We start from the raw sequence: 56,062 nt of genomic DNA on the forward strand, positions 1-56,062 counted from the left end.
CCCGTGATCATCGGTGCGGGCGTCGTCGTCGCGGCCCTGCTGCTCGGCCTCGCCTCCTACACCGCCACCAGGCCCGACGACGACGGCCCCGCGAAGCCGTCGGCCATCTCCGGGGACTCCGGCGACTCAGGGGGTCCCGGCACCTCCGCCGCACCACAGGACGACCCCTACCAGGAGCTCCAGGCCCTGGCCCGGCGCGAGTCCGGGGACCCCCTCTCCGTGGGCCGCGCGGACGCGCCCGTCGTGATGGTCGAGTACGCCGACTTCCAGTGCGGCTACTGCGGAAAGTTCGCCCGGGACACCGAGCCCGAGCTGATCGACAAGTACGTCGAGAGCGGGGTGCTGCGCATCGAATGGCGTAACTTCCCGATCTTCGGCGAGGAGTCCGAGGTCGCCGCCCGCGGCGCGTGGGCGGCCGGGCAGCAGGGCCGGTTCTGGCAGTTCCACGCTGCCGCGTACGCCGACGGCGCCAAGGAGAAGGGCTTCGGCGAGGACCGGCTCAAGGAGCTGGCGGAGCAGGCGGGCGTGAAGGACCTGGACGCCTTCGCGGAGGACCTGGAGAGCGAGGCCGCCCGGAAGTCGGTCAAGCGGGACCAGGAGGAGGCGTACGCCCTCGGCGCGACCTCCACACCGTCCTTCCTGGTCAACGGCCGTCCGATCTCCGGCGCACAGCCCATGGACACCTTCGTCCAGGCGATCGAGGCGGCCCACCAGGCCGCGCCGGAGAAGGGCGCCGAGCCCTCGGGCGCCGCCGGGAAGGCCGGGCGATGACGGACATCGGCTATCTGGCCGCGTTCCTCGGGGGCCTGCTCGCCCTGATCAGCCCGTGCAGCGCGCTGCTGCTGCCCGCGTTCTTCGCGTACTCGCTCGACTCGGCGGGCAGACTGCTGCTGCGCACCGGGATCTTCTACGCCGGTCTGGCGACCACCCTGGTCCCGCTCGGCGTCGCCGGTTCGTACGCGAGCCGCTTCTTCTACGGCAATCGCGATCTGCTGGTCACGGCCGGCGGCTGGCTGATCATCGCGCTCGGCGCGGCCCAGATCCTGGGCCTCGGCTTCGCCTCCCGCCGCCTCGCGCGGCTCTCCGGCCGGATCCGTCCGACGACCGCCGCCCCCGTCTACGCGCTCGGCCTGGTCTACGGCCTCGCGGGCTTCTGCGCGGGCCCGATCCTCGGCAGTGTGCTGACGGTGTCGGCGCTCAGCGGCAGCCCGGTCTACGGGGGGCTGCTGCTCGCGGTCTACGCCCTCGGCATGGCGGTACCGCTCTTTCTGCTCGCCCTGCTCTGGGACCGCTACGACCTGGGCGGGCGCGGCTGGCTGCGCGGCCGGGAGCTGGCCCTGGGCCGCTTGCGGCTCCACACCACCTCGCTCTTCTCGGGCCTGTTCTTCATCGTCCTGGGCACGGTCTTCCTGGTCTTCGACGGGACGACGGCGCTGCCCGGCCTGCTCTCGGTGGACGACTCGTTCGCGGCCGAGCGGTGGGCGGGCGAGGTGGGCCAGGCGGTTCCGGACTGGGCGCTGCTGATCGGCGTGGTCGCGGTCGCGGCGATGGTGCTGGGGGTACGCGGCTGGAAGCGCCGGGAGGAGAGCGCGGGCGCCACGGCGGTCGGGGGCGCGGAGGAGGCCCGGAGGGAGAGCTGACGGCGAAGGCCCCGGCCACGGGGCCTTCCGGCCGTGCCCACGGGGGCCCCTGGTCATACCTCCGGCGCCATGAGCCCCGCGATCTCCTCCGGGGTCCAGGATCCGGCCGCCCCCGGAGCCCGGGACAGATAGCGGGCGACGGCCGGAGCGCTCCAGCAGCCGGCCGCGAGCAGTCCGGAGGCCAGATGGCGCAGATACACCGCCGACGGTCTGGTCCAGGCCACATCCGTGCAGCGCCCCGGCGAGGTGAACGTCAGAACGGGAAGGCCGCCGAGGAAGCCGGGGCACACCACCGTCTCGTACCGTCCGGGGCCCAGGGAGTCCCTGCCCCGGGCGAGCGCCGTCCGCAGGTCCAGGTCGTCCCCCGGGTCCCGGTACATCTCCTGGGCCGCGATGTCCGAGAACTGCTCAGCCGTGATGAGATGCGCGCGCGCCCATACGCGGCCCTCCGCGCCGGGGTCGTAGAACGCTCTGCCCCCGGTCCAGACCGGCGATTCGCCCGCGAAGTACAGAGTGCCCGGAAGCTCGATCGGGACGGAGCGCTCGGGGTCGCCGGGATTTCTGCACCCGGGGTGTGTCCTGGCCGCGCCGGGGGGCCTGCCGCCGGCGAGGTAGCAGCGCAGCCTGTCCGCGTCCATGTTGGAGCCGTAGGACGCGTACCAGACCCGGCTGGGCGGGTCGGGAGGCCCGGGGGGTGCGGGGGTGAGCCGGTGGACGGTGCTCAACTGTCACTCCGCGGCGGCGTCGTTCCGATGGGCGTACTGAAGTGAGCGACCTGGGGGTTGATATGAGAACAGCCCCACCGAAGATCTTCGGTGGGGCTGTTCGCCCCAAAGGGCGGCTGTGGCTGGGGCCGGGGTCGAACCGGCGACCTTCCGCTTTTCAGGCGGACGCTCGTACCAACTGAGCTACCCAGCCACGCGACTCCGGAGAATCGCAGCGGTCCTGACGGGATTTGAACCCGCGGCCTCCACCTTGACAGGGTGGCGAGCACTCCAAACTGCTCCACAGGACCAAATATGCGAGACGAGTCTCGCACAGGTAGTGCGTGCCCCCAACGGGATTCGAACCCGTGCTACCGCCTTGAAAGGGCGGCGTCCTGGGCCACTAGACGATGAGGGCTAAGGGCCCACCTGGGCGCTTCTCAGCGCCTCGGGGACGTGAGAAGCATATGGGATGGCGGGAGGTAACGCCAAAACGGTTTACGGAACAGGTGGGCGGGGGCTTCCCGGGCCCGGCTGTTCCGGCGGCGCGGCGGGCTCGGGAAGCCCTGGCCTCAGGGGCTCCGCGGGCTCCCGGGAGGGCCTTCGGGGGGTCTTCGCCGCCGCCGGGCTGTCGTCGGGCCGTCGTCGGGGTCGAGCTGGTCCACGTCCACGTCCACGTCGAGCCGGACCGGACCGGACCGGCCCGTTGTGCGAGTCGAGTTCGAGCGCGCCAAGCGGCGACACAAGGTGGGAGTGGTGAGCCCGGAGCGGTAGCGGAGCCGGAGCCGGGCGGCGGCGCGGACCGGTGCGGAGACTGCGCGGGGGCGTGCCATGGGGCGCGTATGCCCATCCGGGTGAACCGCAGTGCGACTACGGGCCGGGCTGCCCGGGGCGACCGGCTGTGCGGGGTACGTGACAATGGCCTGGTGCTGGAGATGACGCGCGAGGAGTTCGAGGAACTGGTCGCTGAGGCGCTGGACAGGATCCCGCCCGAGCTGACGCGGCTGATGGACAACGTCGCGGTGTTCGTGGAGGACGAACCGGCCGCCGACGACCCCGAGCTGCTCGGGCTGTACGAGGGGACTCCGCTGACCGATCGCGGCGAGTGGTACGCGGGGGTGCTGCCGGACCGGATCACGATCTACCGCGGCCCGACGCTGAGGATGTGCGCGAGCCGCGAGGAGGTCGTCGAGGAGACCGAGATCACCGTGGTGCACGAGATCGCGCACCATTTCGGCATCGACGACGAGCGGTTGCACGCGCTGGGGTACGGGTGACCTCTGGGCCGCCGGAGCCGGGCGGGTCCTCCCTGACCGCGGAGGAGACCGGCCGTTCGGCGGCGACTTCCCCGGTCTCGGGCGAGGCGACCGGCTCGGATGTGGTTCCGGCCGCGGGTACGGATGTTCCGGCCGCGGGTACGGCCGCGGGTACGGCCGCGGGTACGGCCGTGGATACGTACGCGGGTACGGCCGTGGACACACACCTGGATCCCGCCACGCCCGCTCACCCGGCGGAGCCGTCGGGGGCCCGGCTCTGGCCGGTCCTGGCCGCGGTCTCGGCGGGCGGTGCGGCCGGAGCCCTGGCGCGGGACGCGATCTCGCGGGCCTGGCCCGCCGACCCCTTCCCCTGGGCCGTCCTCGGGATCAACGCGTCCGGCTCCGCGCTGATCGGCGTGCTGATGGTGCTGGTGAGCGAGGGCGACCGCCGCGCCCATCCGCTGGTGCGCCCGTTTCTGGGAGTCGGGGTCCTCGGCGGCTTCACCACGTTCTCGGCGTACGCGCTGGACTTCCGCGAGCTGCTGACGCGCGGGGAGAGCTGGCTCGCGCCCGCGTACGCGGGCGGGACGGTCTGCGCCTGTCTGGCCGCGGTGTGGGCGGCGGCCTCGCTGACCCGGGCGGCCCTCGCCGGGGGCCGGCGGTGAACTGGCTGCTGGTGGCCGTGGGCGCGGCCGTGGGTGCGCCGCTGCGCTATCTGACGGACCGGGCGGTCCGGTCCCGCCTCGACTCGCCCTTCCCCTGGGGCACCCTGGCGGTCAACGCGGCGGGCTGTCTGCTGCTGGGGGCGCTCGCGGGGGCGGCGGTGTCCTCCCGGGCGTACGCCCTGCTCGGTACCGGCCTGTCCGGGGCGCTCACCACGTACTCGACCCTCTCGTACGAGACGCTCCGGCTCGCCGAGTGCGGTCGGCGAGCGCTGGCGGTGGTCAATGTGGTCGCGTCCGTGCTGGTGGGGACGGGTGCGCTGATGGCGGGGGCGGAGCTGGCGGAGCGGCTGGCGGGGTAGCGGCGGGGGTCGCCGGCCGGACGCCGCGCCGAGTGGCGGCCGAGTGCCGCGCCGAGCGGCGGTCGGAGGTCGTGTACTTGTCAGGCGTGGGGCGTGTCCCTTGTGGGGCACTGGGAGTTGGGCAGTGAAACCCGTGTTCTGTCCCCGCTCTGTCCCCCGGAGGTGCCCTCGTGCGCCATTTGTCCGCCCCTGGTCGTCTGGCTGTCGCGTTCGCCGCCTCGCTGGCGCTCGCGTCCTCGGCCGGCTGTATGAGCGTGAGCGACGACAAGAGCGGAAAGCCCGCCCCCAGCAAGTCGGTGGACCGGACCGACACGGTGGCCGAGCCGGACGGCGGGCACGCGGTGGGACCCGGCGGCCGGCAGGCGGGCGGACGGGCGGAGGTCTCCGGCGAGACGTCCGAGAGTGCGAGCGGTACGCCGAAGGCGTCGCCGAGCCCGAGCGGGAAGGGCTCGCCGGCTCCCACGCCGGGGCCGTCCTCCGCGAACCGGCCGAAGCCGCCGGGGGCGGCGCCCTCGCCGACCAGAGGCGGCCAGCCCTCCGCCCCCGTGACGCCGTCCGCTCCGCCGCAGCAGCAGACCCCGACCGCGGCGCCGCCGGAGAGTCCCACTCCCCAGCCGACCGAGCCGACCGAGCAGCCCACGGCCTCCTCCGCACCGGAGGTGCAGGCCGGGGCGGCGATGCGGATGACCGAGGCGGACGGCCCGGGGATGCGGGGTGAGCCCCTGGCATCGCCCCGGATGGGACCGGTCTGACCAGGCCCGGACCCGGGATGTGCGGGCGGTCACTCGATCGGGGTTTGCCTTGAGTGGGGGAGAGTGCGTATGGTGGTAGATCGTTTGATCCCATTGCCCGGCGCCGAAACAGAAGCGCGCCGTGTGGCGCGTACTCTCCCTAGCCGTGGCTGACCGCATCGAGGCGGTCGAATTGCGAAAATCACGGAGTTTGGGCGCGTGCCGAGACTCCGGAAGGTTTCGCATTTCGCATGTCCAATTTCAGTACTGATCACGCTGTCATGCCCGAGAACGACGAGATCCTGACCCTTGAGGTCGTCGAGACGGCCGAGACGGCCGAGACCGTAGAGGCGATCGAGGTCATCGAGGCCGCTGAGGTCGCCGAGGCCGCTGAGACGGTCCAGGCCGATGAGGCCGACGAGCTCTCCGTCTCCGCCGAGGACGCCGAGTCGGACTCCGAGGTTGAGGCCGAGGCCGACGCCGAGCCGACCATCACCTTCGCGGACCTGGGTCTGCCCGAGGGCGTTGTGCGCAAGCTCGCCCAGAACGGTGTGACCAGCCCCTTCCCGATCCAGGCCGCGACCATCCCGGACGCCCTGGCCGGCAAGGACATCCTCGGCCGCGGCCGTACCGGCTCCGGAAAGACGCTCTCCTTCGGTCTGCCGCTGCTGGCGACGCTGGCCGGTGGCCACACCGAGAAGAAGAAGCCGCGCGGTGTGATCCTCACGCCGACCCGTGAGCTCGCGATGCAGGTCGCGGACGCGCTTCAGCCGTACGGCGACGTCCTCGGCCTGAAGATGAAGGTCGTCTGCGGCGGTACGTCCATGGGCAACCAGATCTACGCCCTGGAGCGCGGCGTCGACATCCTCGTCGCCACCCCGGGCCGGCTGCGGGACATCATCAACCGCGGCGCCTGCTCGCTCGACCAGGTCCAGATCTCGATCCTGGACGAGGCCGACCAGATGTCGGACCTGGGCTTCCTGCCCGAGGTCACCGAGCTGCTCGACCAGGTGCCGTCCGGCGGTCAGCGCATGCTCTTCTCCGCGACCATGGAGAACGAGATCAGCACGCTGGTCAAGCGCTACCTGTCCAACCCGGTCAGCCATGAGGTCGACAGCGCCCAGGGCAATGTCACCACCATGACCCACCACGTCCTCGTGGTGAAGCCGAAGGACAAGGCCCCGGTCACGGCGGCCATCGCCGCCCGCAAGGGCCGCACCATCATCTTCGTCCGCACCCAGCTGGGCGCCGACCGCATCGCCGAGCAGCTCCGCGAGTCGGGCGTGAAGGCGGACGCGCTGCACGGCGGCATGACGCAGGGCGCGCGGACGCGGACGCTGGCCGACTTCAAGGACGGTTACGTCAACGCGCTCGTCGCGACCGACGTCGCCGCGCGCGGCATCCACGTCGACGGCATCGACCTGGTCCTGAACGTGGACCCGGCCGGTGACCACAAGGACTATCTGCACCGTTCCGGGCGTACCGCCCGTGCGGGCAAGTCCGGCACGGTCGTCTCGCTGTCGCTGCCGCACCAGCGCCGCCAGATCTTCCGGCTGATGGAGGACGCGGGCGTGGACGCCTCGCGTCACATCGTGGGCGGCGCCGGCGCGTTCGACCCCGAGGTCGCCGAGATCACCGGCGCGCGTTCGCTGACCGAGGTCCAGGCCGACTCCGCGAACAACGCCGCCAAGCAGGCCGAGCGCGAGGCCGCCGACCTGGTCCGGCAGCTTGAGCGGGTGCAGCGCCGGGCGACCGAGCTGCGCGAGGAGGCCGACCGTCTGGTGGCCCGCGCTGCGCGCGAGCGCGGCGAGGACCCGGAGACGGCGGTCGCCGAGATGGCCGAGGCCGCTGAGGCGGAGCTGGAGGCCGCCGTGGCGGCGGCCACGGTGCCGGAGCAGTCGGCCGAGCGCCGTGACGACCGTGGGAACTTCGAGCGCCGGGGCCGTTCGTTCGACCGCCGTGACGACCGTCGCGATGACCGTCGTGACGACCGCGGTGTTTCCGCCGGGACGAGCGTCGTGACGACCGTCCGTCGGGCGGCTTCCGCCGTGACGACCGCAGGGACGACCGTCGTTCGTTCGACCGTCGTGACGACCGCCCGTCGGGCGGCTTCCGCCGTGACGACCGCCCGTCCGGTGGTTTCCGCCGCGATGAGCGTCGTGACGACCGCCCGTCCGGTGGTTTCCGTCGGGACGAGCGTCGTGACGACCGTCCGTCGGGCGGCTTCCGCCGTGACGACCGTCCGTCCGGTGGTTTCCGCCGCGATGAGCGTCGTGACGACCGCCCGTCCACCGGCTTCCGCCGCGACGACCGCCCGAGCGGCGGCCACCGCGGCAGCGACCGTCCGTTCAACCGCGACCGCCGCGACGACCGCCCCTCCGGCGGCTTCCGCGCCGGCTCCGGCTCCGCGGACCGTCCGTACGCCCGCCGCGACGACCACCGGAGCACCGGCCCCAACTCCTCCGGTTCCTCCTTCGGCCGCCGCGACGAGAAGCCGCGCTGGAAGCGCAACGGCTGATTGACCTTCACGGGGCCCGTATTCCACCTGGAGTACGGGCCCCGTGCCTTTTCCTCCCCCCGCCTCCGCACGGCCCTCCAGGCCGTCTCCCACCGCCCTGCGACCGCCGTTCACCGGGGGCCGCACCCGCTGAACCGCGGTCGGAATGGTGACATCGGAGGACTCCGGCCCTCCGTGATCGGATACCCGATCGGCTCACGCGCCGGGGCCAGCTATGCTCGGGGATGACTCGCCGAGGGCCGTTAGCTCAATTGGCAGAGCAGCGGACTTTTAATCCGTTGGTTGTGGGTTCGAGTCCCACACGGCCTACCCGGTCCGAGCAGCGTCATTGCTGCTCTGACCTGCGTGTTCTGTGGTCCGACCGGTTGCATCCGGTCGGACCACAGCCTTTTTGGCGGCTGTTCGGGTGCCCTGCGTGCCCGAGGCGCCGAACGAGTCTCGGACTGTTGGGGTACGAGGCCGGCCATGTCGTCCGGCACCCGTTCTTCGAACCGTGTCCTCCGCAGGGACGCACGATCGGATGCGCCGTCGCCAAGCGCGGGCGGTACCCCGTGCGACTACCGCTCGGGAGGACGGCACACCGGTTCTCCTGCCGTACGCCACCTCGACAGCGCGCCGCGAGCCGCGATGGCCACCGACCGTCCCGGCTCGCGGCCACGGAGGACGTACGCCCTAGACCGGCAGCGCCCAGCCCGGTCCGTCCGGTGCGCCGAGCCAGACCCGCTGGGCGTCGGGCGTGATGGTTACGCCGAATTCGGACAGGTGGGGCGAGCCGTGACCCTGCCAGACGGCGATGGCGTCCTCGACGGCGCTCCAGAGTTCCAGCGGGCCTCGCTGGGTCACGGTCCATCCGCCGTTCCCGTCCGGCTGGGTCCGGGCCTGTGATCCGGTGGCGACGTCGAGCAGGATCTGCTCGGCTCCCATGCCGAGCCGTTCGGCAGAGGGGGTGGCGAGCTGGGCGACGAACCGGCCGGACCAGTCGTCCAGCAGGGCGGGGTCGATGCGGCTGGGCCGGTTCTCGCCCGGCAGCAGCTCGAACGGCCCGTGCGGGGGCCGGTCGTGCGGCCGGGCCATCATGAACGAGGTGTACCCGGACAGGAATCGGCCCGTCGCCCCGCCGACCCCATCGGCGGTGAGAAGTACCAGGCCGTGCCCGAATCCCCATCCCGCGAGGGTGACGAGCAGGGTTCCGCCCTCCCGGATCTGCCGCAGCAGTCCGTAGGGGATGTGCCGCATCGAGCAGAAGGCGATCACGACGTCGTACGGGGCCCGGTCCGCGTGTCCCCGCAGCCCGTCGGCGGTGATGAGGGCCGGGGTGTATCCGGCCTCGTCGAGGGCCTTCCGAGCGCGCGCCGCGGCGGCTGGGTCGGTCTCGATCGCCGTCGTGTTCTCCTCCCCGGCGATCTCGCTGACGTACGCGGTGGACAGCCCCGTACCGGCCCCGATGATCAGCACCCGCTTCCCACGGGCGACGCCGGCCTGTTCGAGCATCCACAGGACGACCCCCGGGAGCGTCGAGGACGACGTCGGGGTGCCGCCGGTCACCGGGCCGGTGGCGTCCTCGGCGAGGACGCCGTCGAGCTGCGTCACCCATGTGGTGTTCTCGTAGGTCAGCCGCAGCCATTCCCCGGCCGGAACGTCGGCACGGCGGGTGGGGGTCCAGACCGTGACCCCCGGAGGCGCGCTGGGTTTGTAGATCGCGGGGCCGAGGAACGTCTCGCGGGCGACGGTCTCGGCTGCACGGCGCAGCTCGGGGTCGTGCAGCAGGTCGTCCGCGACAAGCTGCTCGACGAGTCGTCGGCGCAGCGTTCCGGCGGTGTCGGTGGTGGTCATGCGGTGGTGCCCTTCTGGAGGGTGTCCGCGAGCGCGGTCGTGATGGCCTTGGTCGTCGGCTGGTCGACGAACGCCCACTGGCCGTTCGGGTTGCATTCGAGGAACCACCATCGGCCGTCGCCGTCGAGGGCGAAATCGAATGCGCCGAAGACGAGCCCGAACGCGTCGAGGTAGGACCGGGCCGCTTCACGGATGTCCGGTGGGACGAAAGGTACGGGCGAGCAGGTGGTCAGCCGCTGGTCCTGGCGCCAGTCGAGGTGGTCGCCGTCGGTGTCGATCCGGGTCGCGAACACCTGGTCGCCCACTGCGGCAAGGCGGATGTCGGCGACCTTGCGTACGCACGACTGGAAGGCTGCGCAGTGATCACCGACGCGCGATATTCTCCAGCATGCCCGAGCCCAAGGCCGTCCCCCTCTTACGGGCCATCGCCCTGCGGCCGGGTTCCGCGGCCCATTCGCTGACGATTTCACTCCGCTACGCCGCGCCCGCGCTGCTGGGCTACATTGCCGTACGGCTCACCGGTCTTGCGATCCTCATGATCAGCGCCTCCGTCACCGGCAAGGACGGAATGCGCCGGCTGACAGGCCGCTGGGACTCGGTCTGGTACCAGCGGATCGCCGAACACGGATACGGCTACGAGGTCCGGCTTCCGGACGGCACCCTCCACTCCGACCTGGCCTTCTTCCCGCTCCTGCCCGCGTTGGAGCGGGGCCTGTCCGTCTTATTCCCGCCCCTCGGCGTAGCCGGCGCGGGCCTGTTGATCTCATGGCTCGCCTCGCTCGCCGCCGCCTGTGGCATCTTCGCCGTGGGTGCGCGGATATACGGGCGCCGGGCGGGCACACTGCTGGCCGTGCTCTGGGGGGCGTACCCGACGGCGTTCGTGCAGTCCATGGCGTACACCGAGACGTTGTTTACGGCGCTGGCGGCTTGGGCGCTGTACGCCGTTCTGACGGACAGGTGGATCACGGCGGGTGTGCTGTGTGTCGGCGCTGGGCTTACCCGGCCGGTCGCGGCTGCGCTGATCGCAGCGATCGGCGTCACGGCGATGTGGCGTCTGGTCACCGAACGGGGCGGAGGTGAACCGCTCCGGAGGCACTGGCGGATGGCGGTGGGGGTCTGTCTGGCCCCGCTGGGCTGGCTGTCGTACATCGTCTTCGTGGCCGTGTGGGAGGGGAACCCGTTCGCCTACTTCGATATCCAGGCGGATTGGAACAACCGGATCGACGGGGGTGCGGCGCTTGCCGTATTCGTGGCGGAACAATTCGGCCGCAGCGTCCTCGCAGGGCTCGGACTGTGCGCAGCCTTCGCCTTACTCCTCTGGGTGGTGTGGCTGTGCGTACGGCAACGGCCGCGCCAACCGTTGCCCGTGATCGTCTACTGCGTCATGGTGGTCGTGATCTCGTTGATCGGGTCCGGCTACTTCGGCTCCCGGCCCAGGCTGATGATGCCCGCATTTCCGTTGCTGCTGCCGGCTGCGGTGGCGCTGGCGAGTGCCCGGCGAAGGGCGCTTCCGGCGGTGATCGTGGGCGTGGCGGCGCTCGCGTCGGGGGTGTACGGAGCCTTCAATCTGCTCGGTTCCGGGCCTCCGTAACACTCTTCTGACAGGGGCTGCCGACACGTATAGTCAGCTGCGAAGGGTGCCCCGGTCGGTATGCACAGCCAGGCTTCGGGCACCCTTTGCCTTGCCCGGATCGGTCCCCAGTCCTCCGTGTGGCTCCAGCGGCAGAGCGGAGCGGAAGAGGATCTGACGGTAGCAATCCCAACCACCGAGTTGATCTTCATGGCGGTCTACGGGAGACACTTGGCGCCTGCGCTCAAACCGGACGAGTTCCCATTGCTCGTATGCGTGCGTGGCGTCATTGCCTGTACCGCCTGCCGTGCCAGACAGCAGCTTCGGGCCGTCCAGACCTGAATGTTCACCAGCGTAAGCAGATGTGACAAGTCGCCAGCACAGGGTCCGCCGAAGATGCCGCCGCGTGATCAATGGTGACCTTCCTCAACAGTGGCTGACACAGTGAGGTGGATCGGGCCTGGTTGCCGTATTCGGGGCGGGAGTCGAGCGTTTGGTCTGGCATGGGGGCATCGCCGTGGATCGTGTCGGATGAGCTGTGGGGCCGAGAGTCGGCTGCCGCCGCAGCGAGTGCGGCGCTTGCGGTAACCCGGGCCGAAAGCCGTTGCCGGACCGGGAGATGCTGCGCGGGATCCTGTACGTGCTGCACACCGGAATCCAGGGGGAGTGCCGGCCCAGGGAACCGGGCTTCGGCTCGGGCATGATCTGCTGACGCAGGCTGCGCGACTGGAACGAGGCCGGCGTCCTGTAGCGGCTCCGCGAAGTCCTGCTCGCCGTGCTGAACGCAGCCTCACGCGTGGACCGGTCCCGCTGCGTGGTCGACTCCTCCCACGTCAGGGCCCTAGAAGGGGAGCGGGCTCCTCTCATCCGTTGGTTGTGGGTTTCGAGTCCCACACGGTCTACGAGTCAGGGGAAGGGTTCGCGCCCTCATCCCGCTGTGGAGGGCCCCGCCCGGTTTCGGCCGGGCGGGGCTCTTCGGCGTCGGGGGAGCGGCGGGGGTCGTCGGCCGGATGTCCCGCCGGGTGGGGCGTCAGCTGTCTACGGGGCGGGCCCTGTGTTCGGCGGCGAGGGCGGTGATGCGGGTGGCCATGGCGGTGTCCCGGGCGGTGATGGCGCCCCCGGCGTCGTGGGTGGCGAGGGCGAAGGCGATGGTTCCGTAGAGGATCCGGATCTCGGCGTGGTGGTTGGCCTCGTCCTCGGCGGCGGCGACGGCCGCGTAGAGGGTGGGGACGGCGGCGCGGTCGGCCTTGAAGGCGGCGGTGAGCTTGCCGTTCTGGACCGTCCAGCCGGGGAGGCCGGTGAGGGCTTGGGCGAGTTCGGCGTCGGTCAGCGGGGTGGCGGCCATGTGTGCGTACTCCTTCGATTCGGGCGAGCCGGTCGCCCATGGGGTCGTTCGACCTGCTCATACCTTGGCGCAGGGGCGCCGGTTCCTCACGGTGGTCGCCAGGGTTGCGGGGCGCCCGGCAGGACGGGCGAGAAGTGGGTCACATCGCCGCCGTATGGCCGCCCATTGGCTTGCACACAGTCGATGATGGGTCGGATTCGTACAACTACGGGGGAAACATGCGTACATCCACAGCGGCGGCGATCACGGCTGCCCTTCTGCTCGCGCTCACGGCATGCGGCGGCGGTGGCGGTGGCGGCGAGGGCTCCAAGCCCGACGCCGCGGCCTGCAAGGACGCCATGACCGAAGCGATCAACAAGAGCGTCGACGCGGGGTCCGCCGTCAAGGGCGCGGACGATCTGAGGGATGGCAGGAAGCCCAAGCCGTGCGAGGGGCTCGACGACAAGACCCTGGAGAAGATCACCGGGGAGGTCACCACCGCCTTCGTGAAGGACCTTGAGAAGAATCTGGAGTCCGACGCGGAGGACATCGGCAAGGACATCGAAAAGGAGCTCTCCGAACTCGGCTGAACCATGTTGCCGTGGCCGGTTACGAAGGGCCGTGGCCGTAGGGCGGGGCGGACCGTGTGGGCCCTGTTCCGCCCGGCGGCGCAACAGGGCCCGTCATCCGCTGATTACGGTGCGGTCTCCCAGGTCACGGTGGTGCCGGTGCACCCCGCCGCGACGAGGAAGAGGCGGTCCTGCTCGTTCTCGTCGACGGTGAGGTCCCAGCGGAGTTTGGTCGCGGTCCACTCCGATACGTAACGGCAGAGCGCGCTTTCGGCCGGGGGAAGCCATTCGGCGGGGTCCTGGTCCGACTTGGAGCGGTTGGAGCGGGCGGTGACGGCGACGAGCGAGGACGCCTGGCCCTGGTCGTTGGCGTACGCCTCCCGGCGGGCCGCCGTCCAGCCGTCCGCGCCGGAGTCCCACGCCTCGGCGAGGGGGACCATGTGGTCGATGTCGAGCGTGCCGGCCGAGGTGACGGTCTGCTCGTCGTAGTACGACCACCAGGAGCCGCCCGTCAGGGCGCAGCGGGCGCCGATCGCGGGGGCCTCGACCGCCTCGGCGATCAGCACCTCCGCCCGGGTGTTGCAGCCGTCCGCCGGATCCAGACCGGTGTTCCAGTGCCGGAACTTGTCCCGGTCGTACCCCGTCCGGTCCTCCACCCCGACCGGAAGCAGTGCCACCGCGGCGGCGAACGGGGTGCTCTCGGCCAGCGCGGCAGTAGTCGGGGCGGAGGAGGAGGCACCGGGTGCGGCGCCGGCGGGTGCGGCAAGAGTGAGAGGAAGGACGGCGGCCGTGCACACGGCGGCGGCCAGTACGGCGCGCTTCAGACGGGTGATCATGCCGGTGACGAAAGCAGTCCGCCGCATTTTGGGGGCTGGAACGACGATCGGATCACCTCAACGAGCTCCAGACTCGAACAGGCGTACTATTTAGCCATGGCTGAAAGCGACTTTCCCGCAGACCTCCGCGACGCGCAGACCCGGCTCCACCGGACGCGGGCCGAGTACGAGGAGCTGTGCCGGGAGTTGCCCTGGTCGGTCGAGCCGATGCCCGGGTGGGAGGGCGACAAGCAGCTGCACAGCGACCGGATCGGCGCGATGCCGGACAGTCCCGGCTACACCGGCCAGCAGAAGACAGAAGTGGCGCGGCTGCGCGGGCTGCTGCTGGAGCTGACCGAACAGGTGACGGTGCACCCGTTCTGGCAGGAGCTGCGAGGGCCGGACCTGGTGGAGGCCAGGATGGCCCTGAAGCGCACTACTACCACCGAGCGCGCGGCGCCTGCGGGCTGAGTGCCGTGTCCGGCCCGTACGACGCCGAGCGGCTGGAAATGCTGTACTTCCTGCGCCGCGTCCAAATCAAGGACTTGGAGCGCACGGAGCGCTGGATCCGGGAAGCCGAGCAGCAGCGCCAGTCCCGTCGCTCCTCCTGGCCGGCTCGCAGCCGGCCTCGGCCGGGCCGTCGCGCCCTTCGCCACCCTCACCCGACTGGCTCGTGGAGAAGAGCATCGCCGGGCCGATCCGTCTGCACACCGGCGAGTGCTGGATGCCCGCGCCCGGCGGCCGCGCCCTGACCCGCGACGAGGCCCGCCGCGCTCTCGCCGAAGGGCTGCCCGCGTGCTCCGACTGCAAGCCTGATGCCGCCTTGGGCTTCCTCGACTGACGACGTCACGCAGACATCACCTGGGCAGTTGGTTGGCGCGCCGCGCAGAGTGGAGGTGCGCCGGAACCCTGCTACGAGGTGCCGGGCCGCGTTCGCAGTCGACGAGAACCCGTGCGACATCCTTCTCCAGCTCGGCGATCCACCCGTCGTTGAGCCGAGCGCCGGCGAACCTGTCCGCCACGAAGTCGGCGGCGACCGGCTCGTGGGTGACCACCGAGGTGACGAACACCCCCGGCTCCTGCTGCCCCCAGTCCAGGCGCACCCGGGCGAAGCACCCGTCCTGCAGCAGCAGGATCACCGTGCGTACCCGGCCAATGCCGTCGACCGCGCGGTGCTTCACATCGCGCATCAGCCAGCACCACTGACCGTCCGCCTCCCGGTACGTCCTGCCCCGGGCCCGGTCACGGTGCCCACCGGGGAAGGCTGCACGACATGGAGGTACTGCGCGGTCTCCCGGCGCGCGTACGGGGCGAGCCTCTTGGCCGCGTCGGCGGCCAGTTCCAGCAGCCGCTCCTGGGTGCGCTCCTGCCGTCGCTGCTTCTCCCGCTGCTCGGCATCCTGTGCGTCCCGCTCCACGCGAGCCTTCTCGATCTCCTCATCCAGCGCCATGGGCCGACGGTAGCCACCACCGCCGACACCCGGGCCCGATCCGGCCAACGCTCCACTCAGGGGCGATTCAGGCGTTCGGCGGTGCCTTCCGGCCCGTGCACCCGGCCCGTTCAGCCGCGCGCCTCGTGCAGCCACTCGTTGAACGCCGAGCGGTAGACCGGTCCGGCCGGGTCCGGGCCGGGCGTGCCTTCGTAGGCCTCTGCGCTCCCGCGCCCCTGGGCCCAGGGGCGCGGGAGCGTGGTCCGGCGGGTTGTTCAGTGGGTCGCGGCTCCGTCGATTTGGTGGTAGATCCGCAGTGCGGGCCAGGTGGCGTCTCGCCGCAGGCCCGGGCGAGCGTGTGGGCGTGCGGGGAGGTCGCTGGGTCCGTCGGGCCCGTCGGCGGCTGCGGCCAGCAGGACGCGGATCTTGCAGGCGAACCCGGGTCCGGGCAGGGGAAGTTCGCTTTCTGGTTCGCGGAGATAGCCGACGGCGACGGCGGTGGGCATGTAGGTCATCAGTGCGGTGACCACGGCGGACCGGGGGCGGCTGACGTTTCGTGCCAGGCTGCGCAGGAGGCGCAGGATCGTGGTGGTGGCGACCTCCTCCTCGCGGTGGAGAACGCCCGGCTCGTCGCCGCCCCAGTAGATGGCGGTACGCACCTGGTGAGCCTGCGGGTCCGTCTCGCTGGCCTGCACCTCGTCGGTCTGGGCGTGCCACCAGCGGGCGGTGTGGGTCTCGCCGAGGGCGAGGTGGTGGAGGTAGAGGCAGTAGGCGGCGGCGGGCTGACCGGCGCCGGCGGCGTACTGCCACCAGAACCTGGCTCCGTCGTCGGTGTCGGTCAGCTGGAGGACGCATGCCAGGATCAGTGCGCTGCGGGGCTCGGGGACCTGCTCGGTGACGAAGGCGGCGACGGCGACGGCAGGTGTGTTGCGGACCAGGGTCTCGCACAGTGCCCGCAGGTCCTCGGCCGCGGCCACCGCCGCGGCGTTCGGTGCCGGGCCCGGGATGACAGCGGGGCGGGGGGGAGGGTCGGCCTCGCCGGGTGGGACGGCGTCGCGGGGCACGGCGCGGTCACGGACGAGCAGCGCCCTGGAAAGGATGTGGTCGAGTGTGGTCATGGGGTTGCTCCTCCGGTCTGGGGCGGCAGCACGTGGGTCTCGATGGTGTCGTCCAGGAAGCGTTCGGCGTGGCGCTCGTCGGAGCGTACGGCGGCCAGGGGGATGCCGAGGAGGTCGGAGACCTCCTCGGCGGTGAAGCCGCACAGGCGCCGCAGGACCATGACGTCGAGCTGGGCGTCGGGCAGCCGGCTGATCGCCGCGAACAGTTCCAGGCTCTCGGTCAGCTGCGCGGCCTGGCCCTCGGTGGAGGTCCGGGTGCGCAGGGCGACGGTGTCGAAGGCCGCATCCGTGAGCACGGGCCGGTCGTCGCGGAAGCCGGCCCTGGACCTGACGGTGGTGCGCAGGATGTTCCAGGCGTAGCGGCGGGTGTCGGGGCTGGCCAGGGCCTCGTCCCAGGTGAGCCAGAGCATGGCGAAGGTGTCCTCCACTGCGGCGTCGCGGGCCTCGCCGTACAGGAAGTTCCCGGCGTAGAGGCGGTAGTCCTCCGTGACCATGATGCGCAGGGCGCCGTGGTCGAGGGGCGGTCCGGAGCGGGCGGTGGTGAGGGCGATGGCACCTTCGGTGGAGCGGTCTACCCAGTCCCGGCTCTTGCCGACGTCGAGGGCCGCCTCCTTCCACAGCCGGTGCAGGGGCCAGACGGGGATGTCCAGCTCGCGGGCCAGGCGGTGGACGACCTCCCAGCGCGGGTAGTGGCCCACACCGCGCAGCAGTTCGGAGAGCTTGGACTTGGCGAGCGGGACGCTGAGGCCGAGTTCGCTGAGGGTACGGCCGGAGGCGAGGTAGCGCTCGCGGGTCGGTACCAGCCAGGCCCGGTGGGCGCTGCCGGCCGTGTCCACGATGCGGCCGAGTTTGCGGCCGGGGCGGGCCGGGGCCGGCTCAGAGGCCGGCCCCGGCTCGTTCGACGACATCACGGGGCGCTGTCCTCCTCGTCGGGCACCACCGTCACACGGTGCCCAGAGGCAGTGCGCGAGCGGACGCCGCGCAGGACCTGGACCACCGTCAGGCCCAGGACCGGGGCCAGCACGGCGATGAGGGCCGCGTGGCCCATCGCCGCCATCACCGTGCTCCAGCCGAAGACCACCAACGTCACCAGCGCCAGCGCCGTTGCTGCCGCTATCTGCTTGCTGCTCATCACCAGTCCTTGGTGTCGTGCCGCAGTCATCCGGAAGACCACGTCAAAGGGGGGACCCCTGCAACGAGCGGGTGCCGAGCCGCTGTTGGTGGGGGTCCTCAGCATGGACCGGCAGCAGTACATAACGCTACGTGATCTTTGATTCACGGAACATTAGGAGTCGCGGACGGTCAGCCGTACGGCCGGAGATGACCGTTCCGGTGCACGTCGAGCACGCCGGACGCCGTCCGGCGGGTGAAGTTCCCGGTTTTCCTTGCAATCCCACCGGGAACCCCCTCATATGGAGACAGGACACCTCGGTGTCGCCCTTCCATCCGGAAGAGGCCCGGCCCCCGTGCCGAAAAAGGGGGCCGTGCCGGCCCGTTCCCGCCCGGCCCGGGCTAGAGGCCGGGCGGGAACGGAACACCCCCTTTACGGGGAGACGACCCTAAAGCAGGGCACTGACAACACCCTCACCTCCACCCGATCAGCCGCCCACGCGGGCTTCCCCCACGAGTGCCTCAGGTTCACCGCGCCCTATCGGCAGGAGGTCGCCGGGTCAGGAACAACCGCGCGAGAGCCGACTGCCCGCCCTTGACCAGCGACGCTGATCAGCTCCTGAGCCCGAGGCGCGGCACCAGGCCGTCCGGCCCGGGCACACCGCACACCCAGGCCAGTACGCAACCCCGGGATGCGGCTGCCCGTTCCCGTCATCAACCGGGGTTCCGGCCGGGGCGCTGCACGCCCGACCCGCCGGCACGACGTCGCCATCCACGGTCTTGTCTGCCACGGCCGTGAGCCGGCCCGCTCCACCGATCCGGCCTTCTACGACGCGGTCGCTCAGGACATGGGCACCAGCGGTGTCCCGCTGCTCGGGGACGGCTTCGTCGCGGCGTACACCGCCACTGCACAGAACATCCTCGCCGTGCTGCCCGGCAACCGCCCGACGGTATCCGCCCCGCCTGGGTAACCACGGGAGTCGGCCCAACCGGGATGGTCACCGCGTCATGATGCTTCGAAGTCAGCAGCTGGCGGTTTGGGCCAGTCGAGATCCATGAATCCTGTTTGCTGATCGACCCATGAACGTCGCAGGTCGCGCACGAACTGATCTGGTGTGATCGGTTTTTCCGCGTTCAGGTCTCCCTGGATCGAAAAGTAGAGAGACGTACCCGGTTCGTTCATGAACGGGGGGAGGGCGAAGACGTCGCTCCAGATTCCGTACCCGCCGCGCGCCAGGTCGCGAACAAACCAGATCAGGTATTCAGTGGCCACCCAGCCGTCACGGTGAGGGCCGGCGTAGTACTCGCCCACTCCCTCCTCTGCGGGAAGGATTTGCCAGCCGATTGACCACAGGCCGGAACGGTCAGGTGATTCCTGAATGTTGGGTGTCCCGAAGTGCAACGGCAGGATGCCAGGCAGGACGGCGAAGACGGCAGCCGCATTGCGCATGGCCTCGGGAACGTGATCTTCATCGGTGCTTTCCCCGGCCGGTGACGGTGCCTCTACGCCTGCCGAACGCTGGATACGACGCGCCCTGTCCTCGGACTGTTCCAGAACGGCATACTCGTCATCATTGATCGTTTCGGCGTTGTAGCTGCCGCATCCTCGGAGCAGGACTCGGGCCTGGACCAGCACGTCCCTCGCCCGAAGACCGGGTGCCAGCTGATCTGCCGGGACATCGCTCACACCCGGCCGCATGAGAATCTCCAATGCGCTCCGGAACAGTTGACGGTCCTGAGAGCGGGATGCGGAGACGGCGGCGGAGACGGCCTTGGCGCTGATGCCGAGTTCTGCGGCAACGGATTCACCTGTGTGTCCGGGGCGCAGTGTCGCCTCGTAGATCGCCTGGCGGCGCACTCGCCCGATGTCTCCTTGAACGCTGCGTGCGTGTTCGGCGAGGGCGTCGGCGCTGCGAACGCGGTCGATGGGGTCCGGAATCGCCACCAGCCATGCCAGTGCGCGCTCGGTGCGCAGGCCCTGGGTGTAGTCGTCGGCGCGTTCAGAAGGCATGGTGCGGCGCCCGCCGCCATCCCGTCGGTCAGTCATTGAGATCCCCGCTGTTCTGTCTGCAGCACCCCGGCAAAGTCTTAGGTTACCCCCGGGCTGGACTTTGTTCCAGGGTGGGTCTTACGATCGGCTGGCGGGTAGATCCATACCAACTCGCACCCGCCGGGCCATGCCCAGGCACGCCCGGCGACCCTCAGTCCGAGCAGAACTGCCCTGCCCCGCGCACCCGGCAGACCGGTCCCCGGCCGCGCCGTGATCCGTTTCTGGAGGAGTACGTGAGCTCGCCGCCCCCGCCCCCGCGTCGGCCTCCGGCCGCGCCGACTCTCGCGGAAGCGCTGCACGCCGCAGTGCCGCAGGAGTGTCCGGTGGTGGTGTTCGTCCTGGGCCAGGCCGGGAGCGGCAAGACGTTCGTCATGGACCTGGTGCATGCGGCCCTCAGCCGGCGCGGTGGTGTGGTGCGGGTGGACCGCGATGCCTACAAGGCTGTTCATCCCGGTTACACCGCCTTCCTCGCGGAGGACGTGCGGACGGCGGGTGTACGGGTGCGGGAGGAGACCTATCGCTGGCGGGCCGAAGTCGAAGAGCGAGCGAGGGCCGGCCGGTTCGATGTGGTGGCGGAGGAGGCCCTGCCCGACCCGGCGGGGTGGGAGGCGGCGCTGTCCGGGTGGCGGCGGGCGGGGTACCGGGTCGAGGTGGTGGCGCTGGCGGTGCCGGCGGCGGTGAGCCAGCTCGGTGTGCTGGACCGGTATCTGCGGCTCGCCGAGGAGGGCCGGGCCCGCTATGTGTCCTGGACCAACCACGACGCCTGCGCCGCAGCGCTGCCCGGCGCCCTCGCGGCCATCGAGACCAGGCGCCTGGTCGACCGGGTGACCGTGGTCCGCCGCGGCGCCGACGTGGTGTACGTCAACGAGCTCGGCCCTGACGGCCGGTGGTGCCATCCGGCCGGTGCCGCAGAGGCGGTGGTCGCCGAGCGGGCCCGCCCGTGGACCGCGGCGGAGACCGGCGCCTTCCGCCGCCAGCTCGCCGACGCCGACCGGCGCGCCCACGATCCGCAGCTCTCCTCGGACTGGGCGCTGGCGGTGCGGCGGGATGCCGAGCGGGCCGCCGCGCTCGCGGAACCGGTCCGCCGCACCGCCCAGGCCCGGCACCAGGCGCCCGGGGTCGACTACCACCGGCTCTCTGCGGAGGAACACCGGTGGATCTTCGACCATCTGATCGTTCCGGACCTGCTGGCGAACGTCACGCCGCAGGAGAGACCGGTTGCCGTGTTCCTCATGGGGCAGCCCGGCGCGGGAAAAACCGGGATGACCCCCATGATCCGGCGGACGCTGCGGGGGCGGCCGGTGAAGATCAACGGCGACGACTTCAAGACCGCCCACCCCGACTACCTCCAGCTGCTGGGAGAAGAACCGCGCACGGCCGGGGAGCGGATCCGGCCGGACTACCGGGCGTGGCAGGCGATGGCCGAGGAGCTGGTGCGCGAGCGGCGCGCGGACGTCGTCGTCGAGATCGCTCCTGCCAGCGCGGCTTCGTTCGTGAACACCGCGATGCTCTACCAGCAGGCGGGCTACCGGGTGGAGCTGGTGGTCCTGGCCGTGCGCGCGGCCGACTCCCTTCAGGGCACCGCCGATCGCTGCGCCCGGATGATCCAGCTCGGTGTTCCCGCCCGGTTCACCACCACGCACGGGCACGATGTCCACTTCGCGGTGCTGGCCGAGGCGGTAGCGATGGCCGAGCAGGCGGGGGTGGCCGACTCGGTGATGGTGCTGCGGCGCGACGGCACGGTCCTCTACCGCAACGGACGCACCCGCCAGGGGCGCTGGGAGCGCCCGGCACGCGCCGCTGCCGCACTGCTCGTCGAGCAGTCCCGCCCCTACACCGACGCAGAGGGCGCACGGTTCTGGGCCGTGCACCGCCGACTGTGCACGGTGCTGCCGCACTACCGCGAGGCGCTGTGTCACATCGCCCGGGTCGCCCGGCCACTGATGCCCGCACACATGCAGCCGCACCGCCTGCCCGGGCCCATCCCTGCGGCCGCCCTGCCCGCCTGCCCTTACGAGGCCGGGGACCCCCGCTCCTTAAGTTCCTTGAGGCGGGCGGTGTAAAGAGTGAAGAGGCGCGCTGTCTCCTGGCTGTCCGCGTCCTCCAACCGGTCCCGGTCCTTCACACACGCCTGCCGCTGCAAGGTCAGTTCCCGGAGGACCTCTGGGGTCGCGCCCGCGCGCCGTTCGGCCAGGATCCGGGAGCTGTACCAGGCGATCACCCCGCCCACCGCTTCGACGGCGGCCTCGTAGCCGACCGGATCGGCCGGGTCGAAGCCGCCGGGGGCGGGCGCTGGTCCGTCCACGAAAAGTCCATCCTTCACAACGGGAAACCGACGGCAAAGGGCCCATTCTCGCTCTGCGGCCGGGCCCGGTCCACCACCGCCGCATCGTCATGCCCGGCAGGATGCCGCCGCCCGCCCCGGTACGGCATAGGTTGGTCCCCCGAGGCGATCACCTGTGGGGGGACCATGGCCGCGGCCGACCTTCGTGCGCTGTTCAGCTCCAACGACCCGTCCTTCGACGCCAACGAGGCGTTCACCAACCGGGAGCACCAGTGGGCCCTGGTGGCCGGCGCGCTGGAGCAGCATCTGCGGCGCACCGGCGAGCCGGGCTTCGACGTGGAGGATCTCGAAACGCCCCGCACCAATGTGATCGTCTTCCACGGGGTCGGAGGGGTCGGCAAGTCGACCCTGCTCCGCAAGATCGAGGCCGCGCTCACCGCGGCCGACCAGCGTCCCGCGCAGTGGGGCGCACCGTCATGGACCGAGCGGCTGCTGCCGGTCCGGATCGACCTGGCCCGCTCCGCGGCGGCCGGCTCCGACTTCGAACGCGTCATCCTCACCATCCGGCTCGCCCTCGCCGGAACCCCGGGCCGTCCGCTGCCCTCATTCGACGTGGCCCTGCGCCAGTACTGGGAGCACACCCACCCCGGAGAACCGCTCGACGAGTACATGCGGCGCACCGGGCTGATGGGCCGCTTCGCCACCGCGCTGCCCCACCAGCTGCAGACCGCGGTGAGCGAGGCCGCCGCCCTGCTGCAGCTGCCCGGCGGAGCCACCGCCGGGCAGGTCACCGGCGCCCTGGCCCAAGGACTGCGGGAGCGCCGCGAACGCGCCCGCGCCCTGGCCGGCTGCTCCCACGCGGCTGCGCTGCTGGAGGCCACTCCCGACCTGGAGGCTCTCTCCTACTACCCGCACCTGCTGGCGTGGGAACTCGGTCAGCTGCCCGCGAAGCACAAGGTCACCCCGGTGGTCCTGCTGGACACCTTCGAAGAAACCGCCGACCGCCACCGTGACCTCGAGCGCCTGCTGCAGCGCCTGGTCTATCTCATGCCCAACGTGCTGTTCGTGATCAGCGGGCGCAGCCGCCTCGCCTGGGCCGACCCGGCTCTGCACGGACAGCTCGACTGGACCGGCCCGACCGTCTGGCCCGGCCTCGCACCCGGCGCCGGTGCCGGGGCGGGCGGGCGTCAGCGCCTGGTCGGCGACCTCTCCCCCGAGGACTGCAACGATCACCTCGCCCGCCGTCTGGTCCAGGACGGCCGGCCCCTCATCGAGCCCGGTGTCCGGGCGGCGATCACCGCCCGCTCCCACGGCCTGCCCCTCCACCTCGATCTCGCCGCCGCTCGTTTCCTGGAGATCCGCCGCACCGGCCGCACGCCCGAGCCGGCCGACTTCGACTGCACCTTCCCCGCTCTCCTCGCCCGGATCCTGTCCGACCTCACCCCCGAGGAACGGCACGTGCTGCGCTCCGTGACCCTGCTCGATGCCTTCGACCTCGATCTGGCCACCCGCGCCGCCGGGCTCGACCGCCAGGCCCCGGCCCGCCGGCTGGCCGAGAGGCCGCTGGTCTCCGAAAACCCCTACGCGCTGTGGCCGTACCACCTGCACGGCGCGATCCGCTCCGCCGTCCACGCCGACCAGAGCGAGGACCGCTGGACTGCCGCCGACTGGCACCAGGCCGCCGGCCGCGCCCTGACCGCCCTCGGCGAACAATGGACCACCAGCAGCGCCACCGCCACGGGCCGGATGCTTCTCGTGGCGTGCCTGCGCCAGGGCCTGCGCCTGGCCCGCGACCACCGCCTCACCGATCTCGGCTGGCTCACCGACGCCGCCCACGCCTACACCGACGACTCCGTCTGGGAGCCCCTCGCCCCGCCCGCCGGAGGCCCGGGTGCCGGCGGCGGGACCCGGGACGCCACCGCGGGCGGCGCGGGGGGCGACGGCACCGGCCCGGAGACGGCCGCCGACGCCCTGGCCGAACTGCTGACCGCCATCGCCCGCCGCCAGCACGAACACCGCGCCCGCACCGCCGAACGCCTCACCGCCGTCCTCGACACCGGCCTCCTCAACCGGGAGCTCACCGCGCTGGCCCTGTACTACCGGGCCAAGGCCCACAAGGACCTCGGCCACACCCAGGAGTCCCGTACCGGCATGCAGCGCGTCGCCGACGCGGGCGGTCGGCTCGCACCCAAGGCCCGCCGCGGGCTCGCGAACCTGGCCAGGATCGCCGGGGACTTCCCCGCCGCCCTGGCCGCCGTCCCCACCCTCGGCTGGAAAGGCCGCCACCACCGCGTCGCCGGAGACATCCACTGGCCCCACGGAAACATCGACCAAGCCGTCGCCGCGTTCGGGGCGGCGCGCGCCGAAGCCGAACAACACGATGCCCCAGGTGAGCGCGCCATCGCCCAGGTCCGCCTCGCCCTCGCGCTCGCGTTCGCCGACCCCGTCCGCGCCGGTGACGAGCTCGACCTTGCCCACCAGCTCCTCGCACCCCTCGACCAGCGCGCCACCACCCTCCTCGCCCACATCGCGGCCCTCGTCAAGGACGCCGGGGACACCGGCGCCGACGTCCCCGGCCGCGCCCACGGACTGCGCCGCGAGATCACCGACGCGGGGCTGCCCTGGCTGTCCCGGTTCCTGGAGATCGCCCTCGCCTTCCACCACGCCGTCCGCGACGAGCACCAGGACCTCGCCGACCTCATCGACCGGCTCCACACCCTCACCGCGGGCGGCGACTTCGCCTACTTCACCGATATCGCCGCCGCCATGGGTGACCTCCCCCGTCCACCCCGGCCCACCGTCCGCTGGCTCGACGGCCACGACCCTGTGCGGGAACGCTGGCACGCGCTCGTCACCGACCGCCGCGACCGCCTGAACGCTTCGTTCTGACCGCCGGATGACGTCTTCCGCGGCGAGCACGGCCGAGGTGGCGGGCAGGCGGCTGCGGGCCCGCCACCGGTACTTTCCGGTGGCGGGCCCGCAGCCGTACAGGAACACTCAGGACGCGTCGGGGTCCTTGCCCGTGAGGGTGGACAGCAGCTCGACGAGGGTCGTGTTCACGCTGCGCTGCTCGGTGAGGAAACCGTCGATCTTCTGCTCCAGGCCGTCCAGACGCTGGCCGATGACCGCGCTGGCCTCGCGCTGCTCGGCGATGAAGCCGTCCAGCTTCTCCTCCACCGTCATCAGCCGGTTGTCCATCGCGGCGATATCGCCGCGCACGATCTGCAGAGCGTTCTCGTAGCGCCGGGTCAGGGCAGCGATCTCACCCTGCGCGATGGGATCCTCGGCCACGCGGAGCCCTCCTGCCAGATCATGAAAAGAAACGGTCATCAGGTGCTCCACGATATCGCGGCCACCTGGTGCCGTACCGCGCTGTGAAGGAACCGGCCCATGATCACAGAGAGAGCACCAGTCGGCCCGTATCCGCCGACGGTAGGCCGTCACGGGTTCAGGTCGAGGACACGGACTGGTTGACCGTCCCACCGTTTCGGTGCGGTGGTGGCGATGACCGCCCCGTCGGGGCGGTCCGCGGTGGGCTGCGCCGCGTGCCGGCTGTGGGCCGCTGCCCATGTCTCTTGCTGGGCGACGGCCAGGGCGGCGGACAGGTCGAGGTCGAGGACGGTGATGCCGGGCAGCGCGGCCAGGTGCTCCGCCGTGCCTGGTCGGGCCCGGTCGGCCTCGACCAGCGCACACGCGGGGGCGTAGAGAAACCAGCCCGACTCGGCGTGGGCCCGGTGGATCAGGCGGGACGCCAGGATGTTGCCCTGCCCGGCCGCGACCATCGCCGTCTCGTCCAGAACGATGTGCATGGTGCTCACAGACCGCCCGCCAGCCCAAGACGCCGGTCCAGCTCGCTGTCCAGCTCCCGCTCCTCGGCCGCGGTGGGGGCGTAGCCGTTCCACGCCGTCAGCGCGGCCCGGGCCTGCTCCGCGCGCTCGGCCCGCTCGGCCGGGGTGAGCAGAGTCTCGGCGAGCCGGGCGAGATAGGCGCGCAGCGACAGGCCCTCGGCTGCGGCGATCGCGGCGAGCCGGTCCTTGGCTTCCTCGGGGATACGGACATTGGCATCGGACATCAGTGTGCTCCTTCCCATCCCCCAAGGGTACGGGTACGTACCCGTACCCGTATCCGTACCCAGGACCTTGTGGGGGTTTCTTCAGGTCACACCCTTGTTGCATGGCTGAAACGAGTGCCATGCTGAGACCGCGGTGATCCTCCAGCCCTCAGACGGAGGCCCCTCGCCCGTGTGCTGCCGCACGGGCCGCGCTGTCCCTCCCGGCCTCCCCACGGGAGGGCCGACGCCTGCACGGGTACTGGCCCGGCACACCGAGGGGGGCCGCCACCGCGATCATGTTCGTTCAGTGGAGGGGTGTTGGACAGCTACAGGATCGCCCGGGAGAACGAGCTGCCGCCGTGCTCGCGCTGCGGAGGCGAGATCATCATCGGTGCCGACGGGCCCGTCGACGGTGTTCCGGTGAGGCTGGAGCTGTGCCCGGTCTGCGACACGGACGCGCCCGCCGGCGGACGACTGATCGCCTTCCTCGACGCCGGCGGCGGGCGGGACGCATCCCGGGTGGAGGAAGCCACACGGCTGATGTGGGCATGGCAGCGGGAGGCGATGGCGGCTCACGGATTCCACTGGGTCCCCGGTGCCGGTGCCGCGGGAGCGGTGACTGCCCCGTCCCACACCGGCCCCCGCCCCCGCGGCCACGGCTGACCCGGACGCGTGCGTTATCTAGGGGAACAAGGCACTTCACGCAGGTCAGGCGGCATGATCTGCTGTTAGGGAAGTAAGGCAAGTGCGACGTCTCAAGCGTCTCGGTCGAAACGTTTCCAGAGCTCGTCCAGGAAGTGGTGCGACCGAACCACTTCCTGGACTCCCGTTCGGTGCATATCGCCCTCACGCTCGTTGTGCAGAGCATGAGTACAGGTGATGCCCGGACACTGGCGGAGAGCGTGCTGAGGGAGGAGTTCCGGCGGCGGCTGGTGGCGGATCCGAAGGAGGCGCTGGCCATGGTGGAAGAGCTGGTGCTCTCCCTGCACGTGGAGAGCCTGCATGCCACGGCACCCGCGCTTGGATCCGGGGTGACTTGGAGGGAGATCGGCCGAGCCCTGGCGCTGGTCGACGACGCCGGGATTCTGCTCCGCCAGGCCGCCGCGCTGCTCCTGGGCTTGCCCGCAGCTGATCGTGCGGCGGAACACGAGATGGTCGCCCAGGCGCTCGCAGAGCACGGAGAGCAGGAGGAAGGCGAGACCGGGGAACTGCTCAGCAAGGCGAAGGGCCAGGAGCCGGATGTCTGGGCGGCTGCTGTTGATCGGTTCCGGCGCGGGGTGCGCGGTCAGGTGCTGTGACGGGTCCTGCGCCACGAACATGCCGTACTTGCCTGAACACCGCTGATATCTGTAAGGCACGGGCTCCTGGCGGTACTTGCCAGACATACACCTGACGCTCAAAATGCACCCGAGATAAGCGCCGAACCCGGGAAGTGCAAGGCCGCCTGTGGGTGGGTTTGGTCTACGGCCGCCGCTCCCGGCACAGAGACGTGAGTCGTAGCCCGGTGTGTGGTCTTCGGCCGGGAGCCCGTGGACACCCGCACGGCCGGCGGATGTCCCGCCTCCACGGGCCGGCCTCACCGGGTGGGCTCACCAGCCGGTGAGGTCCATGACCCGGGCGCAGTGCGGGTCGGTGTCGTCGACCGTCATGCGCTCCTCCTTGGCGATCAGGGACGGCAGGGCCGCGATGAGGGCGGTGAGCGCGCCGGAGGTCCGTACGTCGGCGGCGACTGCTCCGTCAGCTTCCTCGGTGTCGAAGTACAGGCGCAGCCGGTTCTTGCCGTTGAGGAGGAAGCCGAGCAGGCGTGGTTCGGGCTGTTCTTCGCGGAAGGCCCGGGCGTGCAGGAAGGTGAGGGCTGTGTCTTCCGGTGTGGGATCGGCCGGTTCGAGGCTCGTGAGTTCCACATGCACGAGGGTCATGCCCATGACGCTGCTGATGCTGCGGCTGGGGTGGATGTGGGTTCCGGTGTGGAGGGTGCGCAGGATTCCGGTGAGGGTGGAGGGCGGGAGGATGTCGTCTCCGTTATCCGTATGCAGGACCGGCATACGCCGGATCCGCGTGCAGAGGGCGTCCATTATGGGGCCGGGAGCGTCCGATCGGCGGGTGTCCGGAGATGGAGCGTCAGTATGGATCAGGAAATGGCCCGGAGGTCAGCTGTTCGTCTGGCCGGGGCCGGGGCCGTAGCAGTGGCCGTAAGCGACCAGCGCTTCCACGTCATCGTGCTGTCGAACTTCGCGAGGGGTTTCGACAAGTACGCGTTCGCTTACGGTAAGGCGGGGATTCCGGAGAGTACCTTCCCCGACCGGTTCCACCTGCTGACCCGTGCGGAGTTGGGAATCGGCATCGGCAAGGCGGGGCGGCTGCTGGACCGTCTGGCCATTCCGGGCGACCGGCTGCTGGTGCTGGAGACCATGGTGGACCCCGACAAGCTGGTGCCCAACGTGTCGACCGGCCTCGGCATGGAACTGCACGAGGCTCGCATCCGGTTGTCAGCAGTCCACGAGCTCGACCAGGTAGGCGACGAGTTCGCTCTGCGCCCGACAACCGTCGAGGACGCGATGGCGGCCTCCCTCTCCCTGCACGGATCGGCGCAGCGTCCCTACGCCGACACGCGACCGCGGACCGTTTCAGTTCTGCCGGTCGCCGTCGCCTGCCAGGCCCGGTGCGCTTTCTGCTTCTCCTCAGCGTCGATCTCCGCCGACCAGGCGCCGGCACCGGTCCCGTGGGACGCGATCGACTACTGGCTGGAGCGCGCCCGTGCGGCGGGCGCCGAGCGCGCAGTGATCACCGGCGGCGGAGAGCCCACCCTCATACCGGCCGACCAGCAGCTGCGCCTGGTGTCCGCCTGCTCGGCGATCTTTCCGAAGGTGGTCCTGATCACCAACGGACACAGGCTGGCGAAACAGGGGCACGCTGACCGGGCCGGCCACCTCGCGGCCCTGAGCGAGGCAGGCCTGAGCGTGCTGGCGGTCTCCCGGCATCATCATGACGACGACGCCAGCGAGCGGCTGATGATGCTGCGCACACCCGTGAGCTCTGTGATCGACACCTGGCGCGAGGACCGTGACCGCTGGCCGGGGCTGCGGATGAGGCTGATCTGCGTGCTCCAGCGCGGCGGCGTCGCCACCGCGGCCGATGTCGCCGACTACCTTTCCTGGGCCGCGGATTGCGGTGTTGAGGAGGTCTGCTTCAAGGAACTCTATGTGTCTACCAGCACGGAGTCGCTCTATTTCGACCGCGCCGCCAACGTCTGGAGCCGAGAGCGCCAGGTTCCGCTGTCCATCGTCACCGAGCTCGTCGAGCAGCGCGGCTTCGACCTGGCGAGCCGTCTGCCCTGGGGCGCGCCGGTCTACCACGGCAGCTGGGACGGACGGCCGATGCGGATCGCCGCGTACACCGAGCCCAGCCTGCTCTGGGAACGCACCAACGGGATCGCACGGAGCTGGAACGTCCTGGCCGACGGACGCTGCTACGCCTCCCTGGAAGACCGGGCCAGCGAGATCGTGCGGGAAGGTGCAGCCGTATGAGGTTCGAGGAGTTCCAGGAATTCCGGCAGCGCCAACTCAGTGCTTCCCCGTCGCTTCTGGACGCCGCCGAGACCAACGTGTACCGGGCGCTCGCTCCCATGCGGCCGGAACCGCCGTCCGACATGAGTTCCGACATGCGTACGGTGCACCGGTGCGATCTCGCCCGTGCCTGGCTGCGGCACTACATGCTGCCGGAAGAGTGGTCCAGCCGGGCCATGGTCTGCCGGGGGGTCCGGCACGGGCTCAGCCTGGTGTTCCACTGGCTGCGCGCCGAGGGGGCGCGGCTGTGGCTGCCCAGCGACGTGTACCCGGTGTACTTCGAGCTGGCCCGCGCCGCGGGCCTGGCGCCCGCGTCCTACCCGACGCTACCGGCACCGGCCCTGCCGAGGTCGCCGGCGGACCACCGGCCCGACTACCTCCTGCTCGCCAACCCCAGCAGACCACTCGGCCGGTACTGGTCCGATGCCGAGTGCGCCGCGGTGATTTCGTGGCTGCGGGAATCACCACACCGCCGCCTGCTGATCGACAGCGTCTACGATCTGGGAGCCCCGTTCGCTCCCGGAACACGGCGATTGCTGGACACCGGTCGTGCAGTCCTGCTGCATTCGGTCACCAAGGGGTGGCTGTGGCCAAGAACGTTCGGCGTGGTCCTGCTGGGCCCGGCGCAAACCGAATTAGCTGAAGCGTTCCGGGCGGATCCGCCGACGTCGGCACAGCTGACGCTCGCCGACCGTCTGCTGACCGAGCACACCGACGTGCCCCGGCAGGCCGCCGCCGCCCTGGCCGCACGGGCTGAGCGGCTGTTCGAACGGTTGCCGGACGACGTGCTCGGGGCGATTCCCACGGCGAGCCGGACGTGTCCCGGCAACTACTTCTTCCCGGTCGAAATCCCAGCCGAGACGCTCCAGCACGAGCACGCCGTGCTCGCCATGCCGGTCAGCGTGTTCGGGGAGAGCAACTGGTCCGGCTCCATCCTGACCAGCCTTGCAGACGCTTTCGGCCCGACACCGGCGGTGGCACGATGACACCACTGAATCGGCGCGGACGGGCCCGTCGGCCGTCATGGCGTTCCGGTGAGGCTGGAGCTGTGCAGAAGGTGTCGTCCTGGCGATGGTGTCGGAAGGCGTCCAGCTCGATCGCCTCCTCCGAGTCCGCGTTCCCCAAGACCGCCGTCTGAATCTGCCGCCTGTCCCCCCCTGCTGACGCCCCTCTCTGCCCGACTCGCCTTGCTGTTCGCCTGCCGACTGTCCGGTGTGACCGTCAGGAGGCTGCGGACAGCCAGTGCGACGGGGCCGGGGTTTCCCACGCCGCTTGTAGGCAAGCGCAGCCCGGACTCTGGCTTCCAACGCCTCCTCCGGTTCCTGGTTGCGCAGTAGTGCCTGGACCTGGCTTTCGTCGGCGGCGCGGACACGGGTGTCCATCTCGCTGTCGCGCGTGGTGACGGCGAACTCCTGCTCCGCCGGGGCGAAGCGGGAGAGGGCGTCGACTTCCCGGAGCAGCCCCTGCGCGGTGACCTAAGGCCGGTGCTCTGCAAGATGCCGGAGACGACGTCGTACTGCATGAGGAGGGAGCGGCGGGCGCATGCGAGCTGGTCCGGTGTCAGGTGCGCGAGGTGTCCGGCGACCTCGGCTATCCGGGTGCATCGACCGCCGCCGGACACCCCGGGGACCGGGGACTCCGGCGCCCCGCGGAGCGCCTGCGACCACGCACGGCAGCAGTGGGATAGAACCTGTGGCACCCCTACCACAGATAGGGCATGGTAGGGGTGCCACAGTGACTGTTTCGGGGCGGCCGACACCCCCAACACCACCCAGGAGCACGCCATGCGGGCACTCACCGGCACCGACATCATCAACTTCGACATCAGCTACGCCGACATCCTCGCCCTCACCACGGCCGGGCGGTACGTCTACCTCAACGCCGACGACGTCCCCGGCCGCTCCGACGCCTACACCCACACCACCACCACCACCGACGGCGCCGACGTCCAGATCCTTCTGGACCGCACCACCCTCACCGACGGCGAATGGTTCCCGGACGCTCTCGACGACAGCGGCGCCCTCATCCCCTCCGTCGCCGACGAGATGGCCGCCATCATCACCGGCGACGGCATCCTCCCCGGCCGCATCCGCAAGGCCGCCGCGGCCACCGAGGCGTGGGAGAGGGCCATGGACCCGGTGCACGGTCTCGCCGCGGTGCGCGCCGCAGCCGTCCGCGAGGTGGCCATCTACGCCGGAACCCAGTCGGAGGCCGCCCGGCTCCTCAACATGGACCCGTCCACCGTCAACAAGCTGGTCCGCGAGGACGCCCTGCCCGAGGGATGGGCGCACATCGGTGTGATCATCGACGCCGACGACGAGACCGTGGTGGTGGACCTGGACGACGGTCACCGGCAGGAACTGCCCAGGGACGAAGTCACCGCCATTTGACCCTGCCGCCAGCCAGGCCGGTTCGACCGTCAGCACCCGGACCCCCGCAGGAGTACGTGGCTCTGAACTGGCGAGTCCCCCTGGAAAGGCGAGCGCCTGGCGCAGTCACAGCCGGGACGGAAGACGCGGGCGTCACACCGTCCTCGCCTTTCATCCGGGCCGGTCGGCATGCCGCTCATCCGCTCCCCGCATGACGCCACGCGCTGGGCGCCACGCCGGGCACGAGCCACGGCGATCACCACCCTCGCCGGGCCCGCAGCGCGAGAACCACCGTGCTCGACGCTCTACGTCAGCAGGCCGTGGTCGGCGACGACCGCCAGGAACTCCTTCGTCTGCACCACCGGCGTCCCGCGCAACGTCGGACCTGCCTGCGGCGAACGTCCAGAGCCGAGTACCTCGCGGACACGCGCTCGACTGCGGCCCGCATCTGCCGCTGTCGGTGTTCCTCCACAACCTGTGCGTACGGCTCCGGAATCTCACGCCTGTCGTGGATGCCGATGAGCGCCACCGCTCGCTCCTGGCTGCCGCCGAACCCGTACGTGCCGAACTTCCAGCCCAGCTCACGCGCCGCCTTGCGCAGCGCGGCCCGGATCAAGTCCAGACCACCCAGCTGCTCGGCCGTCTCGCTCGGCACGTGTACCTGGAGCGTCCCGCCGTACCCGCCGGCGCCTTCGGGCCCACTGCGTTCCAGAAGCGGCACCAGCGCCTTCGCCAGCGCCACACACCGTTCGTTCTTCGCGTGCGACACCATGGCGGCGAACCTACCGGTAACGGACGGCCCGGTTCTCCGTGATCAAGTGCCTAGCGCCGTCGGCTGCCCTGGTCAGGCGTCCGGCCGCAGGTCGGGTGCCTCGACGCCCGGGTACAGATCCCTGTACTGATCCAGGTGTTCGGTGTAGTAGGCGCGGCCGCGTGCTCGGACCGGCCGACCAGGCCCGCCAGCTCCTGGACCGGATGACCGCCCGGTCGGAGTTCCTGCGCAACCGGCGCCGCGGCGTCGTACCACTGCCGCAGATCTGGGTCGCCGGACACGAGACCCCCGTCCCGCTCGAACCCCCGGCACGCGGTGTCGACGTCCTCTCCCTCGTCTACGAGGGTCACCTCTACAAAGTCGACGTCCGCGGACGCGTCGACGACGCCCTCGAACTCGCCGCCGTCAGCAACCGGGGAGCCCTCGCCCCCGCCGTGGCCGGCGGCTGGGCAGCCGTCGAATCCCTCCTCGTCCACCCCGGACGACCCCAAGGGCGACGGAGAACGGTCCGGGAAAGCCATCGCCGCCTGCACGAACAACCGGGAACGTGCCCGCCTGGTCGCCGCCGCCCTCCGCGACCACGGCCCAGAAGCCCTCGCGCTGAAGTACACCGACACCGCCGCGGCCCAGCGGATGACCGCCCTCGTCAACGAACCCCGCAAGCAACTCGACGAGGTCAACAAGGCATTCCGCATCGGCATGCGGCGCCTCTACCGCACCCGCAACATTGGCTGACGCCCGGTAGAGCGCGAACTGCTCGTCGGCCCATGCCAGACGGACCGAGGCGTCCTCCGGCGCATGTACCTCGGGCGGAACGGCCCGGCTGAGGGCAGGGAAGAACCCGGACATCGCGGCCGGGGCAGGCGACTGGGAGACTGCGTGCAGCAGGCCCCGCTCGTGGATGCTCAGCTCCATCGCGTCAGCGTAGAGGCCCCGAGCGCCCGTGTGGTGGAGTTCGCCGCGCACGCGGTACGGATGGTGCGGGCGGGCGTTGATCACCGTGTGACCACACCCTCCCGGCGACACCCCGGAATCCTGCGGCCCGCCTCCCCAGGCCAGCGCTACGTCCTGCTGGACAACCACCTCTGGGGCGCCCACGAGCACGATCCGCACCTGCTGGAGTGCGTGGCCCGCAACCATCGTGGAAGGCGCTGCTCGGATCCCCTGGAGTGGGGCGTGACGCTGGCCAGCGTCGTCGTGCTGATCGGTGAGCAGCTGACCGTCGTGTACCACGGCCGGTCCTACGAGGGCGCCGACCGGTGGAAGGCGCAGCGCTGTTCCGGGCACTACGGGTCGGCGATCCCCGACTGTGTGCCGCGCGAGCTCGTGCCGTGCGCGGCCGACGGCACGCTCCTGGCCGCGGCTGGCGGTCTGTACGGGCCCTGACGACACCCCGCCCCGGTTCCCGTGTGTGCCGCTACGTCACGAAGGAAAGACGGGCATCACGGAACCCGCCCAGCCGGCTCTGTCCGCGTTCCACTGCATCAGCAGGCGAGCGGGCACGTCCCCGCGCTCGAGGATGCGGACCGCCACAGGGTTGATCCAGACGCCCCTGGCGCCGACCCTCTCGACGAAGCCGCGGGCGTCGAGCCGGTCCACCGCCTCGACGAGCTCGCCGGGCGTCAGGAAGAACACCGGCGCGAGCAGGAAGCCCAGCTGGAAGTTCCTGATCTCCGGCGGCCCCCCGGGCCGGCGCAGCCCCTCCTGTTGCAGGGCCAGCCACAGCAGAGCCGTGGCCTCGTAGGGGGAGCCGCACAGCTCCCGGAGCACGTCCCTGTGCAGCGACACCACCAGGGTGTCATCGCAGTCGGCATCCAGTGGCATGAACTTTCGATCCTGGTCCGTGCCCGGGGGCAGGATCCGGTACGGCGGCAAGGGTGCCATGGCGCGCTGGGCGTCCTGGATCCGGCCCCGGTGCAGTTGAGAATGTCCGGCCCGGTCCGGCACGCACTTCTCCCCCGGCGCGGCCTGGCAGTCCGGACAGGTGCGGTTGCGGGCTTTCTCGCGTACGGCCGACGGAACAGCTCGGCTCACCGTCAGCGGGAAAGGCTGGAGAGGGAGGGCACGGTGAGGTAGCCGCCGTTGATGTCCGTTCCGAGGAAACCGTCGGCGATGAGCCGGCGGGTGGAGTCGAGCAGGGCGGGCAGCGAGCTGCCGTCCAGTCCGGGCAGCGGAAGGGCTGCTTCTTCGAGGAACGCCGTCACGGCTTCGCCGGCGACGTCGGCGGCCTCGCCCGTCAGTTTCCCCTCGGCCAGGGCGTGCAGGGCCGCGGCGAAGTCGAAGTCGATGACCTCACCGCTCAGCCGCAGCGTGCTGGTCGCCAGGTAGAGGCGCCCTTCGCAGACCTGCGGCGTCTCGCGGGCGAAGAGCGGCTGCGGAAATTGGGAGAGCGGTCCGGTGGCCGCGGACCGGTCCTGGGTGGAGGCCGGCTTTCGCGTGCTGGCACGCCGGGCGCGAGCGGGGTGACGGACCTGGGGCGGCTTCTTGCGTCGGTTCTTGCTGCTCACCAGGGAGCCTTCCACTGCGGTCGGGTAGTGGCGCTCAGCATGGCGGCGCTCCGGGACGGCGAGGTGCAGCGGCCCCGTGCGCCTGCGCGTTTTCGCCCGATCGTGCGAGTCCACTGAGGCCCGTTGCTGACGAACCTCGGCCGCCCCGGCATGCCGTGAGCCCCGGACGGGCGCATACCGTGACCGAGCTCGACCGTTATCCGGGCATGGAGCGGACTGAGCAGTTGACCGAACTGGCGCGCTGTATCCAGGAACACAATGCCCTGTCGAGAAGCGCGCGCGATCTGTGGGCTCAGGCGCAGGCCCAAAGCCGGGCGGGGTAATAGCGGCGGTGGCGCGCAGGTCCCGCAGCTCCGGCTCGACGTCGGCCTGCGGGCACGGGTCGACAAGTGCTCCAGCTGTCCTCGGGAGCATGTGGCCGGTTCAGTGGAGCGGCGGTGAGATCGTCGGTGATAGGCGAGCGATTTGTAGCCGTCGAGTGGGGGTTCCGTCAAGCGTTTGTGCCGGTGGGGGTTCCGACTGGGTGCGGTCGGCTGTGCGCCGGGGCAGTTGGCTCTCGTGTAACTCCCTTGCATGGTGGTCTTGTTGATCGCCTACGGCCTTGCAAACCATGATCTCGGTCATACGATCGGAGTCGCGTTCCTGATGGGCTTGCATCGAACATTAGAGCGATCTAGGAGGATGTAAGCTTGATCCGCAGACACTCCATCCTGGCATTGCGCTGCCTCGCCGCAGGGGCAGCCATCGCGTTACTCGCGGGAGCGGGCACGGCCGGCGCCGCCGATTTCACCCCCAACGCCTCCACTAAGGCAGCGCCGTCCACACGGCCGGCCGCCGGACCAGAGAGCGCGGCCGCCGGAGCACGACCGGTCTCGGGCAAGAACCCCTCGGCCGGGCCCCAGTTCTCCAAGAGCGGCAGCACCTGGCAGGTCATCGCCCCGGAGACGGTGCTGCGCAACACGGTCACCGACGCCGACGGCGACAGGAGCAACCTGAGTTTCGAGGCCTGGACCACCGACGCCAGCGGCAAGCCGAAGACGCAGGTCAAGCTGACCGACGCCAACCCCCACGGTGTTCTGGTCTCGCCGTTCGTGGCCTCCGGCCAGACCGCCCAGGTCACCGTCGACTACGGGAAGCTGAAGCCGGGCGTCCTCTACACCTTCCGCACGTCGGCCTTCGACGGCAGCCTCTATGAGACGTCCTGGTCTCCGTGGGCGAACTTCAAGATCAACCCCTATGCGACCTTCCCGGCCCCGCAGGCCTCGTCCACCATCGACCCGATGGCCCAGAGCGTACGAGAGGTCACGCGAAGCGACCCGGGCCCCGTGACCGCAGCCCGCAAGGCGAAACCGAAACGCACATGCTCCCCGGCCGACGCCCAGGGCCGCACGCTGTGCATCGAGGTCAGCCCACCGTCCAAGCAGGCCAAGAGGACCCCGCCCTCCTCCGCGCCCGCCGTCGAACTGGTCGACTGGTGCGTGACCAAGCCGCACGGCAAGGACTACATCACCCGCTCCGAAGCCTGTCTGAAGAGCGTCGGCCAAGCCACACTGATCTTCCTCGACACGGACCCGACGAGCCCCGCGCTCGGCACCGCCACCTTCGACATCGAGCAGTCGATCAAGACCTACCCGAACAAAGGCTCCAGCGGGAGCAACTTCGCCGAGTTCGACCAGCAGCTCATCCTGACCCCGCGCCACATCGACGCGGCGCTTCAGGGCGTCACCCTCAAGTGGAACGTGGGAATGGCCTGCAGCTCCTGCGTCACCTCGCAGACCAAGTGGGTGGACAGCCTGAACAAGCCGTCCGACGCCCACTGGGCCTACGCCAACGACGGCCGGCCGTACGAGTCCAGCTGGGGCACCGTCCAGACGACCTGGTCCGGAACGGGCAAGGAGACGATCGACCTCGGCTGGTCCATCACCGCCACCGTGGACGCAAGCAGCGCCGCGACGGCCACCGCCGACTTCGGCACGAGCGGCAAGGCGCCTGTCCGCGAACTCGCCCCGCGATGCGACGACATCCTCAAAGGCGCCGCCCCCGGCTGCGCCCTGCCGTTCTACAGGCCGGTCTACACCATCGACACCAACCTCTACCCGGCCGCCGGCGCCTACTACTGGCTGATGCAGGAGAAGATGCCCGGCCACCCCGGCTCCCTGAAGTGGGACTCCTTCCTCCGCTACCTGGGCCCGGACACCACGGTGAAGCATCCGGTCACCGGCGCCCCGTGGACGTCGAACGACAGCCGAGGCAAGGTCTGCCCCTCAAGCTGGACCGCGCACCCCAGCGATGCCGACCTCGGCGCTCTGAGCTGTGACGAGTACGCCATGGCCTCCACCCATGAGAGCGGAGGCTTCCCGGGCGGCCCCAACCAGGTCGCCTCCGGCAACGAATGCGCCCAGCTCTACGCCGACAGGCTCGGCGACGGCAGCAGCAACTTCGGTCTCCTCGCCGACGTCCGCGCCGCGAAGGGCGGCCCCTCCTGGAAGGAGAAGTGCGGCCGGGCCGCCGTCCCGGCGAAGCAGAACTCCGAAGCGTTCAAGAACCTCAACCCCGCCACCCTGCGTCTCCTCGACAGCGACGGCTTCTTCGTCAGCAACCCCGGCTTCGAGCACTGCGCCAACGCCAACACCACCTGCGCCTGGCGCAAGGTCGGATAGCCCCTCCCGCCGACATCGGGTGGGGGCCGGCGACGGCCAGCCCCCACCCGATGTCAGCCGGCGAGCGGCGTCCAGCCCTCGGGAGGGTCACCCCGGTACCCCCACGCCAGACCGCCGTCAATCAGCCCGGGCTCCAGACCGGGGAGAAGGGACGGGGCCTCCAGACGATCCGCCGTCTCCTCCAGATAGACGGACAGCGACGCGAACCGGGGCACCCGCTCGCCGAATTCGCCCCACCAGCAGACCTCACCGCTCTCCGCGTCGAGATACAGGCCGGAAGAGGCGTCGACGGAGGTGTAGGACGCGAACGGAATCCAGTGTGCCTTCCACAGACCATCGCCGGCCGTCTCCATGCGGGCCCGGTACACCCCCATCGCGGCGTCGAGGTCCATCAACGCCCAGTTGTCCAGCAGGAACACCGCCGGGCCTCCGCCCCGGACCCCCGCGCACAGACGCCACAGAGCCGTCAACGACGGCGGAAGGACCCGGCCGAACGCCCCCTCCGCCACGGCAAGGTCCTCCTCCCCCGCACCCGGACACAACGTCGCGAACGACGCCGGGGCGTGCGCGGGCAACCACGACTCGACCCGCCGCCACGCCGCAGCCGCCTGACGCGCCTCCCACTCCCCCAGCCCCGAGTCCGGCGCATCGGCAGGATCTGGCCCCTCAGCGCCGGACGCGAGCGGCCGCGCCGCCTCGACGGCCCTGACCTGCACCCGCCCCTCCTCCAACAAGGGCGGGCCGTAGGCGTAGCGAACGATCAGCTCCGGGCAGTCCTCGAACATCTCGCCGTCGACCCTCACCGCGTACAGAGGCTCGCCGCCCGCCTCCACCGGATCACCTAACTCCGGATCATCCTCAAGCTGCCCGCACACCACCTTCACGGCGTACTCCACGCCTCTGCCGAGCTCCCTGCACCGCTCCTGCACGTCCGCCGACACATCCACAGCACGCTCCCCTCAGTCGCCGGCCCCCAGACTCTCAGACTGAACCCAGCCTCCCGGAAGGGGATCCGGCAACGGTCTTCACGGCCTGGCGGCGACCGGGCGGCAGCGCGGAACCTGCCCTTGCTGACACGTCCCGGCGGCGCGGGCCTGCTCAAGAACGACCCCCGCGCGGGCGGGGACGACAGCGGAGTATCCCCGCGCAAGCGGGGACGACCACGAAGCCGGCGCGGCTCCCGCGGAGGACACGGGGAGTATCCCCGCGCAAGCGGGGACGACACTTCCTGACCTGGAGAGTTGTCACGTGATCATGCTGATTTCCTTTACATGTATCAGGACAGCTCCCCGGCGCTGATGCTGTGCCGACACTGACGACGCCAGGTTCGGTAGTACCCCGTATCTGCCGACATGGCTGCCGCGCCGCCGGTTTCCCACATCGTTCACCGACATCACCGCCAGCCCACAATCCGCAGACCAGCAGCGCTGGCTCACCCGAACCATCGGGAATGACTCAGCCCGACCGTACAGACATAATGCCAGCGCCGAACGAGCCCGCCGCACCTGCGGGGTTGACACTGGGCTCGTCCCGCGAGCTGGTGTTGTTTCAGCGTCGGGTGAGGCGGGCGGGATCGATGTCGAAGGTGAACGGTTCGGTGAGCGCGGTGGTCTCCCCTGTCTGGACGACTCGGTCTGTGTAGCTGCCGCGTTCGAGGCGGCCGAGGTAGAGACGGGGCGCGGGCTCAAGTTCCAGCCGCCAGTAATACGGAATACCCGCCGCGGCGTAGAGGGCGGGTTTCATCTTCCGGTCGGTGACCCGGGTCGAAGGCGAGGCGATCTCGACGACGACCAGGACGTCGTGTGCATCGACGGTCAGGCCGGCGTCTGCCGCAGCGTCATCGTCGATGACCGCGATGTCCGGGATCAGCAGTCCGTCCGGGACCACCACATTGACGGCCTCCAGCACCTCCACCGGAGCACTGGCTGCTTCGACAGCCGCATCGAGGAGGGCAGCGAGCCGATGACTGGCCCGCTGATGCGGGACGCCGGGGCTCGGGCTCATCACCAGCGCACCCCCGACCAGCTCGATTCGGTTCCGAGGGTCTTCAGGCAGGGCCAGGACGTCGCTAAGCGTCCAGGGACCGGAATGACCATTCGTTGCAACACTCACCTCTTACCTCCGGTGCGCTCTGGTACCGAGTCTGCCCCGCCGCCCGGCGTGATGTCCGCCAGAACGGCATACAGCCCGCGATCAGCCTCAAAACCGTCCGGCTGACGACCCCGGACAGTCATAATGAACCCCGGGGGACGTGACAGCTGCCGGCACTGCGTGGTCCTACCCGCCATGCTGTCGTTCAGACGCCGGAGCCGCCACCACCGAGCCGCACCATATAGAGACCGCTTTCAAGGATCTGCGCCCCGCAGCCGGCCCGAAGGACGACCGCCGCTCATGCCCCGCCCGGGCAGGCCGCTCTCCGCCCCGGGGCTGCGGTTCATGGCCGCCCCGAAGCGCGACCGCTACCTCCCCGTCGGCAGGCCCCAAACGAGCACTACGCCGGCGGCCTGATCCCCGACCGCTTGGAAAGGCGACCCGCCGCACCCTGGACCGGACACCGCCACGCCAGCGGGGACCCGACTGGGTGTAGAGCATCTGCTGGAACGCATCCACAGGAGCATCCCTGCGGGGCGGTCGCCTCCCTCCGTCCGGACATCTCGGTCATATGCGCTTGGACCCTGCTCCGCCCTGTCATTGCCAATTGTTTGCTGAACATTTTCGGGGAAGAGGGGATGGCGGTGAGGAATCTGCCTTCAGTAGCATGTTCACAAACAAGCCGGTGTGTCTTCCGTTTGGCGAGAAGTAGCTTCATTCGATGATCATTTTCCGCCTCCTGTGTATACGTCAAAGGCGAAGATTCGGAATCTGCGATCTGAATCCCCGGGAATCGGCAGCCCTCCGCGCGATCGCTGCTGCGCGGAGCGTCAGCCGAGCCCGTCAGCTCTTCGAGCGCCGGAGGGTTGGCCGGCTCGCGCTGCACGGAAAGGGTGCTCTGCCAGGAGGTTAGGAGAGCCTTCCCAGACCGCGCCCTCGCACGGGTGCGGTCTGGGCGGTGTGAGCGGATTCTCGGAATGTCCCAAGAGCGCCCAGGAGCAAAAGAGGAGACAAAGCGTCAGACTGTGACCGGCATATGACCTGAACGGGCACATGATCATCCTTGGATGGCGCTACCCTGAATGTCCATTCGCTCACTTCCGGTTCAGACCCGGAGGTGACTGCGGCATGCCCAGACGCCGCACCATGGACTAATCCAGGAGACGACGATGAACCGACCGCACACTAGCAATCCCGCACGTCTCGGCGAAAGGGTCAGGTCTAGTCCAATTCTCCGGATCCTGAGGGCCCCCGGACAACCACGCCGAATCCTGCAGGTGCGATCGGACACACCCCGCCTACGGCACGGAGAGCGGGGTCCGCACGCACGGAACCGCCAGGAGGCTGACGCTCACTCGAGCAGAGCGTATCCGTGAACAGCCCTGGTCAACGTCATAGTTGGAGACCGACGGCACCCGTTGGCGGTACCCGTCCTCGACCCGGCGCATCACCCGTCAGGTGTAACGTGGAGTCACCGTCCGTTGCTGGGGGCGCAACAGGCGAAACGGAAGCAGCAAGCCTTCGACGGGTCCCCCCATCGACGGCCGGACCCAGAGGAGACACGCCTCCAGTGAGGCACGACGGCGAAGAGCGCTGCCTCGCAGCGCCGTTGGGCGGTGGTGGAATTGACCACCGCGCTTGACCCGCTGCTCCGCTCGGCGCTCAGCATGCGTCCGAGGCTGAACGTGTACGTGGACGAGACCGGCGACCGGGGCTTCGGCGAGAAGTCCTCGCCCTTCTTCGCGATGACCGCGCTCCTCGTGCCTGAGGAAGATGACAGCGACGTCCGCTTCACCGCCGGCGGGCTGCGCGCGTTCATCGGGACCGGTAAACCGCTGCACTGGGTGGACCACTTCAAGGCGAAGAAGCCCGACAGGCGGCGCATCGCGGCGCAGAAGCTGGCCCTCATGCGCACGGCGAAGGTCATTCACGTGATCACACCGAAGGCCGAGGTCGCGACGGACGCCGGCGTCCGAGACGGAACCCGCTTCTACAACTACAGCACCAGGCTCCTGCTGGAACGAGTCGCGCACGCCGCCCGCAACTGGCCGGGAGGATCACGGCTCGCCGTCACCCGGCTGGGAATCGTGAAGGGAATGGACCACGCCGTCACGGCCGCCTATCTCGACCATGTACGGCGTACGGCACAGCACGCGAGCGTCCCCTGGAACCACATCAAGTGGCCTCTCGCATGGCGGGGAACCGACTGGGACGGCATCCAGCTCGCAGACATCCACGCCGGACTCCTGAACGTGGCGCTCAGCGGGAAGCCGTCCGACAGCGCCTGTGCCAAAAATCTCCTGGAATGCCGTCACCAGCTGTACCGTCCCAACGGGACCGCCCTCGGCTGGGGCGTGAAGGTGTACGGGAACACCGGCTTCGTGACCGATCGCTCCTGGTGGCCGGAATGGAACAGGATCTAGCGGCATGACAAAGCCCCCTGGCGGGCTCCGGGGGCCACTGCCACTCTACGGTGGAGGATCCAGTCACCTGGTTCCGGCCTGATCCCGGCAGCCCTCCAAGGGGCTCTGTTTTACCTTTAGACAATACCGAACACTGAGGCTGATCACTCCTCCAGGGGGCCTTCATTCTCGGAATTCACCCATGTGCGCCACCCAGAACACATCCACTGCACCTGTGTGGTCACTCTGCGTGCCCTTCTGCAGAGTGACCGCGAATGCTTCGGCAGAGAGCCGCACCGCAGGCGCGGCAGAGCGAGAACAACGGCATTCCTCAAGCGGAGGCCTTTGTTTCGCGACTTCTAACGGCGGATGACCCGCGACCTCACCGGCCTCGAAGTCCAGTCCAGCGGCACTACCTCCACGAGTCAGGACTGAACCCTGCCCTTCCGTTGCCCCAGGCCCGCCCCCGCGATTCCCGCCTGGCCTCCTACGACATTCGGCTCCGCCTGGCGGCGGCCGAGAGGGCTTCGCACGAAGCCGCCCCTGCTCCGCGTTCCGTCAGCGCGCCGACGCGGGCACCTCACGTGCTGCGGTCGAGTGCAGATCACCGGCTGGCGGATACCCGCCTATGGCCGTCTCCGACGCCGATCGCGGCCTCCCAGAGATCAGCCGCCTCGCTGCCGCTCTGCCGCACGGTGCAAGGAACATCCTCGCGCAGGCGGGGCACCATGCGAGCGTTCAACCCACTCTCAGGAGTAGGAACGGGCTAAGGGTTGTCCCGTAATTGATCTCCGGCGTGCTGGATGACCTGTTTGTTTCTTCGTTATCCGGCGAGGGTGAGGTTGTGCAGGCGGGCGATGCCGAGCATGGCGTGGTGGACGCCGTCGCCTTTGAGACGGCAGTCGCGGAGGATCTTCCATGCCTTCATGCGGGCGAAGGCATGCTCGGCGCGGGCGCGGACCTTGCGGTGGGAGGTGTTGTGGTCCTCTTTCCAGGCGGGGAGTTCGGACTGGCCGCGTTCGCGGCGGTGGGGGATGACCAGGCCGGTGCCCCGGTAGCCGCCGTCCGCGATCACCGTCGTTCTGCCGACGGCGGCCTTCGCTCCGGAGAGCTCCCACGCCTTGCAGTCGTTCCGGTTGCCGGGCAGGGGCCTGCCGACGGCGACGACGAGCCTGGTGTCCGCATCGATGACGACCTGGTGATTCGTCGAGTACCGGTAGTTCTTCGACTTCTCGGCCACCTGATGGTCCCGGGTGGGGACCAGAGTGCCGTCCACGATCAGAACGGTGTCCTTACGGAACCGCTTACGCGGCTGGAGCGCAAGCGCCGGGCCGAGATGGTCGACGATGCGGTCCGCCGCCGACTTCGACACCCCGAACAGCGGGGCGAGCTGCCGCAGGGTCAGGTTCGTCCGCCAGTACGCGGCGACCAGCAGCACACGGTCCTCCAGCGGAAGACTCCACGGCCGGCCCCTGCGCACCGGATCGGCACCCTCCCGCCGCAGCGTGGTCACCAGCCTGCCGAACTGCCGCGCACTCAACCCGGTGAACGGACCTATCCAGGACGGCTCCGACGCCGTAATCACACCAGCCACAACAAGATCATCTCACCCGTGACCTGAATTTACGGGACAACCCTTAGCTTGATCTTTAACGTACGGTGTCGAACGGTGTGTCGTACTTGATCACTCGGTTCGGTAACCGCCGTACACGGAAGCGGCCTTCGTCTGGATCATGTGCTCCGACCAAGGACCACACACGTCCAGAGCGAAGGCCGTGAGGATGCGTCTGGCGCATCGTGATGCCCGGCGGGAGCCGCTGGCGGAACTGTCACGTTTCCGAGGCGAGTTCTATTCGTGTCTCACCGCTCGTTCGGATGCGCTGTTCGCGCTGGCCGACACGGTTCTGTGCGGTGACGGGCCGGTGAGATCACTGGTCGAGCTGTCGCTGGTGGGCGAACACCGCCGTGGTCACGGAGGGCTCTACGCCGCTGTCGCCCGGGGCCGAGTCGACGCGGACCGGATGCGGCGGGCCCTGGCCTCCGTGTCCCTGCCGGGGGCCTTGGACGGTCGGCTGGTCCTGGCCGTCGATGTCACGTGCTGGCTGCGGCCCGACGCCCATACCTCACCGCAGCGGATCCTGTGTCACACCTATGGCCGGGGCAAGGACCAGCACATCCCCGTTCCCGGGTGGCCGTACTCGATCGTCTGCGCGCTGGAGCCCGGCCGCAGCTCGTGGACCGCGCCTCTGGACGCGCTCCGCCTCGCCCCCGGGGACGACGCCGCCACCGTCACCGCACGGCAGTTGCGCGAACTCCTCGAGCGGCTGATCGCCACCGGGCAGTGGCAGTCCGGCGACCCGGATGTGCTGGTCATCGCAGACGCCGGATACGACGCACCTCGCCTGGCCCACCTCCTGCGAGACCTGCCGCTCCAGGTCCTGGCCCGGATGCGTTCGGACCGCGTACTACGCAGGCCCGCACCGCCGCGGCAGCCCCACACCATGGGCCGGCCGCCGCGGCACGGCGGCGAGTTCGTCTTCGGGCAGCCTGCGACCTGGTGCACGCCGGACACCGCCACCGTCGCCGATACGCGCCTCTACGGCACCGCCACCGCCCGGTCCTGGGATCGGCTCCACCCCAAGCTCACGCACCGCTCTTCCTGGGCCGCAGCCGACGGCGCCCTCCCGGTCGTCGAGGGGACGGTGATCCGCCTGGACGTCGACCACCTGCCCAGCGGAGCGACCCCGAAGCCGGTCTGGCTTTGGTGGTCAGGCACCGGCGCCACCGAGGCGGACACCGACCGTCTGTGGCAGGCATACCTACGGCGCTTCGACATCGAGCACACCTTCCGCCTGTTCAAGCAGACCCTCGGCTGGACCTGCCCGAAGATCCGCACCCCCGAGGCGGCGGACCGCTGGACCTGGCTGATCCTCGCCGTCTACACCCAACTGCGACTGGCCCGGCCACTGGCAGCCGACCGGCACCGTCCATGGGAGAAACCCACGCCGTCCCACCGCCTCACACCCGCCCGCGTCCGCCGCGACTTCCGCCACATCCGCCCCAAGACCGCCTGCCCGGCCCGAGCACCGAAACCCACCCGACCCGGACCTGGACGACCTCCGGGGCGCAAGAACACACGGCCCACCCCACGCCATGACGTCCACACACCCAACAAAACGGGCACCACGACATCCCTCAAAACAAAGTCGACGACCCCACGACCCCGCCGCACAAGTTAAAGATCAAGCTAGGCCGTGTTTTAGAAGTGGTCTCGTTCTCTTGTCTCACGCCGTGATGATCTTGGGGTGGGACGAGGGGATCTTTCTGACGGGCAGTGGGCTGCGCTGGAGCCGCTGCTGCCGGTCGCGGTGCTGGGCAGGCCAGCGACGGGCCGGCGGAAGCTGATCGACGGCATCCGGTGGCGGGTGCGGACCGGTGCTCCGTGGTTCGACCTCGGATCATGGGGAGGGCGGCCGTGTTCCTGGGTCAGGTCCGGAGCAGAGAGGCGTGGATACGGGCGATGGCCCTGAGCACCTCGTCGCGGTTCTTGGCGTGCTGCATCCATGCGGGCAGGCGGGCCACCACGGTCATCTTCCGGCCGTGGTCGTGCCAGGGAATCCCTTCGCGCAGCGACGCCTGCACGAATCGTTTGATCAGGTCCAGGTGTTCCGGGTTGTAGGCCCACACCCACCCGTGCCGGGTCCCGGTCTGCAGCCACAGGCGGGCACCGAAGTACGGGTCTGTGGCCGACTCGTGCGGGTCCCAGTGCAAGGCCACATATCCACTGCTCCACTCCCTCGCCGTCCCGCAGTTCCGGCAGACGAGACGCCTTGGCGCAAAGAGGTCCGGATCGTGCACTCCGGTCGGCTCCGGTCCTGCCACGACGTGCGCGACCTTGTCGCAGCTGGGGCAGCGTACGAGAACGGAGGTGAGGAAGTCGTACTTCGTGCTCCGTGGGTCCCGGAACCGATGGCGTGTGGAGATCGGACTCATCGGACCAGTATGCGAGCCGAGCAGCGAAGACCCCCTACGGGTTAGATGCCAAGTTGAGAGCCTGTGCGACATCTCGCCACTACGTGCCCTGTCGATGCTGGAGTAGGCATGGTCAACTAGCGGAGTGGATCAGGTACTTACGACCTTCATCGCAGTGGCGGGAACGCTCATCGGTTCTCTTCTGGGGTACCAGTTCCAGAAGCGTGTGGCAGACCGGAGCGAACGCCGCAGCGCCGTCCTCGCCTTCACCGCTGCGACCAACGAATTCATACGGAGCCAACACGACTGGTGGCATCGCCAGCACGAGGAACAGGACGGTCCGGCGCACGTGGCAGCCAGAACGGAAGCCTTCCGGATCCGCGGCCAGGCCTTCCAGGCCGTTCACCAGCTCCGCCTGCTCGTGCCCGATGACGACCTGCATGCACGGGCAGAGCAGACCATCGGGATGATCGGTGCCCTTCACCGCGCAACAGACCGCGAAGAACTGCGGACGAAGTCGGTCGAGGCACGGGCGTCCCTCAACTCCTTCGTCGTACACGCTTCAGCCCAGATCAGGTAGACGGCCGACGATTCTCGAACAGGTACTGACGCCTCAGGACCACCAACCAGAGCCCGAGCATTTCGCAACCTTGAGTCGGACGATCCAGCACCGCTTCGTCCGAATGAACACTGCGAGCCACAGGCCACCAGCAGACGTCTCGCAACCTCAAAGCGGACAGGACACCGTTGGTGGACCTGGACCGCGAGCTACCCCCGCACGGGCGGGGACGACGGCGCTGTGCTGGGCTGGGGCTGCAACGCGGCGGAGCTACCCCCGCGCGCGCGGGGGTCGGGAGCATCCCGCGGGCGCGATCGACATGATCACCCTGCCGTGGCGCGCTCACCCCGACTTCAACACCGCCCGCTGGCGCTCCCCCGACTTCTACGACCCCGCACACGAGGGCGAGATGGCCGCCTACCACCGGAGAAACCTCCGGTGAGCGCCCCGTTCAGGCCGCTGACCAATCGGATAGCCAGAAGATCTGGGTTCCGCCCGAGTGCGGGTCTCTTCGTCGTACGCGGTGGCGGCGACTACCGCGGAGATGGCGGGCTGGCGGGCGTCCCGTGCTGACGGATCTCTCGCCGTGGCCTGGGCCATCGGCTACCGTGGCATCTACGCGACTCCGTGGGTGCACCTGTCGGAGAAGCGGCTCCCACCCCGGGCGGGAACCCCAGGATGGGAGCCACACAGGAGGGTTTTCCGGCCTGAGCCTCATAAGTCGGGGCTCAGGTCGCCCCTTAGCGCTTCAGCCACCTCCCCAGCTTCCACGCCGCCCGGACCATCAGGTCCTCACAGCGCTGCCACAGAGTCGGCTTCCGCTTCCTGCGACGCCCCATGGGCGCCTCCCCTCAGACCGGCCACCGAAATTCCCGGCTGGCGGCCCTTCCTTCGGGCTCGGGCCGGGCCCCGAAGGCGGGGGCCCGGACACGTCCGTTGAGGGGAGGCGCACCGCAGTGCGTACCGGCACCGTACCGGTGCCGCACCACGCTCTTCTGCCGCTCCGTCAACCCGGCCGAAAGTCGATCACCCGTACGTGGGCCCGCGGCGGACGAGCTTCGTCATACCACCGCACCGGACGCCTGCTGCGGTGAGAGTGGCCCCGGCGCAGCGCGGCGGCCTCGGTCGCCGCGGCCTGGCGGCGCCGCTGGACGCGGGCCTGCTCGATCGCGGTGGGCGCATCGTCCGCGACGACGTCGGGCTCGGGGAACGCCCGGCGCGACAGCTCCCGCATCGCCTTCGTCTGCCGCTCCACCGCTGCCGCGATCCCCGGATCCACCCGGGACGGCTGGGCGGCCTGGCGGTGCGCCTCGACCGCCCGGCGGTAGCCGTCCGACAGCGTCCGGCGCTCCACCGGAACGTCGGGCGCGGCCGGCTGCGTGACCGGGTCGGGGCTGGCCCTCATGGGCACGGGCGCCAGGACGTGCAGGGCGCGGACGTTCGCGTTCGGCACCCGCTCGTTGGCCGCCACGATCAGCTTCGGCGCGTTCCAGCGCAGCTTCGTGCCGCAGGGCGGGGCGTCGGGGACGACGTCCAGGCGGCCGGTGTCCGCGTCGAACGCCACGCTCCTGGCCCGCCCGGTGAGCTCGGGCACGACCGCGGCGAGGATGGCGTCGAAGCAGGCGAGGACGCTTCCGCCGGCGGCCGGGGCGACCATGCCGCGCTCGGTCATCATCCGGCTGATCGCACTGCCCAGTCCCAGCGGCTCGCGGCCACCGCGCCGTACCACTGTGCCGGTGCGCCGCGTCGGCGAGCACGGCGACACGTACGAGGTGCTCGACATCGACCGGGGGCCGCGCGCGACCTGGCCCTCCTGGCAGATCACCGTCCGGTGGCTGGGCGGCGACCGGACCGTCCCGCACTACGCGCGCCGGGACGACCGGAGCGCACCGTGGTCAGCCAGCCGACCGCCACCGGGGGGAGGGCTCGTGCTGAGCACCGTGATCGCGGTCGTCGGCACGCTGCTCGGTGCGGCCGTCGCGGGGATCCTCCAGCACCGCACCGCACGCACCACCCGCAGCGAGGCCCGGGACGACCACCGGCGCGACCGGGAGCTGGAGGCCATCACCGCCGTCGCCAGCCACCTCCGCGCCATGGCCCTACGGGAAGACCTCCGGCTGTCCGACGCAGGCCCGGAGGCCATCACCGCGGCCCGTGCCGAGTCCCACGCCACCCGGTCCGCCATAGAGGCACCGAAAGTTCAGGTGGCGATCCTGGTGCCGTCGCTCGCCGCGGCCGCCGAGGACGCGATCCACGCGGCGCTCGCCCTGCGCGTCGCCGCCGACCACCAGACGCTCAACGCTCTCCGCAAAGACGCCATCACCGCGACGGACCGGTTCGTCACGGCCGCCGCCAGGCACTTCGCCTGACCCGACCACCACCCAGAGAAGTGCGACCGAGAGGACCAACAGCATGACCAGCGCCCTGACAGCCCTTGCCGAGGAAGCCGCCCAGCAGCTCGCCCGCCCCGATTCCTGGTTCGGGCTGAGCGGCCAACAGCTGACCGGGGAGGCCGTTGCCTCGCACCTCGAAGCCGCCAGCCGCCTGATGGAGCGCGAGGGCTGGGACCCCCAGCTGTACGCCCCCTTCTCCGGCCACCACCCCCGCGACGCCCTCGACAACGCCGTCAAGGACGGCATGGGCGACGCCGACACCCGGTATGTGGCCCGCACCGTGCTGGAGACGCTGCTCCGGCTCATCACCGGCGCACCGTACGTCGACTACGAGGTGTGGAGCGAGCACTCCACCCGGACCCTCGACGAGGTGCTGACGCCCTGCCGGACGGCCGCACGGGTCGCTCGGTCAGACACCCGCAGGGCCCGCCGTGCGGTGACGGCGAGTCCTGCGGGCCCGAGGCCTTCGCGCAGCTCTCTGGGGCTGCTCTGGCCGGGTCAGGGGCCGTGGCCCTTGCCGCGGCCGGGCTCGGGGCCGGGCTCGGGGCCGGAGGAGCGCCGCAGGTGCGACGGCTGCTCGGCAGCCTTGGGCGAGGCGGGCTTGCCCTGCCCTGGTTTTCGGCGGGTCGTGGTGGAGCGGGACCGCGCCGCAGTAGTGGACATCCGTGGGGCCTGCCCCCGCTGCAGCGGCAGCTGCACCGATAGGGCTTCGGCTATGTGTCGGCTCGTTGTGGATGAGCCGTCTGGGGCGATCTTCCCGATCTCCCGCAAGACGTTGTTCGCTGCCGTCACTTCGATGACGGAGGAGGCAAACTTTGCGCGTTCCGCGTCCGTTAGGGAGACAAGCCTCAGATCGCGCAAGCAGCGATCCTTGAAGGCATCATTTCCCAGTATTCCGTGCAGGGCCGCAGTAACAGCGGTTCCGCGGTCTCGGGGGGCGGCGGCGTAGGCGGCAGCTATGGCTGTGCGGTCGACCCCCTGGCCGTTCAGGTCGACGTGGTATCCCGCGTTCACATATGCGTCACCAACTGCGCTGTCCGTGGGATGGACCATGCCGTTCAGGGCGAGTGTGATTGCCTCGTATCGACGGGACGCGACTCCCCAGTCGGTCGTCTCCACTTGCGTCCACTGCTGGATCTGTCCTGCGTAGTACATGCTCGCCCGCCAGGTTTCATCGCTCCATCCCGGGTCGAACACGCGCGCCATGTCGGCCAGCCCGCCGTTCTCCACGAGCGTGCTGATCTGGTCGACTCCCACCGTGATATTTCCGGGGTAGTAGGCAGTGATCGGCTCTGCGTCTACATCCGCGGGTTCGGGCAAATCGGGCCCGAACTCGACACGTCGAACGCTCATCAGCGGGGGTGGGTAGGTCTCTCCCGACCGGTCGAACCGCTTCACCGGTCGGCCTGAGGCGAAGAACTTCTTGCTGCCGTCCTCTTCTACCGCTACCCGGCTCTCACCGAACGACCACTTTGCCCAGTACAGCTGCCAGCGTGTGCCCTTGTCCGCAACGTGCTCGTTAGCTTGGAAGTAGACAGTCGGGACGCCGAGACATATGGCACTCTCAAGCGCCCCACTCTCGATCCCCACCTGGACGATGTCGGCGTCCGTATTGAGGTAGTGCAGGAAGAGTGCCTGCTCGCCGTGTGTGAGTGCTGTCCCGTCATTCTTCTCCGCAGCCCAGAAGCGGATGAGTGTTTGTGAGTCAACGCCATCAAGAACGCCCTCGTTTTGGAAGGCGGAAAAGAGATTCGGGCGGCCCTTAAAAAGGTCGTCTCCGATGAGGAAGATCTTCCGGTCCGGATCTGTGGCGCGCAGCACCTCGATGGACTGCTTGAGGATCTCCGGCTTCGTGTCCATGAAGGCGGCCTGGTCGCGGTTGTCGCGCACCCACAGCAGTGCGTACTTCGACGCCGGCGTGTTTGCGCCATCCGACCTGCTGGCTTGCATGACCCGCTCGATCGCGGCCCGCGCCCGAGCTTCGCGGTTTTCGCCGAACTCTCCCGTGCCGCGCATGCTTGCGGCAATGGACTCCCGGGCGGCGAGGGGAGACTCACGGATCACGGGGAGCGCGTGGAGGTGCGCACGCCGGAACTTTGACTTGGTGTAGTTCACCTCGTACGGCTGGTCGTCGTAGGAGAGGCGAATCCGGTGTGGCTCGATGCTGTATTCGTCGATGAAACGGCGACGCATCGACAGTGCCCCGCGGAGAGAATCGAGATAGATGTCCGACAAGTCATCAAGAAACTCGGCGTCATTCGTGGCGAGGGGGCTCTTCCCTCGTTGGATGCGCCAGACGGCTACGGCATTTCCTTCGTCCTGGGAGATTCCGCGAGGGAGTTCTCCCAGGTAAGTGATATTGCGGTGATCCGACTCCAGCAGGAGGCGCTTGATGCGGCCTTCTGGCTCGTAGGTGACTTCGAGCGTCGTCTCCGGGTCAAGAATCATTGCCGCCGAGTGGATGTATATCTCGCCCCGCTGCCACTCGTACATGCGGAGGTTCTTGCGGTCCAGTTCTCCGCCGACATAGGAGGGCTCGTACGCGGGGTCGCGTAACGTCCGGTCCTTGAGCTGCTGGAAAAATGCTGGGCCAGCAGATGCCACCTGTTCCTTCACTCGGCGGGATAGTTCCTCGAAATTTCCCTCAAGAGCGTCCCATTCGGCCATTTCCTCCCGAGCCGCGAAGTCTTCCGACGGGATGCCTTGGCCCGTGGCGGCGATTTCGGAGACCGGCAAGTCCTCATAGTGGACCTCGGCGGCGCGAAATATGTCAGGGGGCGGCAAATTCGCAGGTTTGTCGTTGTCCAACGTGTCACACTCCTTGCTCGCGAGGGGGTATTGCGTAAGAGGTGGGCCGCTCTCGGAGTCGAGGGTTGCCCTAATTCACTTCGTTTTGTATCAAGTGTCACTTTGCGGGGTTACGGTCGCCCAACTCTGTTATACTCAAAGCGAGCTGACGTATCGTACACCTTCCCAAAGTATCATTTCTGTAGGCTGGAAGAAGGGGGGTTCGGTGTCAAAGGCGTCAAAAGCCATCGTGTCGGCCATAATCGAACAGAACGGCTGCCTGCTGATGGTGCGCGAACGTCTGCCCGGAGAGAAGGAGCAGTGGGTTTTCCCCGGTGGCGTGGCTGAGGCGGAGGAGCTGGCGCACGATGCCGTCGCCCGGGAGGTCTACGAGGAAACCGGCCTGACGCTGACAGGGCCGACGAGCCTGGTCTGCGTCTCGCAGCACGTGGTCACCGGCGATCCGGCCTGGGATGGCACGTGGAGCGTTTTCACCTTCCTTGCGGGAAGCGTGCAGGGGACGCTGCGCCCCCAGGACCCCGACGAACTGGTCCAAGAGGCCGCGTGGGTCCCCTTCGTCGAGGCGGTAGCCCGCGTGGCCGCGCACCCCTCCCGTCGGCGCGCCGAGCCGCTCCTCGCCTACCTGCACGGCATGGCGCCCCCCGGCACGCTTTGGCTATGGCCCGGCGGGCCACAGGACCCACCGGTCGTCATTCCTGCTGCGGGCGCTGATGCCATGCCTGCGCCCCGGCAGCAGAAGCCGAGCGTTCCTGTATCCCCCCGCTGACGAAAGGAGACCGAGACCATGCCATCCTTCCCGACCGTCCCCTCTCAGCCCGCCACCTCCCGACTTCGGTACGAGGTCGTTGGGGCGCAGCCGCGAGAGGGTTTTCCGGAGCGTTTCACGCTCGACCTGTCCGGCGACGGGCACGCGCACCTCGCCTATGAACATGGACCGACCCGGCGGTCCTGGACCGCGCGCACCGAAGACGTTGTGTGGAGCCGCTTGTGGAAGGCGGCGGAACGCCTGCCCTCCGACGGTGACCCGACCGCCCGGCCTGCCCAGGAATCGGGCCGCCGTCGCCTTGAGGTGTACGGTGGCGCCCCGTTACAGCGAACGGTGTTTTGGAGTGAAGCAGCCGCTGCCGGCGTCGGTGCGCTCTTGGACTCGCTGGTCGCCCAGATCAGCGGCCTGCCCTTGATTGTAGTCACCAACAGTCTTCCCCCGCTGACGCACCGGAGCCAGGCGACGGCGGAGGACGGTCTGCCAGGGCAGGAGGCCGCCGCTGCCTTCGGGACGGTCGGCGGGCAGCCGGCGTTCGCGCTGGCCCGCAGCGGCGGCGGCTTCGGCGTCTTCTCGGTCGACCCCCTGAAACTGCTCGGGGAGACCGCCGAAGCGGGACAGCCCATCCGAGCCCTGGCACTGGGAGCGGATGGCGAGCGCGACCTCCTGCTGACGGGCGGCGACGACAACACCCTGTGGACCTGGGACTTGACGGGCGATGAGGGGCTGCTGCACGCGCGAGGAGGCCACGGCGCTGTCCGGGCGGTTGCGACAGGCGGCGTCCTGGACGACGACGAACTCCTGTACTCGGGCGGCGACGACGGCAACATCTGCGGCTGGGATGGCCGGGATGGAGCCGAGCTCGGCGCACTGACCGGGCACGACCAAGCGGTCAATGCGCTGGCCACCGCCCGCGTCAGCGGCCTGAACCTGCTCGTCTCCGGCGGAGATGACGGGACGGTGCGGATCTGGAACACCGACACGGGTGAGAGACTGCGCCCCTTCGCTCCGAAGCTGGAATGGGTCAACGCGGTGGCCATCACCGACGTCCACAGCCGGGGGCTGGTCGCCGCGGCAGGCTCCGACCACGTGGTCAGGGTGTGGGACATCGCCACCGGCGCCCCGACTCAGGCCCTGTCTGGCCACAGCGCGGCCGTGACCGGACTGGCCTTCCTCGACCTGGAGGACCGAGCGGTCCTGGCCTCATGCTCCTACGACGGCACGATCAAGACCTGGGACGTCGAGGCCGGGCACGTCCTTCACTCATGGCCCGCCCAGGACGACTGGCCGGCGGCCCTGGCGGCAACCTCTTCGGCAGAGGGAACCCTCCTTGTCTCCGCGGGCGTGACCGGTGCGGTGCGCGTCTGGGACTCGCACGGCACGGCACAGCAGGTGCTGGCGGCGGATCGCGGTCCGGTCCAAGCGCTCGCGCTGACCACGTACAGGGAGACGACGACGGCGGCCGCGGGAGGCCTTGATGGCTCGCTCACGCTCTGGGATGTCGAGAGTGCCTCCGCGCGCTACACACTCGCCCCGGATGACGGCCCCATCACCTCGGTCTCTTTCGGCCCGGCAGGCGACACGGTCATCTGCGGAACCGGTCGAGGCACTGTCCGGGTGCACGCCACCGCGGACGGAGCACTCAAGCAGGTGCCGACCCCCCACACTGACCGGATTCTCTCCCTCGTCTACCTTCCCCTGGGCGGAGGCATCGTCGCTTCTGCTGGCGCCGACCGGACGGTACGCACCTGGGAGACATCCACTGGCCGTCCCCTCCTGCGCCTGCGCGGCCATGAGAGCGCAGTGACGGGGCTGGCAGCCGGAGAAGCCGACTCGACCACGGTCCTGGCCTCGGCGGACGAGGACGCCAAGATCCTGGTGTGGGACGCAGCATCAGGTCGACGCCTGGCGGACCTGCACGCTGCGCGTCCGCTCAGCGCCCTCGCCTTCGGGACCGTGAACGGCACCGGTGTCCTCGCCGCCGCGGAACAGGACGGCCCCGTCCGGGTGTGGGAGGTGCTCTCAGGGGAGGAGCTGGCGACGCTCGACACCACCGACATGGCTGTCACCACACTCACCGTCTGCACGATCGCGGGCACCGCCGCCGTACTGGTCGGCACACGCGCCAAGACGGTGCACGCCTGGCAACTGCCCGGGGGAGCCGCGATGGGAATGGTCCCCGTCGAGCAGGTTCCGCTCGCCCTGTCCTTCTCCTCGACTGGATTCCTGCACGTCGCGGGGAGCGCTGGCCTGACATCGATCCACCACTTCTCATCCTGAGGCTGCAAGGCGCCGCCTGACACGAGGTGGCGCAGACGAATGCCGAACAGCGGGGCCCGCCGTCAGTGACGGCGGGCCCCGCTGGCGCGATCTGTGGTGCACCCGCCCACTGCCCAAGGCCGTGTAGGCGGTGTCCCTGAGTTGCATATGTCCCAGTAGTCCTAGCTCGGACACCAGGGAGCAAGTAATCCGCCGGTAGGTTTGAAGGGCCGTTTCCTGGCGCTGGGGAACTTCGTTGAGCTGATCGGGTGAATGCCCGAAAGGCCGACGACACGGGCCAACACAGGGCGGACCCCCAGGGGCCTCCCTGCACCCGTTCACCGACACCGAGGAGACCGACCGTGACAGCGCACCTCACCGCGACCTGGGTACGGGTGGGCGCCCAGTGGGTGCGGGCCGACCACAACCTGCGGGGCACCCACGCCCCCGACTGCCGCCCCTGCCGCATTCGGGGTGCGGTTCCCGGCCGTGGAGGACCGCACGGAGGCGCGGCGGCTTGATCTCGTTCGTCGGCCTGGTGTCAGGCCTCGGTGTGGCTCCAGGCGCTGGGGACCACGCTGGGGAGGCGGTGGCCGATCTGGTGCTCGCCCTTGGTGCAGCCGGAGAACGGTCCGGAGGAGCCGCGCAGCTGGGCCAGGGCGGGGTCCAGGTGGTCGCGGTGCCATGCCGAGGGCCCGGTGTATCCGCAGGACACCGGGTCGGTCAGCTCTTGCCAGGCCAGCCAGACCGCGTGCAGTCGGGCGATGGCCACCGTGTGCTCGAACCAGAGGTGGCACCATCGGGCATCGGCGCTCGGTTCCGCCAGGTAGCCGGGGACGAGGACGCCCTCGACCCACTCGATCAGGGCCCTCAGCTCGTCGTCGTAGAGCGGGGATTCGAGCAGCAGGATGAACG

At 69.9% G+C, this 56,062-nt stretch carries 55 protein-coding genes, 4 tRNA genes and 4 pseudogenes (1 of these 63 only partly in view); 33 read left to right on the plus strand and 30 right to left on the minus strand.

Annotated elements, in window-relative coordinates; genetic code table 11:
* Together FF041_RS21595 and FF041_RS21600 are read left to right on the plus strand one after the other, a co-directional pair.
* Positions 1-771 (plus strand): DsbA family protein (locus tag FF041_RS21595; protein ID WP_153524439.1); only part of this gene is annotated, 771 nt, incomplete at its 5' end.
* Entirely contained in the window at positions 768-1,640 is an 873-nt protein-coding gene (locus tag FF041_RS21600) for a cytochrome c biogenesis CcdA family protein (protein ID WP_153524323.1), read from the plus strand. The genes FF041_RS21595 and FF041_RS21600, both read left to right, overlap by 4 nt.
* 53 nt (positions 1,641-1,693) lie before the next feature.
* On the opposite strand, the gene FF041_RS21605 is transcribed toward FF041_RS21600, so the two are convergent.
* The 4 genes from FF041_RS21605 to FF041_RS21620 form a co-directional block, all read right to left on the minus strand.
* Entirely contained in the window at positions 1,694-2,365 is a 672-nt protein-coding gene (locus FF041_RS21605) for a histone deacetylase (protein WP_194292112.1), read from the minus strand.
* A 119-nt stretch (positions 2,366-2,484) separates the two neighbouring features.
* Positions 2,485-2,558 (minus strand) — tRNA-Phe (locus FF041_RS21610).
* Positions 2,559-2,580: 22 nt separating this feature from the next.
* Positions 2,581-2,655: transfer RNA gene (locus FF041_RS21615), tRNA-Asp, on the minus strand.
* 34 nt (positions 2,656-2,689) lie between these two features.
* Positions 2,690-2,762: transfer RNA gene (locus FF041_RS21620), tRNA-Glu, on the minus strand.
* 508 nt (positions 2,763-3,270) lie between these two features.
* Here FF041_RS21620 and FF041_RS21625 point away from each other — a divergent pair.
* From FF041_RS21625 to FF041_RS21650, 6 genes and pseudogenes are all read left to right on the plus strand, one after another.
* Positions 3,271-3,621 (plus strand): metallopeptidase family protein, encoded by a 351-nt coding sequence (locus FF041_RS21625; protein ID WP_323372147.1) that lies wholly within the window; start codon positions 3,271-3,273, stop codon positions 3,619-3,621.
* 194 nt (positions 3,622-3,815) lie between these two features.
* Positions 3,816-4,265, plus strand: coding sequence for a fluoride efflux transporter FluC (locus FF041_RS21630; protein WP_323392355.1), 450 nt, complete (start codon positions 3,816-3,818; stop codon positions 4,263-4,265).
* Complete coding sequence (locus FF041_RS21635) at positions 4,262-4,624, plus strand: fluoride efflux transporter FluC (RefSeq protein WP_323392356.1); 363 nt, start codon at positions 4,262-4,264, stop codon at positions 4,622-4,624. Before FF041_RS21630 ends, FF041_RS21635 begins: the two co-directional genes overlap by 4 nt.
* Before the next feature lie 170 nt (positions 4,625-4,794).
* On the plus strand, positions 4,795-5,376 hold the full coding sequence (locus tag FF041_RS21640; RefSeq protein WP_323392358.1) for a hypothetical protein: 582 nt from the start codon (positions 4,795-4,797) through the stop codon (positions 5,374-5,376).
* Positions 5,377-5,606: 230 nt separating this feature from the next.
* A pseudogene (locus FF041_RS21645) lies at positions 5,607-7,873 on the plus strand (DEAD/DEAH box helicase).
* 236 nt (positions 7,874-8,109) lie between these two features.
* Positions 8,110-8,182, plus strand: a tRNA-Lys gene (locus FF041_RS21650).
* A gap of 363 nt (positions 8,183-8,545) precedes the next feature.
* Here the strand turns inward: FF041_RS21650 and tgmC are convergent.
* Together tgmC and FF041_RS21660 are read right to left on the minus strand one after the other, a co-directional pair.
* The gene (tgmC, locus tag FF041_RS21655; RefSeq protein ID WP_194292113.1) at positions 8,546-9,706 is read right to left on the minus strand and encodes an ATP-grasp peptide maturase system methyltransferase; all 1,161 of its coding nucleotides are present in this window, start codon (positions 9,704-9,706) and stop codon (positions 8,546-8,548) included.
* Positions 9,703-10,011 carry a hypothetical protein gene (locus FF041_RS21660; RefSeq protein WP_194292114.1) on the minus strand — a complete coding sequence of 103 codons (309 nt, stop codon included), beginning with the start codon at positions 10,009-10,011 and terminating at the stop codon, positions 9,703-9,705. The genes tgmC and FF041_RS21660 overlap by 4 nt, the downstream gene beginning before the upstream one ends.
* 83 nt (positions 10,012-10,094) lie before the next feature.
* On the opposite strand from FF041_RS21660, the gene FF041_RS21665 reads away from it, so the two are divergent.
* Positions 10,095-11,297 (plus strand): hypothetical protein, encoded by a 1,203-nt coding sequence (locus FF041_RS21665; protein WP_153524326.1) that lies wholly within the window; start codon positions 10,095-10,097, stop codon positions 11,295-11,297.
* 443 nt (positions 11,298-11,740) lie between these two features.
* Positions 11,741-12,152, plus strand: a pseudogene (locus tag FF041_RS21670) (transposase); the annotation flags it as partial.
* Between the two features lie 154 nt (positions 12,153-12,306).
* On the opposite strand, the gene FF041_RS21675 reads toward FF041_RS21670, so the two are convergent.
* A complete protein-coding gene (locus FF041_RS21675) occupies positions 12,307-12,621 on the minus strand; it encodes a 4a-hydroxytetrahydrobiopterin dehydratase (RefSeq protein WP_153524327.1) in 315 nt (104 codons plus the stop codon).
* A 218-nt stretch (positions 12,622-12,839) separates the two neighbouring features.
* Between FF041_RS21675 and FF041_RS38025 the strand changes: the two genes are divergently transcribed.
* Complete coding sequence (locus FF041_RS38025; protein ID WP_194292115.1) at positions 12,840-13,190, plus strand: hypothetical protein; 351 nt, start codon at positions 12,840-12,842, stop codon at positions 13,188-13,190.
* A gap of 104 nt (positions 13,191-13,294) precedes the next feature.
* Here FF041_RS38025 and FF041_RS21685 read toward each other — a convergent pair whose 3' ends face one another.
* Positions 13,295-14,005, minus strand: a complete 711-nt coding sequence (locus FF041_RS21685) for an HNH endonuclease family protein (RefSeq protein ID WP_153524328.1) — start codon at positions 14,003-14,005, stop codon at positions 13,295-13,297.
* A gap of 96 nt (positions 14,006-14,101) precedes the next feature.
* Between FF041_RS21685 and FF041_RS21690 the strand changes: the two genes are divergently transcribed.
* The gene (locus FF041_RS21690; RefSeq protein ID WP_153524329.1) at positions 14,102-14,455 is read left to right on the plus strand and encodes a hypothetical protein; all 354 of its coding nucleotides are present in this window, start codon (positions 14,102-14,104) and stop codon (positions 14,453-14,455) included.
* A gap of 202 nt (positions 14,456-14,657) precedes the next feature.
* The gene (locus tag FF041_RS40100; RefSeq protein ID WP_153524330.1) at positions 14,658-14,825 is read left to right on the plus strand and encodes a DUF6233 domain-containing protein; all 168 of its coding nucleotides are present in this window, start codon (positions 14,658-14,660) and stop codon (positions 14,823-14,825) included.
* Positions 14,826-14,841: 16 nt separating this feature from the next.
* On the opposite strand, the gene FF041_RS21700 is transcribed toward FF041_RS40100, so the two are convergent.
* The 5 genes from FF041_RS21700 to FF041_RS21720 all read right to left on the minus strand — a co-directional run bounded on the left by FF041_RS21700 (position 14,842) and on the right by FF041_RS21720 (position 17,663).
* Positions 14,842-15,174, minus strand: coding sequence for a hypothetical protein (locus tag FF041_RS21700; RefSeq protein ID WP_153524331.1), 333 nt, complete (start codon positions 15,172-15,174; stop codon positions 14,842-14,844).
* On the minus strand, positions 15,174-15,434 hold the full coding sequence (locus FF041_RS21705; RefSeq protein ID WP_153524332.1) for a hypothetical protein: 261 nt from the start codon (positions 15,432-15,434) through the stop codon (positions 15,174-15,176). The genes FF041_RS21700 and FF041_RS21705 overlap by 1 nt, the downstream gene beginning before the upstream one ends.
* A 254-nt stretch (positions 15,435-15,688) precedes the next feature.
* On the minus strand, positions 15,689-16,531 hold the full coding sequence (locus tag FF041_RS21710; RefSeq protein WP_153524333.1) for a hypothetical protein: 843 nt from the start codon (positions 16,529-16,531) through the stop codon (positions 15,689-15,691).
* A complete protein-coding gene (locus tag FF041_RS21715; RefSeq protein WP_153524443.1) occupies positions 16,528-17,439 on the minus strand; it encodes a sigma-70 family RNA polymerase sigma factor in 912 nt (303 codons plus the stop codon). The genes FF041_RS21710 and FF041_RS21715 overlap by 4 nt, the downstream gene beginning before the upstream one ends.
* Positions 17,439-17,663, minus strand: coding sequence for a hypothetical protein (locus FF041_RS21720; protein WP_153524334.1), 225 nt, complete (start codon positions 17,661-17,663; stop codon positions 17,439-17,441). The genes FF041_RS21715 and FF041_RS21720 overlap by 1 nt, the downstream gene beginning before the upstream one ends.
* 670 nt (positions 17,664-18,333) lie before the next feature.
* Between FF041_RS21720 and FF041_RS21725 the strand changes: the two genes are divergently transcribed.
* On the plus strand, positions 18,334-18,612 hold the full coding sequence (locus tag FF041_RS21725) for a hypothetical protein (RefSeq protein ID WP_153524335.1): 279 nt from the start codon (positions 18,334-18,336) through the stop codon (positions 18,610-18,612).
* Positions 18,613-18,647: 35 nt separating this feature from the next.
* Here the strand turns inward: FF041_RS21725 and FF041_RS21730 are convergent, their stop codons facing one another.
* Complete coding sequence (locus FF041_RS21730; RefSeq protein ID WP_194292123.1) at positions 18,648-19,688, minus strand: hypothetical protein; 1,041 nt, start codon at positions 19,686-19,688, stop codon at positions 18,648-18,650.
* On the opposite strand from FF041_RS21730, the gene FF041_RS21735 reads away from it, so the two are divergent.
* Positions 19,592-21,754, plus strand: coding sequence for a zeta toxin family protein (locus FF041_RS21735; protein WP_153524337.1), 2,163 nt, complete (start codon positions 19,592-19,594; stop codon positions 21,752-21,754). The two genes, FF041_RS21730 and FF041_RS21735, sit on opposite strands and share 97 nt — an antisense overlap.
* On the opposite strand, the gene FF041_RS21740 is transcribed toward FF041_RS21735, so the two are convergent.
* Complete coding sequence (locus FF041_RS21740) at positions 21,703-21,996, minus strand: hypothetical protein (protein WP_153524338.1); 294 nt, start codon at positions 21,994-21,996, stop codon at positions 21,703-21,705. The two genes, FF041_RS21735 and FF041_RS21740, sit on opposite strands and share 52 nt — an antisense overlap.
* 165 nt (positions 21,997-22,161) lie before the next feature.
* On the opposite strand from FF041_RS21740, the gene FF041_RS21745 reads away from it, so the two are divergent.
* Positions 22,162-24,864, plus strand: a complete 2,703-nt coding sequence (locus FF041_RS21745) for an ATP/GTP-binding protein (RefSeq protein WP_153524339.1) — start codon at positions 22,162-22,164, stop codon at positions 24,862-24,864.
* 108 nt (positions 24,865-24,972) lie between these two features.
* On the opposite strand, the gene FF041_RS21750 is transcribed toward FF041_RS21745, so the two are convergent.
* The 3 genes from FF041_RS21750 to FF041_RS21760 form a co-directional block, all read right to left on the minus strand.
* Positions 24,973-25,266, minus strand: a complete 294-nt coding sequence (locus FF041_RS21750) for a hypothetical protein (protein ID WP_153524340.1) — start codon at positions 25,264-25,266, stop codon at positions 24,973-24,975.
* Between the two features lie 149 nt (positions 25,267-25,415).
* The gene (locus FF041_RS21755; RefSeq protein WP_153524341.1) at positions 25,416-25,784 is read right to left on the minus strand and encodes a PIN domain-containing protein; all 369 of its coding nucleotides are present in this window, start codon (positions 25,782-25,784) and stop codon (positions 25,416-25,418) included.
* Positions 25,785-25,789: 5 nt separating this feature from the next.
* Positions 25,790-26,047, minus strand: coding sequence for a hypothetical protein (locus FF041_RS21760; protein ID WP_153524342.1), 258 nt, complete (start codon positions 26,045-26,047; stop codon positions 25,790-25,792).
* A gap of 297 nt (positions 26,048-26,344) precedes the next feature.
* On the opposite strand from FF041_RS21760, the gene FF041_RS21765 reads away from it, so the two are divergent.
* Both FF041_RS21765 and FF041_RS21770 read left to right on the plus strand, forming a co-directional pair.
* The gene (locus tag FF041_RS21765) at positions 26,345-26,689 is read left to right on the plus strand and encodes a DUF6300 family protein (protein ID WP_153524343.1); all 345 of its coding nucleotides are present in this window, start codon (positions 26,345-26,347) and stop codon (positions 26,687-26,689) included.
* Between the two features lie 203 nt (positions 26,690-26,892).
* Complete coding sequence (locus FF041_RS21770) at positions 26,893-27,324, plus strand: hypothetical protein (protein ID WP_153524344.1); 432 nt, start codon at positions 26,893-26,895, stop codon at positions 27,322-27,324.
* A 291-nt stretch (positions 27,325-27,615) separates the two neighbouring features.
* On the opposite strand, the gene FF041_RS21775 is transcribed toward FF041_RS21770, so the two are convergent.
* A complete protein-coding gene (locus FF041_RS21775; RefSeq protein WP_153524345.1) occupies positions 27,616-28,071 on the minus strand; it encodes a hypothetical protein in 456 nt (151 codons plus the stop codon).
* A 93-nt stretch (positions 28,072-28,164) separates the two neighbouring features.
* Between FF041_RS21775 and FF041_RS21780 the strand changes: the two genes are divergently transcribed.
* The 3 genes from FF041_RS21780 to FF041_RS21790 all read left to right on the plus strand — a co-directional run bounded on the left by FF041_RS21780 (position 28,165) and on the right by FF041_RS21790 (position 31,982).
* Positions 28,165-29,553, plus strand: coding sequence for a radical SAM protein (locus tag FF041_RS21780; RefSeq protein ID WP_153524444.1), 1,389 nt, complete (start codon positions 28,165-28,167; stop codon positions 29,551-29,553).
* Positions 29,550-30,578, plus strand: a complete 1,029-nt coding sequence (locus FF041_RS21785; RefSeq protein WP_153524346.1) for an aminotransferase class I/II-fold pyridoxal phosphate-dependent enzyme — start codon at positions 29,550-29,552, stop codon at positions 30,576-30,578. Before FF041_RS21780 ends, FF041_RS21785 begins: the two co-directional genes overlap by 4 nt.
* Positions 30,579-31,376: 798 nt before the next feature.
* Complete coding sequence (locus tag FF041_RS21790) at positions 31,377-31,982, plus strand: LSm family protein (protein WP_153524347.1); 606 nt, start codon at positions 31,377-31,379, stop codon at positions 31,980-31,982.
* 289 nt (positions 31,983-32,271) lie between these two features.
* On the opposite strand, the gene FF041_RS21795 is transcribed toward FF041_RS21790, so the two are convergent.
* Positions 32,272-32,733, minus strand: a complete 462-nt coding sequence (locus tag FF041_RS21795) for a hypothetical protein (protein WP_228388487.1) — start codon at positions 32,731-32,733, stop codon at positions 32,272-32,274.
* Positions 32,734-33,048: 315 nt separating this feature from the next.
* On the opposite strand from FF041_RS21795, the gene FF041_RS21800 reads away from it, so the two are divergent.
* Together FF041_RS21800 and FF041_RS21805 are read left to right on the plus strand one after the other, a co-directional pair.
* Positions 33,049-33,468, plus strand: a complete 420-nt coding sequence (locus FF041_RS21800; RefSeq protein WP_153524348.1) for a hypothetical protein — start codon at positions 33,049-33,051, stop codon at positions 33,466-33,468.
* 144 nt (positions 33,469-33,612) lie between these two features.
* Positions 33,613-34,119 (plus strand): hypothetical protein, encoded by a 507-nt coding sequence (locus FF041_RS21805; protein WP_153524349.1) that lies wholly within the window; start codon positions 33,613-33,615, stop codon positions 34,117-34,119.
* A gap of 36 nt (positions 34,120-34,155) precedes the next feature.
* On the opposite strand, the gene FF041_RS21810 is transcribed toward FF041_RS21805, so the two are convergent.
* Both FF041_RS21810 and FF041_RS21815 read right to left on the minus strand, forming a co-directional pair.
* Positions 34,156-34,680, minus strand: coding sequence for a hypothetical protein (locus FF041_RS21810; protein ID WP_153524350.1), 525 nt, complete (start codon positions 34,678-34,680; stop codon positions 34,156-34,158).
* Between the two features lie 89 nt (positions 34,681-34,769).
* Complete coding sequence (locus tag FF041_RS21815) at positions 34,770-35,240, minus strand: hypothetical protein (RefSeq protein ID WP_153524351.1); 471 nt, start codon at positions 35,238-35,240, stop codon at positions 34,770-34,772.
* Positions 35,241-35,419: 179 nt separating this feature from the next.
* Here FF041_RS21815 and FF041_RS21820 point away from each other — a divergent pair, with 179 nt between their 5' ends.
* The gene (locus FF041_RS21820) at positions 35,420-35,563 is read left to right on the plus strand and encodes a hypothetical protein (RefSeq protein ID WP_153524352.1); all 144 of its coding nucleotides are present in this window, start codon (positions 35,420-35,422) and stop codon (positions 35,561-35,563) included.
* A gap of 366 nt (positions 35,564-35,929) precedes the next feature.
* Positions 35,930-37,900, plus strand: coding sequence for a hypothetical protein (locus tag FF041_RS21825; RefSeq protein ID WP_153524353.1), 1,971 nt, complete (start codon positions 35,930-35,932; stop codon positions 37,898-37,900).
* Between the two features lie 53 nt (positions 37,901-37,953).
* On the opposite strand, the gene FF041_RS21830 is transcribed toward FF041_RS21825, so the two are convergent.
* The gene (locus FF041_RS21830; RefSeq protein WP_323392364.1) at positions 37,954-38,847 is read right to left on the minus strand and encodes an SMI1/KNR4 family protein; all 894 of its coding nucleotides are present in this window, start codon (positions 38,845-38,847) and stop codon (positions 37,954-37,956) included.
* Between the two features lie 601 nt (positions 38,848-39,448).
* Entirely contained in the window at positions 39,449-40,012 is a 564-nt protein-coding gene (locus FF041_RS21835) for a Uma2 family endonuclease (protein ID WP_323392365.1), read from the minus strand.
* A gap of 1,604 nt (positions 40,013-41,616) precedes the next feature.
* On the opposite strand from FF041_RS21835, the gene FF041_RS21840 reads away from it, so the two are divergent.
* Positions 41,617-42,414, plus strand: coding sequence for a DUF3800 domain-containing protein (locus FF041_RS21840; protein WP_153524354.1), 798 nt, complete (start codon positions 41,617-41,619; stop codon positions 42,412-42,414).
* 802 nt (positions 42,415-43,216) lie between these two features.
* On the opposite strand, the gene FF041_RS21845 is transcribed toward FF041_RS21840, so the two are convergent.
* On the minus strand, positions 43,217-43,987 hold the full coding sequence (locus tag FF041_RS21845) for a transposase (protein ID WP_323392367.1): 771 nt from the start codon (positions 43,985-43,987) through the stop codon (positions 43,217-43,219).
* A gap of 187 nt (positions 43,988-44,174) precedes the next feature.
* Between FF041_RS21845 and FF041_RS21850 the strand changes: the two genes are divergently transcribed.
* Positions 44,175-45,632 carry an NF041680 family putative transposase gene (locus FF041_RS21850; RefSeq protein ID WP_153524355.1) on the plus strand — a complete coding sequence of 486 codons (1,458 nt, stop codon included), beginning with the start codon at positions 44,175-44,177 and terminating at the stop codon, positions 45,630-45,632.
* A 66-nt stretch (positions 45,633-45,698) separates the two neighbouring features.
* A pseudogene (locus tag FF041_RS21855) lies at positions 45,699-45,848 on the plus strand (transposase); the annotation flags it as partial.
* 31 nt (positions 45,849-45,879) lie between these two features.
* Here FF041_RS21855 and FF041_RS38030 read toward each other — a convergent pair.
* Positions 45,880-46,386: a hypothetical protein gene (locus FF041_RS38030; RefSeq protein WP_194292116.1), complete on the minus strand. Its 507-nt coding sequence runs from the start codon at positions 46,384-46,386 to the stop codon at positions 45,880-45,882.
* 112 nt (positions 46,387-46,498) lie between these two features.
* Complete coding sequence (locus tag FF041_RS21865) at positions 46,499-46,849, minus strand: hypothetical protein (RefSeq protein ID WP_153524356.1); 351 nt, start codon at positions 46,847-46,849, stop codon at positions 46,499-46,501.
* Positions 46,850-47,243: 394 nt separating this feature from the next.
* Here FF041_RS21865 and FF041_RS40105 point away from each other — a divergent pair, with 394 nt between their 5' ends.
* Positions 47,244-47,366 (plus strand): hypothetical protein, encoded by a 123-nt coding sequence (locus tag FF041_RS40105; RefSeq protein ID WP_267133212.1) that lies wholly within the window; start codon positions 47,244-47,246, stop codon positions 47,364-47,366.
* A gap of 564 nt (positions 47,367-47,930) precedes the next feature.
* Here the strand turns inward: FF041_RS40105 and FF041_RS40110 are convergent.
* The gene (locus FF041_RS40110) at positions 47,931-48,599 is read right to left on the minus strand and encodes a DUF721 domain-containing protein (protein ID WP_267133213.1); all 669 of its coding nucleotides are present in this window, start codon (positions 48,597-48,599) and stop codon (positions 47,931-47,933) included.
* Positions 48,600-48,660: 61 nt separating this feature from the next.
* On the opposite strand from FF041_RS40110, the gene FF041_RS21875 reads away from it, so the two are divergent.
* Together FF041_RS21875 and FF041_RS40770 are read left to right on the plus strand one after the other, a co-directional pair.
* On the plus strand, positions 48,661-49,293 hold the full coding sequence (locus FF041_RS21875) for a hypothetical protein (protein WP_323392369.1): 633 nt from the start codon (positions 48,661-48,663) through the stop codon (positions 49,291-49,293).
* 43 nt (positions 49,294-49,336) lie between these two features.
* Positions 49,337-49,705 (plus strand): annotated as a pseudogene (locus tag FF041_RS40770) (DUF6197 family protein); the annotation flags it as partial.
* Between the two features lie 110 nt (positions 49,706-49,815).
* Here the strand turns inward: FF041_RS40770 and FF041_RS21880 are convergent.
* Entirely contained in the window at positions 49,816-52,125 is a 2,310-nt protein-coding gene (locus FF041_RS21880; protein WP_153524357.1) for a hypothetical protein, read from the minus strand.
* Between the two features lie 205 nt (positions 52,126-52,330).
* Here FF041_RS21880 and FF041_RS21885 point away from each other — a divergent pair, with 205 nt between their 5' ends.
* Together FF041_RS21885 and FF041_RS21890 are read left to right on the plus strand one after the other, a co-directional pair.
* Positions 52,331-52,891, plus strand: a complete 561-nt coding sequence (locus FF041_RS21885; RefSeq protein WP_194292117.1) for an NUDIX domain-containing protein — start codon at positions 52,331-52,333, stop codon at positions 52,889-52,891.
* Positions 52,892-53,266: 375 nt separating this feature from the next.
* Positions 53,267-55,168: a WD40 repeat domain-containing protein gene (locus FF041_RS21890; protein WP_153524359.1), complete on the plus strand. Its 1,902-nt coding sequence runs from the start codon at positions 53,267-53,269 to the stop codon at positions 55,166-55,168.
* A gap of 520 nt (positions 55,169-55,688) precedes the next feature.
* Here FF041_RS21890 and FF041_RS21895 read toward each other — a convergent pair.
* On the minus strand, positions 55,689-56,062 hold the 3' portion of the coding sequence (locus FF041_RS21895; protein WP_153524360.1) for a DUF4913 domain-containing protein. It continues 223 nt past the right edge of the window; only the last 374 of its 597 coding nucleotides appear in the window; the start codon falls outside the window, past its right edge — the gene reads right to left on this strand; it ends in the stop codon at positions 55,689-55,691.

Source organism: Streptomyces jumonjinensis, assembly GCF_009600885.1.
Classification (GTDB): Bacteria; Actinomycetota; Actinomycetes; order Streptomycetales; family Streptomycetaceae; genus Streptomyces; species Streptomyces jumonjinensis.

Bases quoted from the DNA above. Each gene is read 5' to 3' on its own strand.
- FF041_RS21600 (WP_153524323.1), top strand. From the start codon at position 768: ATGACGGACATCGGCTATCTGGCCGCGTTCCTCGGGGGCCTGCTCGCC.
- tgmC (WP_194292113.1), bottom strand. From the start codon at position 9,706: ATGACCACCACCGACACCGCCGGAACGCTGCGCCGACGACTCGTCGAG.
- FF041_RS21665 (WP_153524326.1), top strand. From the start codon at position 10,095: ATGCCCGAGCCCAAGGCCGTCCCCCTCTTACGGGCCATCGCCCTGCGG.
- FF041_RS21675 (WP_153524327.1), bottom strand. From the start codon at position 12,621: ATGGCCGCCACCCCGCTGACCGACGCCGAACTCGCCCAAGCCCTCACC.
- FF041_RS38025 (WP_194292115.1), top strand. From the start codon at position 12,840: ATGCGTACATCCACAGCGGCGGCGATCACGGCTGCCCTTCTGCTCGCG.
- FF041_RS21685 (WP_153524328.1), bottom strand. From the start codon at position 14,005: ATGATCACCCGTCTGAAGCGCGCCGTACTGGCCGCCGCCGTGTGCACG.
- FF041_RS21690 (WP_153524329.1), top strand. From the start codon at position 14,102: ATGGCTGAAAGCGACTTTCCCGCAGACCTCCGCGACGCGCAGACCCGG.
- FF041_RS21700 (WP_153524331.1), bottom strand. From the start codon at position 15,174: ATGCGCGATGTGAAGCACCGCGCGGTCGACGGCATTGGCCGGGTACGC.
- FF041_RS21705 (WP_153524332.1), bottom strand. From the start codon at position 15,434: ATGGCGCTGGATGAGGAGATCGAGAAGGCTCGCGTGGAGCGGGACGCA.
- FF041_RS21710 (WP_153524333.1), bottom strand. From the start codon at position 16,531: ATGACCACACTCGACCACATCCTTTCCAGGGCGCTGCTCGTCCGTGAC.
- FF041_RS21715 (WP_153524443.1), bottom strand. From the start codon at position 17,439: ATGTCGTCGAACGAGCCGGGGCCGGCCTCTGAGCCGGCCCCGGCCCGC.
- FF041_RS21720 (WP_153524334.1), bottom strand. From the start codon at position 17,663: ATGAGCAGCAAGCAGATAGCGGCAGCAACGGCGCTGGCGCTGGTGACG.
- FF041_RS21725 (WP_153524335.1), top strand. From the start codon at position 18,334: ATGCGGCTGCCCGTTCCCGTCATCAACCGGGGTTCCGGCCGGGGCGCT.
- FF041_RS21735 (WP_153524337.1), top strand. From the start codon at position 19,592: ATGCCAGTGCGCGCTCGGTGCGCAGGCCCTGGGTGTAGTCGTCGGCGC.
- FF041_RS21730 (WP_194292123.1), bottom strand. From the start codon at position 19,688: ATGACTGACCGACGGGATGGCGGCGGGCGCCGCACCATGCCTTCTGAA.
- FF041_RS21745 (WP_153524339.1), top strand. From the start codon at position 22,162: ATGGCCGCGGCCGACCTTCGTGCGCTGTTCAGCTCCAACGACCCGTCC.
- FF041_RS21755 (WP_153524341.1), bottom strand. From the start codon at position 25,784: ATGCACATCGTTCTGGACGAGACGGCGATGGTCGCGGCCGGGCAGGGC.
- FF041_RS21760 (WP_153524342.1), bottom strand. From the start codon at position 26,047: ATGTCCGATGCCAATGTCCGTATCCCCGAGGAAGCCAAGGACCGGCTC.
- FF041_RS21770 (WP_153524344.1), top strand. From the start codon at position 26,893: ATGAGTACAGGTGATGCCCGGACACTGGCGGAGAGCGTGCTGAGGGAG.
- FF041_RS21775 (WP_153524345.1), bottom strand. From the start codon at position 28,071: ATGCCGGTCCTGCATACGGATAACGGAGACGACATCCTCCCGCCCTCC.
- FF041_RS21780 (WP_153524444.1), top strand. From the start codon at position 28,165: ATGGCCCGGAGGTCAGCTGTTCGTCTGGCCGGGGCCGGGGCCGTAGCA.
- FF041_RS21785 (WP_153524346.1), top strand. From the start codon at position 29,550: ATGAGGTTCGAGGAGTTCCAGGAATTCCGGCAGCGCCAACTCAGTGCT.
- FF041_RS21790 (WP_153524347.1), top strand. From the start codon at position 31,377: ATGCGGGCACTCACCGGCACCGACATCATCAACTTCGACATCAGCTAC.
- FF041_RS21795 (WP_228388487.1), bottom strand. From the start codon at position 32,733: ATGGTGTCGCACGCGAAGAACGAACGGTGTGTGGCGCTGGCGAAGGCG.
- FF041_RS21850 (WP_153524355.1), top strand. From the start codon at position 44,175: ATGCGTCTGGCGCATCGTGATGCCCGGCGGGAGCCGCTGGCGGAACTG.
- FF041_RS38030 (WP_194292116.1), bottom strand. From the start codon at position 46,386: ATGAGTCCGATCTCCACACGCCATCGGTTCCGGGACCCACGGAGCACG.
- FF041_RS40105 (WP_267133212.1), top strand. From the start codon at position 47,244: ATGATCACCCTGCCGTGGCGCGCTCACCCCGACTTCAACACCGCCCGC.
- FF041_RS40110 (WP_267133213.1), bottom strand. From the start codon at position 48,599: ATGATGACCGAGCGCGGCATGGTCGCCCCGGCCGCCGGCGGAAGCGTC.